The sequence below is a fragment of the Mycobacterium sp. 94-17 genome (assembly GCF_035617725.1).
Classification (GTDB): domain Bacteria; phylum Actinomycetota; class Actinomycetes; order Mycobacteriales; family Mycobacteriaceae; genus Mycobacterium.
Window position 1 is genome coordinate 57,672 of record NZ_JAPIYN010000018.1, and the last position, 56,983, is coordinate 114,654.

Genomic DNA, 56,983 nt, shown 5'->3' on the forward strand with positions numbered 1-56,983 from the left:
CACCCGAAGTGAACTCGGGGAGAATGTATGCCGGTCCTGGATCCGGACCGATGCTGGTGGCTGCGGGAGCCTGGGATTCGCTCGCTGCCGAACTCAACTCGACGGCAGCGTCCTATCTGTCGATCGTTTCAGGGTTGTCCGGCGGATCGTGGCTGGGGCCTGCCTCCGTTTCAATGGCATCAGCGGCGGCCCCATACGTAGAGTGGATGAGCGCAACCGCGGCGCAAGCCGAGGAAGCCGCGACCCAGGCCAAAGCGGCAGCTGCCGCCTATGAGACGGCGTTCGCTATGACGGTCCCGCCACCAGTGATAGCCGCCAACCGCAGCTTGCTGATGACGTTGATAGCCACAAACATTCTGGGCCAGAACACGCCTGCGATCGCCGCCACCGAAACGCAGTACGGCGAGATGTGGGCCCAGGATGCCGCCGCCATGTACGGTTACGCCGGCTCGTCGTCCGCAGCATCGACATTGACACCGTTCACATCACCGCCGCCGACAACCAATCCCGTCGGGCTGGTCAGCCAATCCGTTGCGGCACAGTCGATTCCGACGAATGGATCGCAGCTGATGTCGGCCGTCCCCCAGGCACTGCAGGGGCTTGCGTTGGCACCGGCCGCGGCAGCGGCGCCGGATCCTTCGGACGCGCTCACCGGGCTGCTGACTTTGCTGACATTGATCGTCATCCCTTTGACGGCCATCGACATCCCCATCGCGACGACCAGCGCGACCGCATCGACGACAAGTGCGTCCGCGTCGTTCACGTCGGCAGCAACGACGTATCGAGGCTTCATGATCAATGCCGACCGTGATTACGCACAGGGTAAGGGGCCTTACACCGGCTACGGGCCGGGGGGCGCAATGGTGCCGCAGTGGATTTTTGGCGGCCCGAATGGCCTGGCCGAGGCGTCGACCCCCGCGCCCGCATCGGTGGCTGCCGCACTGGGTCAGGGAAGGACCGTCGGAACGCTGTCGGTGCCGTCGGGTTGGTCGTCGGCGGCCCCGGCGTTCCGGCCCACGGCATATGCGCTACCGATCACCGCTGTAGACGCCGCCCCTGGGATGGCCAGCGCTGGTTCTGGCAACCTGTTTGCCGACATGGCGCTGGCCGGTGCGGCCGGGCGCGCCGTCGGAACCACCGCGACCCTAGGTGGCGGAAATGAACGCATCAGGCCGGCCAGGGGCGAACGCCCGAAGGTTTCACCGCCGCCACAGGCCGAGCCAGTAGCCGAAATCGCGGCCGAGCTAAGCGAGCTTGCTGCGCGGGCGCAGTCATTACTCACCAGACTCGCTGAAGCGGGCTACATGACCAGCGATGAGGTCGCGCGACAAAAGCGGCGCTTCCTTGGCTCTTAACGTGGTGGTCGTTAGGGGCTGAGCCGAACCCAAAGCCGGGATTGACCCGATCGAACTTTGTGTCGCGCAACAGGCTTGGCTCGCGAGACGACACCCACATCCCGATGAAGCCCGCGAGTCTCCGGCTGGATCTGCCAGCCGACTGGTGACCAATTCGGTTCTCGCTCTGTGTGATTGCGGTAGCTCACTGTGTACCGACAGGTGCGCCGAATGAGCGGCGGCTGCATACAGGTAGGTCAGCGCAGCCTCTCGGTCGGTACCCCGTAGCGGTCCTGGTAGGCGCTCACTCGCTCGCGTACCTCGGCGGCGTCGAGCCCGGTGTCCGGCCAGGTGTAGCGGCCGCGCCCCCCATCCGAGGGGTGTGAGGCGAAAAAGGCGCGCATCTTCTGCTCAGCCTCGGGCCGCAGCTCTCGGTCCAGCCGCTCGTAGATGTCTTTGATCGTGGTCCAGGGATCGTTCATGAAGTCGGCGAACTGCACGTCGATCACCCGGCCCGCGGGCACGGCGCCGCTGTCGCGCAGCGCCATCTCGCGTTCCAGCCCGACGACGATCTCCTCGTAAGACTGGGCCGCGCAGTCGGTGATGCTGGATTGGTCGCTGCACATTTGGCGCAGGTGGTGGGTCAGCGCGGCGATCGACGAGATGACGTTCAGCGGGTCGCGGTGGGTCTGCACGATCAGCGCGTCGGGGTATTCGGCCAGCAGCGCGTCCAGTTGCCACAGGTGCGCGGGCGACTTCAGCAGCCACTGGCCGGGCACGCCGGACTGCAAGTGCTGCAGGAAGGTTCGGTGGAATCGATATGCGCCGGCGTGGTCGGCCTCATACATCAGCCACCGGTAGTAATCGGGCAGCCGATACTGCACCGAGAAGATCATGCTGACGAACTCGGAAGCGGTGATGCGCACGCATTCCTGACCGACCAGGGCACCCATCGGGTGAAAGGCCAGAAAGCCCGGCATGATCTGTTCGGAGAGATCGATGCTGGTCTGTGCCTGGGCGATTCGCGGATCGCTGTGGTACGTGTCGGGCTGTGGCACCGGGCAGGGCTCGTCCACCTCCCAGGTGAGCGGTGCGCGCAGCCCGGGATCCTGGGCGAGCAGGTCGTAGAGGATGGTGGTGCCGGTGCGGGGCTGGCCGACAATGAAGATCGGCGCCTTGATCTCCTCCGCGGCGACCGCGGGATGTTGTTTGCGCCAAGCGATTACACCCAGCCTGTTCTTCAGGGCGCGCATCAGATCGAGGTGAGCGATCTCGACGCCGATATCGGATAGGCGCGCGTCGTTGATCAGCCCGTCGGTGACCCGGTGCAGCCCGAGCTGCCAGCCCTCGTCGCCGAAGTCGTCGCTGCCGACTTCCGCGCAGGCGGCGGCGATCAGAGCGTCGGGGGCGAAGCGGTCCCGCAGCGTCATTTCCGCTCCCGCGCTTCGCGCACCGACACGGTGACTTCAGGCGGACTCGGATTGTCCAGCCAGCGCAGCACGACGAAGCCGCGGTGCCGACCGCCGGTGTCGAGCCAATGGCCCAGCCCGGAGTCTTCGGCGGAGATCGCGATCCGCACCCGCCCGTCCGCATCGGGCACCACGCCGCGATTCGTCACCGAGCTGTGCCGGGCGCACGGCTCCAGGCATTCGTGCCAGATGCTTTCCAGCGTGACGTTCCAGTACCGGGTGTCGGGCGGCGCGATGTCGAGGACGAGGGCCTGGCCGGGCTCGAGCCGGAAGGTGCCCATCATGTACAGGTTGTCCGGCGTGGTGTCGGCGGCGCCCAGATCGGCGGCCTGGGCCGTCAGCAAGGTGTTCGGCGTGTGCAACAGCTCGGGCTTGATGGTGCGGTGCAGCGTCGCGAGCTTCATCAGCGACCATGCCATCGCGGTGAACTGCTCGGCGAGTTCCTCGTCGGTGAGCGTCGGCACCGGGCCGGGATCCAGGGCCTCGATGCACAGCGTGGCCAATTCCTCGCTGGCCCGATCACCGATGTATTCCCGAACGACCACCGACGAGGCGTCGTCGGGGACCTTCACCCACTGGGCGCCGGCCAGATCCGGGGGTTCGTCCGCCGACAGCACGAGCGCGAATTCACCCGAGCGCAGCGCCAGGTCGGTGTCGCTGACGTAGCCGGCCATCCGGCGCGGGGTGAGCCCGGTGCCGGCCAGGATCTGGAATCCGAGGTAGGCGCTGGTGCCGCGGGTCCCGGTGATGCGGTAGCGGCGGTCGCCGCGAATCATCCCAAGGTAGTAGTTGCCGTCGGGGTTGGGGCCCCCGACCATCCGGTTCTGTGAGCACATGTCGAAGAACGACGGCCGCTCAAGTTCGGCCTCGACCGTCATCCGCGCGCACAGGGACGACACCCGCGCGACCAGGCGAAGTCCCTCGGCCAACTCCCGCTCGGACTCGGCGTCCTCGGCCACGATCTTGGTGACGTCGGCCAGCATCTGCTGGAAGAACTGCCAGGCGGCGCGCGACTTCTGGGCGGGCGGATCGGGCGAATCGAGTGTGTGAGACATGGTCTCATGGTAAGACTATGTCTTACTTGTGTGTGCTGATTCGCGGAAACAGGGTGGGGCATGTCGAGTACAGCGTCCGATACGCGGTCGCTGGCCGAGCGCAAGCGGGCGGCGACGCGTCAGCGAATCGCCACCGCCGCCGCCCGGCTGGTCGCCAGTCGCGGCCTGGCCGGGGCGACGGTCGACCGCATCGCCGACACCGCCGACATCGGCCGGGCGACGTTCTTTCGCTACTTCAACTCCAAGGAAGATGCCGTCGCCGAGGGCATGAACGCCCATTGGCTGAACCGGATCACCGCCGCGCTCGCCGCCCAGCCTGCGCAGCTGAGCGCCATCGAGGCGGTGATCGGCGCATTCGGCGAACTCGGCCGCGACTTCGCCGAGATCGAAACCCAGATCCGCGAATTAGCCACGCTGACAAGGTCATCCGAGACGCTGGACGCCTGGACGCTGCACGTCTATGTGCGCTACGAGTCCGCGATCGCCGAGCTCGTCGCGCCGCGGATGGCCGAGCTCGCCCCGCAGGATCCGCGGCCGCGCCTGATCGGCGCGCTGGCCATGGCGGCGGTGCGCCTCGCGCTCGACGACTGGCTGAGCCACGGCGGCTCGTTGCCCGACCGGGTGCGCCGGGGGCTGGTCGCGATCGCGGTCGCCTGACCCGCGCCCGTCAGCGTCCGGTGAGGGCGGCCACGATGAGCCGGGTGGTCCGTTCGGCGCGCCGTCGCGAATAGGGCTGCGCGCCGGACAGAATCGGGTACACCACCCCGCCGACGATCGCGTCGGCCGCCGAATCCGCGGTGGCCTCGTCGATGCCGTCGGCCACCAGCCGCGCCCGCACGCTGTGGTGCAGCGGCGCGCTGAATCCGGCGCGCAGTTTGACGGCGGTGTCCTCGTGTTCCATGCAGGCGACGGTCAGGGTGCGCAGCATGGCCGAACCTCGCGGCGTGGTCAGGCTCGCGAACAGCTTGCCCACCCACGCGGCCATGTCGGTGCCGAGGTTGCCGCTGTGGTTCACCGACGCGAGCAGCTTGTCGGCATCTTCCAGCATCACGTCGGCGACCAGCGCGGGCCGGGTGGGCCACCATCGGTAGATGGTTTGCTTGCCCACGCTGGCACGCGCGGCCACCGCCTCGATGGTCAGCCCGTCGAAACCGCGCTCGAGCAACAGTTCTCGGGTGGCGGTGACGATCGCCGTGCGGGACTTTTCGCTGCGCCGCCTGGGCGAACCCGTCCGCGCGTTCGCACCGCTCAGATCGGTTGGCATATGTTGGTCCTCGCTTCTGCGAACTGAAGATCGAAAGCCGCTCGCCGGGATCGGGCGCGCTTTACATATCCTGACCCGCGCCGGTAGTCTTCCACAAGACGAGACGGTCCGTCTTGTAAAGCGACGACCGCACGCGCGGCCATCGCCGGAACCGGAGGCGAAAGGAAAGCAGTCCGTGCGGCTGACGCCAGTCATCCCTTGGCCGGGCCCGTGACCCTGGGACTCAGTACGGAGCAGCTGGAGCTCGGCGACGCCGTGGGACAATTCGCCGCCCGGCACGCTCCCATCGCCTCGACCCGGGACAGCTTCGACGACCTCGCGGCCGGGCACCTACCCGGCTGGTGGGATGCCTTGGTCGCCAACGGTTTCCATGCTGTGCATCTCCCCGAGGAGCTCGGCGGCCAGGGCGGGCGTTCCCTCGATGCCGCGTGCGTCCTGGAGGCGGCGGGCAAGTCGCTGCTGCCCGGGCCGCTGCTGCCGACGGTCGCCGCCGGGGCCGTCGCGCTGCTCGCCGAACCGACGCCGCGCGCGCAGTCATTGCTGCGTGAGCTGGCGTCCGGCGTTCCCGCGGCGATTGTGCTGCCCGACGGCGGCCTGCGGGCGCGGCCGGGGGACGGGCACTGGCTGATCGGCGGTGCGTCGGAAGTCACCGCCGGCGTGTGCGCGGCGCGGGTGGTGCTGGTGGGCGCCCGGACCCCGGACGGCGACGTCGTCTGGGCGCTGATCGACAGCGAAAACCCGATGGCCACAGTGGAATCCGTCCGCGGCACGGACCTGGTCGGCGACGCGGGGATCCTGCGCCTGGACGACTACCGGGTGACCGGCGCCGACGTGCTCGCGGGCATCGACGCGGAGCGGGCGGGTTGCGTGGTCGTGGGACTCGTCGCCGCCATGATGGCGGGCATCGCGCAGTGGTGTGTCGAGACGGTGACCGCGCACCTGCGCATCCGGGAGCAGTTCGGCAAGGTGATCGGCACGTTCCAGGCGCTGCAGCACAGCGCGGCGATGCTTCTGGTCAACAGCGAATTGGCCACCGCGGCGGCCTGGGACGCGGTCCGGGCGGTCGACGAGCCGCTTGACCAGCACCGGATCGCCGCGGCCGGCGCGGCCGTGATCGCGGTCTCACCCATCCCGGACCTGGTGCTAGACGCCCTGACGATGCTCGGCGCCATCGGCTTCACCTGGGAGCACGACGTGCACCTGTACTGGCGGCGGGCCATCAGCCTGGCCGGATCGATAGGTCCGGCCAACCGCTGGGCGCGACGGCTGGGCGAGCTCACGTGCACCCAGAACCGCGACATGTCGGTGAATCTGGGCGACGCGCAAAAAGAGTTCCGGGGCTGGGTAGCCGAAACACTGGACGCGGCCATGCAATTGCGTAACGACAAGCCCGCGCCGCACGGCGATTACGAGCACCTGGCCACCGGGCCGCAACGCACGCTGATCGCCGACGCCGGTCTCATGGCGCCGCACTGGCCTGCGCCGTGGGGCGTCGATGCGGATCCGTTGAAACAGCTCATCATCGACGAGGAGTTCGCCAAGCGACCCGGCCTCGTCCGGCCCTCGCTGAACATCGCCGAGTGGATCCTGCCGTCGGTGATCCGCGCGGCATCAAAAGACCTGCAGGAGAAGCTGATCCCACCGACGCAGCGTGGCGACATCCTGTGGTGCCAGCTGTTCAGCGAGCCGGGGGCGGGTTCGGACCTCGCGTCGCTGACCACCAGGGCGACCAAGGTCGACGGCGGCTGGCGGATCAACGGACACAAGATCTGGACGTCGCTGGCCCAATACGCCGACCTGGGCGCGCTACTCGCGCGCACCGACCCCGACGCCGGCAAGCATCGCGGCATCGGCTATTTCATCCTCGACATGCGATCGCCCGGAGTGGAGATCCAGCCGATCAAGACGGCGACCGGGCAGGCGCACTTCAACGAGGTGTTCCTCGGCGACGTCTTCGTTCCCGACGAGATGCTGCTGGGCGGTGCGGGTGACGGCTGGAGCCTGGCGATCGCCACGATGGCCGAAGAGCGCACGGCCATCGGCGGATACGTCAAGTTCGACCGTGCCGTCGCGCTGCGCAGGCTCGCCGCGCAACCCGGGCCCGACCGGGACGACGCGCTGCGTGAGCTCGGCGAGCTCGACGCCTACACCAACGCGATCAGGGCGCTCGGCGTGCGGGAAACCATCCGGCTGCTCGACGGCCAGGCGTCCGGTGCGGCGTCCAGCATCGCCAAGGTCGCGATGAATGTGCTGCTGCGGCGCACCTTCCGGGCCACGCTCCAGCTGACCGGCCAGATCGTCATGGTCGACGACCCCGACGCCGCCGTCGTGGAACCGTATTTGCATCTCCCGGCCGAGCTGATCGGCGGTGGAACCCGGGAGATCCAGCTCAACATCATCGCTCAGATGATCCTCGGATTGCCCCGAAAGTAGGTCGAGCGCATGGGATTACGCGGAGAAGCCGCGATCGTCGGATACGTCGAGCTGCCGCCCGAGCGGCTCAGCAAGGCGGCACCCGCGCCGTTCGCCCTCGAACAGTGGGCGGAGCTGAGCGCCGCTGCACTCGAGGATGCGGGCCTGCCGGGCGAAGTGGTCAACGGGATCGTCGCGTCGCACCTGGCCGAGTCGGAGATCTTCGTGCCCTCCACGATCGCCGAATACCTGGGTGTCGGGGCCAGATTCGCCGAGCATGTCGACCTGGGCGGGGCCAGCGCCGCGGCCATGGTGTGGCGAGCGGCCGCGGCCGTGGAGCTGGGCATCTGCGACGCGGTGCTGTGCGCGCTGCCGGCCCGCTACATCACGCCGTCGTCGAAGAAGAAGCCCAGGCCCATGGTCGATGCGATGTTCTTCGGCTCGTCGAGCAACCAATACGGCTCTCCGCAGGCCGAATTCGAAATCCCCTACGGCAACCTCGGCCAGAACGGGCCGTACGGACAGGTGGCCCAGCGCTATGCCGCGGTCTACGGCTACGACGAACGCGCGATGGCCAAGATCGTCGTCGACCAGCGGGTCAACGCCAACCACACCGACGGCGCGATCTGGAAAGACAAGCCACTGACCGTCGACGACGTGCTGGCCAGTCCGGTGATCGCGGATCCGCTGCACATGCTCGAGATCGTCATGCCCTGCGTCGGCGGTGCGGCGGTCGTCGTCGCCAGCGCGGACCTCGCCAAGCGGTCGCGGCATCGTCCGGTGTGGATCAAGGGATTCGGCGAGCACGTGCCGTTCAAGACCCCGACATACGCCGAGGATCTGCTCAACACCCCGATGGCGGCCGCGGCCGACACCGCGTTCGCGATGACCGATCTGAGGCGCGACCAGATGGACATGGTCTCGATCTACGACTGCTACACCATCACCGTGCTGCTCTCGCTGGAAGATGCCGGCTTCTGCGAGAAGGGCAAGGGCATGGAATTCGTCGCCAACCGCGACATGACCTTCCGGGGTGACTTCCCGCTGAACACCGCGGGCGGCCAATTGGGTTTCGGCCAGGCGGGTTTGGCCGGCGGCATGCACCATGTCTGCGACGCGACCCGCCAGATCATGGGGCGCGCGGGTGCCGCACAGGTCACCGGCTGCAACCGCGCTTTCGTGTCCGGCAACGGCGGCATCCTGTCCGAGCAGACCGCCCTGATTCTGCAAGGGGACTGAGGCGATGAATTTCGAACGACCCATGCCCGTCAAAACGCCTACCAGCGCACCGTTTTGGGACGCACTGGCGCAGCATCGCATCGCCATCCAGTATTCGCCGTCGCTGCGGGCCTATGTGTTCTACCCCAGGGTGCGTGCGCCGCGCACCCTGGCCGACGACCTGGAGTGGCGCGAGATCTCCGGGATGGGGACCCTGTACTCCTACACCGTGGCCCATCGGCCGGTCAGCCCCCATTTCGCCGACGCCGTGCCCCAGTTGCCGGCCATCGTCGAATGGGACGAGGGGCCAAGGTTTTCCACCGAGATGGTCAACGTCGATCCGGCCCGTATCAAGGTCGGGATGCGGGTGAAGCCGGTGTTCTACGACTACCCCGAACACGACGTCACGCTGCTGCGCTATGAGCCCGCCGACTGATCTACGTCGACCACGAGTAGAGCGCTGCGCCGCGGTCGGCCAACCTGTCGAAGTGCTTGGAAGACGGTGGGAGATGACCGTGTCGTGTGCTGGCACGATTAGCATGAATCGGGGTGTCGAACGGGAGGCGAACGGTGCGAGCGCGGACGGTCGAGCGGTCCGACCGCGATTTCGCGGTCACCAGCGGCACATCACACATCAAGGCAGGCATCGTGGTGTTGCTGGCCATCGTTGTCAGTGCCATGATCACGTCGGTCGTGCTGTACATCGATGGCGTCGGTCCTCATCGCGTATCAAACAATGGACCGTCGGCCACCAGTGGCACCATCGTGACACTGAACGTCGAAAACATTCAGTCCGACTACGGCGCGCTCCTGTGCGACCTCGCAATTTCGCCGGGACCTACTCTGGTGGATCCGGCTACCGATGGCCTCAAGGAAGACCTCACGGTCGAAATCGCCTCCACCGCAATGCCGGTCAAACGCACCTGGTCCAAGGGCACGCTGCCCGGGGTCTTTCCCGTTCCTCTGACCCTGGCGCGTGACGTCGAGCGGTGGCCGTTCGACCGCTATTACACCGGGCCGATCAGGGTTGAATTGTTCGACGGCGCTGGGCACGCACGCGAACGCGCCAGTGTGACGATCGTCGACAGGCTGCCGGGCTGGAAGATCCAGGCTTCCGAACCGATTAGGGCAAAGGGGGGACCATCTGGAACTTACGTGGTGGAGATGCAGCGGTCGCCCAGCACCGTGGTGTTCGCAGTAGTCATCCTCTGCATCCTGGTCGCGATTGCCGGTGCAGCGGTGTTCGTCGCGGTTCAGACGCTGCGGGACCGACGAAAGTTCCAGTCGCCGATGACCGCCTGGTACGCGGCGATGCTGTTCGCGGTGGTGCCGCTGCGAAACGCACTTCCCGGCTCGCCGGCGTTCGGAAGCTGGATCGACATGACGATTGTCTTGTGGGTGCTGGTCGCTCTGGTGGTTTCGATGCTGCTGTACATCGCGTCTTGGTGGCGACATCTGCGGCCTGACTCGGACGATGAGGCCGTGGCAGGGCAGCGGCCAACAGAGCTCTTCTCGGAACCAAGTGGCTAGGTCGACGACCGCACCACCAGCTGGGCGATGTCGGTCGGCTCGGGAGAGGCCTGCGACGGATGGCCCAGCCGCTCGAAGATCGCGGCAAGCGCGGCGTCGGCGACCGCGCACGGGTCGAACTGCACCGTGGTCAACGGCGGCGTACTCACCATGCCCATCGGGCTCGCGTCGACACCCATCACCGCCAGGTCGCCGGGACAGCGCAGCCGCGCCCGGTGAATGCCGTAGAGGACCAGGCAGGCGATTTCGTCGCTCTGCGCGCATACGGCGGTCACCCCGTCGCCCACCCAGCCGGAGACCACCTCGGCGGCGTTGTCGAGGGTGACCTCGTCGACACGCACGCCAGGCAGGTCACGCAGCCGCGCCGCCTGCGACACCCCCTCGAACCAGTAGTCGCCCAACGGGCGCCATCGGGCAATCCCGGTGTAGGCGAACGCGATCCGGCGATGGCCGCGCTCGACGAGATGATCGACCCGCATCTCGCCCACCGACAGATGCGGCTCTTTGAGCGCGGGCAGTGTCCCGATCTCGATATGCGGGATGCCGGCCTTGCTCACCGCCTGCCTGGCGGCGGCACTCAGCGGGAACAGGCTGGTGACCGCGACCGGGTCCAGGCTCTCGATCGCGTCGACCACATGCTGGTCGTCGTCGGTCTCGAAGATCTGCACCTGAAGCAGACCCTCGCGGGCGAGCGCGGTGGTCATCCGGCTGCCGGCTTGCATCGGCATCTCGCCCACTGCCACGTGCGGCACCACGTAGAGCACCACCCCGCTCTTGCCTCGCGCGAGATTGCGCGCGGCCAGGTTGGGCCGGTAGTCCAGGAGTTTGGCCGCGCGGTACACCGCGTCGCGGGTTTGCGGCGAGATGCGGCGGCCCTGGGCGTTGTTCAGCACGTAACTGACCGTCGCGGTCGACACGCCGGCCAGCCGGGCCACATCGGCGGTGGTCGGACGCGCAGCTTTACCGGCGCTCAACTTCGGCTACCTTCCGGGGCCCGGTCATGCCCCATGGTGGCACGCGGCGCCGACCGGCATCGTGCGGTCCCGCGCGGGGAGGGCGCGGCGGCCAACCTGGGATGGACTATTAGTCGCTGGCGTGGCCATGCCGTCAGCCAGCCGAGCATGCCGGTGGCTGCGCCTGCGTCGTTGCCGCAGGGCCGGATTAGGCTAGCACGTGCCGGGACAACCTTCGTTGGCTCGGTTAACAGTGTGACTCAGAGCATTGTCTACTAGTCGCTACCGACTCGAGGAGCGCGGCATGCACAAAGACGAGCTGATCCTGATCAGCGTGGACGACCACATCGCTGAGCCGGCCGACATGTTCGACGCCCACGTTCCCGCCGCCTACCGGGACCGCGCCCCGCGGGTCGTCGTCGAACCCGACGGCGTCCAGCAGTGGTACTACGGCGAGATCCGCGGACGCAACATGGGTCTGAACGCCGTCGCGGGAAAGCCGCGCGAGATGTACAACATCGACGCTTCACGCTACGACGAGATGCGGCCGGGCTGCTTCAACGTCGATGAGCGGGTGCGGGACATGAACGGCGGCGGCCAGCTGGCGGGATTGAACTTCCCCAACTTCACCGGGTTCTCCGGCCAGATCCTCAACCAGGGTCCCGACCGCGACACGAACCTGGTGATGATCAAGGCCTACAACGACTGGCACGTGGACGAATGGTGCGGGTCCTACCCGGGCCGCTTCATCCCGTGCGGCATCCTGCCGCTGTTCGATGTGGCCGAGGCTGCCATGGAAGTCAGACGCCTCGCGGACAAGGGTTGTCACGCCGTCACGTTCTCGGAGAACCCAGAGGCGTTGCAGATGCCCAGCATCCACACCAAGTACTGGTACCCGCTCTTCGAGGCTGTCTGCGACAACAACACGGTGCTGTGCACCCACGTGGGCTCCGCATCGCGCTCCCCGCAGGTGTCGACGGACGCGCCGGCCAGCGTGCAGATGACGGCGTCATCGATGATGAGCATGTTCACCTTCACCGAGCTCATCTGGGCAGCGTTCTGGGCCGACTTCCCGCAACTGAAGTTCTCGCTGACCGAGGGCGACGTCGGCTGGATCCCGTACTTCCTCTGGCGGGCCGAGCACGTATACAACCGACACTCGGGGTGGACGCTGGCGAGCTTTCCGCCCGGCTACGACGGGCCCACCGATGTGTTCATGCGGCATTTCTACACCTGCTTCATCAGCGACAAGGTGGGTGTGCAGAACATGAGCTGGTTCAACGAGGACATGCTGTGCTGGGAGTCCGACTTCCCGCACTCCGACAGCAACTGGCCGTTCGCACCCGAGGACATCATCGCCACCATGGGCCATCTGGATGACGCGGTCATCGACAAGATCACCCACGAAAATGCGATGGTCGCATACTCTTTCGATCCGTTCGGGCAAATCCCGAAAGAGCATGCGCGGGCCGGCTACCTCCGCGCGCAGGCCACCGACGTCGACGTGGTCACCCATGTCGGCCGCCGGGCCAGCCAGCGTGACCGTGACGCGTGGACGCGGATGACGCGGTTCGCCCTACAGGCACAGGTGACGGCGGAAGTCACCGGCATCGCCGACCGCGCCACGACGCTGGGCAACTGAGCGTGCGAGCTGAGCAACCATTCGAAGGCTGGCGGGTGCTGGAGCTGTCCAACGGCATCGCGACGTCCTACTGCGGCAAGATGTTCGCCGACGCCGGAGCCGACGTGGTGAAAGTCGAGTCGGCACAGGGTGACTCGATGCGCGGCTGGTCGGCCGGCGCAGCGCCCGGGGCGTTGTTCGGCTATCTGGCCGCGGGCAAGAAGTCGGTCGTCGATCAGGGGCAGGAGGAGATCGCGGCGCTGCTCGCGGGCGCCGACCTGGTGCTCACCGATCTCACCGACGGGTGGACGCTCGACGCCATCACCGCGCACACCGCCGCGCCGGCGGTGGTGTGCGCCGTGACGCCGTTCGGCACGACCGGCCCATACGTCGAAAACCAACTTACTGCAAACGAATTCATCCTTCAGGCGATGTGCGGCTCGATCGCGGGCCGCGGCTGGCCGGGTGACGAGCCGGTGCAGGCGGGCGCCCGGCTGGGCGAATGGCTGGCGGGCACGTTCGCGGCGGCGGTGGCCGCCATCACGGTCCGGCACGCCGGCCTCAGCGGGCGCGGCGAGGTCGTCGACGTCTCGACGTACGAGGCGATGGCGATCGCGATGGGCGGACTGTCCGCCATGTCGGCCAGCGTGCTGGGCGCCGATTCGCTGCTGCACGAACGGAGCCTGGAGCTGCCGTCGATCGTCCCGACGGCCGACGGCATGGTCGGCTTCTGCACCATCACCGCGCAGCAGTTTCAGGATTTCCTGGTGATGATCGAGCGCGCCGATCTCCTCGACGACGCGGAACTGGCGTCATTCGCAGGCCGGGTCGAGCGCCGCGACGAGTTTCTGGGCATGGTCACCGAATGGACCGAATGCCGGACCACGAGCGAGATCGTCGATGTCGCGGTGGCGTTCCGGATCCCGGTCGCCCCCATCGCAACACCCGAGATGCTGCCCAAGATCGACCATTTCGTGGAGCGCGGCGTGTTCGTCGAGGCGCCGAACGGGGTGCTGGCGCCGCGGGTGCCGTATCGCAGCGACGCGATGATGACCGTTACGCCGGCCGCGCCGCCGCCGCTCGGCGCCGACAACGGGTGCGTACGCTGGCCCGCGCGCCCGGTAGCACCGGGTCGCGACGACGCCGGCGCGCTGCCACTGTCCGACGTCCGCGTCACCGACTTCACCGCCTTCTGGGCCGGGCCGGTCACCACCCAACTGCTGGGCGCCCTGGGCGCCGACGTCATCAAGATCGAGGGCGTGCGCCGGCCTGACGGCATGCGGTTCTCCGCAGGCCCCCCGCCCGACTGGGACCAATGGTGGGAATGGGGCCCGGTGTTCTTGTGCAGCAACAACAACAAGCGGGACGTCAGCATCGAGCTCAGCACCGACGCCGGCCGCCGGCTCGCCCTCGAGCTGATCGGCACCAGCGATCTCGTCGTGGAGAACTTCTCGCCCCGGGTGATGGCGAACTTCGGCCTGGAATGGGACGCGGTGCGCGCGGCCAACCCGCGGGCGATCATGGTCCGGATGCCCGCGTTCGGCCTCGACGGCCCGTGGCGCGATCGGGTCGGGTTCGCCCAGACGATGGAACAGGCGACCGGCATGGCATGGATGACCGGACACGCCGACGGCCCCCCGGTGATCCCGCGCGGCGTGTGCGACCCGATCGCCGGCCTGCACGCCGCCTTCGCCGCCGTCGCGGCGCTGGTGATCCGCGACCGCCGTGGCGCCGGAATGCAGGTGGAATCGACCATGGTCGAGGCGACGCTGAACGTCGCGGCCGAAATGCTGGTCGAGTATTCCCGGAATGGAATCGCAATGCGCCGCAACGGAAACCGCGGGCCAGGCGCCGACCCGCAGGGCGTCTACCGGTGCCGCGGTGACGACGAGTGGGTCGCGCTGGCCGCGACGGATGACGCCGCCCGCGCGTCGCTGGCCCGCCTGCTCGGCTCGCCCGGGCGCGACGACGCCGGCGGTACCGGGCCCGACGACGCCGACGAGCTGATCTCGGCCTGGGCCGCGCGGCATTCGGTGACCGAGGCCGTCGAGGCGCTGCGCGCGGCCGGGATCGCCGCCGCGCGCGTCACGCCGGCCGCGGCGTTGCTGACCGACCCGCAGTTGCGGGCTCGCGGCTTCTGGGAGACGGTCGACCATCCCGTCGCGGGCTCGTTTCTTTGCACCGGAATGCCTTTCGCGTTCCTCGGCAAGCCGAGACGCTGGATCCGGCGCGGCCCACCGCTCTACGGACAGCACACCGACGAGGTGCTGACCGAGGTGCTGGGGCACAGCCGGAACAACCTGGCCGCGCTGCGGCAGTCGGGAACCATCAGCGACCGGCCGGCGGGACTGTGACATGGTGGTCAACCTGTGTGTATCCCCGCGCCCGGGCGGATTGTGCGTACCGGTGCGGCGTTTGGTGCGCCGGGGCTCCGTGGTGATGGAGCTGACCGCGCGCCACCACCATCGGCACCTTCGCCCGCGACGGGCGCCACTACGAGGTCCGCGGCACCTACCTGGGCGTCGTCGCGGACGAAAAGTGAAGGGCTGTACCGGAATGGGATCTCAGTGACGGCGACCAAGCGGACCGCGGCGATCGTCGGAGTGCACAACACCCGGCAGGGCCGGCGGCTGGACGACGAAACCTCGCGCGGCCTGGCGATCAAAGCGATCCTGGGCGCGCTCGACGACGCCGGCCTGACCCTCGATGACGTCGACGGCATCAGCGCGAGCCCGCATTCGACCGCGTTGATCTACGACCTGCGGATCGGGCCGGCGTGGCAGGGACTGGCGTTCGGGATCGGCATGATCACCGAGGCGGTCACCGCCATCGAGCACGGCATGGCCGACGTGGTGGTACTGGTCGCGGCGCAGGCCGGCGAGTACCGCGATCACGAGGCCACGGCGCCCTGGACTCGACCCGAGAACGAATTCGTGGCGCCCTGGGGGATGTTCACCACCGCCGAGTTCGCGCTCATCGCGCGGCGCCACATGCACGTCTATGGCACCACGCGCGAACAGCTTTCGCTGGTGGCCGCGACCATCCGCAACAACGGCTCACGCAATCCCGAAGCCGTCTACTACGACCGCGGCCCGTTCAGCCCGGACGACATCACCGCGTCGCGGCCCATCGCCGACCCCTTCCATTTGCTGGACTGCGCGACCACCTCCGAAGGAGGGTGTGCACTCGTGGTGGCCAACATCGATGCGGTCGACGTTGCGGCCCAACCGATTTACGTGCTGGGTAGCGGAGCGGACTTTCACGGCCCGTCCTACCAGCATCCGCCCGCGTACGACCTGGCCGGGCGGCGCGGCGGGCACAGCAGATACGTCAACGGGGTGGTGGGCCGGCACGCCGCCGAACGCGCGTTCGGCCATGCCGGGCTGCGTCCCGACGACGTCGACGTCCTGGAGCTCTACGATCCGTTCTCCTTCGAAATCATCCGTCAGCTGGAGGCTTTCGGCTTCTGCGGTGATGGCGAGGGCGGCCCGTTCGTGGCCGACGGCCACATCGCCATCTATGGCAGCCATCCGATCACCACCGACGGGGGGACCATGTCTTTCAGCCACGCGGGCGCCAATCCGCAGATGATGCAGCGGGCGATCCGCGCGGTGCAGCAACTGCGCGGACAGGCCGGCGATCTTCAGGTCCAGGGCGCGCACGTCGCGCTGTGCAGCAACGGGGGAGCGGGCGCGCTGTTCACGACGGTGCTGATCCTGGGAGACGAACCACGATGACTTCAGATCCACTGCGCCCACAGACCGGGCCCGTCCCGCATGCGAGCAGCGACGTCAGCGGCAACTTCTGGGAGGGATGCCGGTCGCACGAGCTGCGCTACCAGCATTGCGGGGCCTGCGGATCGGCGAACTTCCCGCCCACCGAGCATTGCCGCCAATGCCTTTCGGACGACCTGCGCTGGCGGCGAGGCAGCGGGCGCGGTGAGATCTACAGCTGGACCGTCGTTTATCGGCCCGTCACTCCGGAATTCGTGCCGCCGTATGCGCCCGCCATCGTCACCCTCGACGAGGGCTACCAGATGCTGACCAACGTCGTGGGCGTGGCACCGGAGGATCTCGGTGTCGGCATGCGGGTGCGCGTCGAGTTCCACGCCACCGAAACCGACGTGACGCTGCCGTACTTCACCGGCGCGGAGGTGGACAGCTCATGAGCCCACGCACCGCCAACGGCCTGCCGGTGACCGCCTACCTGGTGCTGGGGGTGCTGGCGGTCAACGACGAGCAACTCACCGCCGGTGAGATCAAGATGCGCGCCGAACTGTCGGTCGGCCACTTCTACTGGTCGCCGTCGGTCAGTCACGTGCGGCGCGAACTGACCCGCCTGCTGCAGCGCGGCATGGTCAGCGAGACCGGCGCGCACTCCGGCAAGCGTGCCATCACCTTGTACGAGGCCACCGCCACCGGACTCGACGCGCTGCGGCGCTGGGTCCAGCACTTCCCGGGCCAGGATCAGGTGGTGATCAAGCACCCCGTCATCCTGAAGACCTGGCTGGCCCGCGGCCAGGATCCCGAACACGTGCTCGATACCCTGGACCGGCATCTGGACGCGACGCGGGGCCGGCTGGACGAGGCGCTGTGGTCGCGACGGCGGTCGGTGGAACTCGGCATCACCGCGGATCCCGAGCAGCGCTACTCCTTCGCGGTGTTGGACTACGCGATCCGCGGCCTGTACGCGGAGATCTCCAACATCACCCAGTTGCGCGACGAGATCGCTTGCGGCACAACCCGAGACCCGGTCAAACGGGTGCGACGGCCGAAGGGTCAGATCCGGCGCCGCCCACCGAGGACCCCGGCCTAGCCGATGGTGGCGACCCGCCGCGCCCGGCCATGCCGCCCTTGCGATCGCCACTGACCGTGTAGGCCGTGCCCCGGGCGTCGCGCTCCCACAGCACCTCGCCCGCCCCGACGTGGGTTCCCTCGGCGATCAACTGGCGCTTGAGCACCTTGTGTGTGGCCGTGCAGGGCAGGTCGGCCGCGATGCGGACGTAACGCGGGCGGGCCTTCGGCGACAGGTCGGGCTGCGCGTCCAGGAACGCTTCGAACTCGGCGGGGGCCAGGGCCGCGCCGTCGTTGAGCACGACCGCGGCCATCAACTGGTCGCCGACGCGGTCGTCCGCGACGGCGTACACGGCGATCCGGCTGATCGCGCTGTGGCGCAACAAAATCCGTTCGATCGGCGCCGCGGCCAGGTTCTCGCCGTCCACCCGCAGCCAGTCGGCGGTGCGCCCGGCGAGATAGATCCAGCCGTCGGCGTCGCGGTACGCCAGGTCCCCGGACCAATAGATGCCGTGGCGCATCCGTTCGGCGTTCGCGTCCGGGTCGTTGTAGTAGCCGGTGAAGAAACCCGAGCCCGCCGTGTTGACCAGCTCGCCGATGGCTTCGTCGGCGTTGACCAGCGCCCCTTCGGCGTCGAACCGCGCCACCGCGCATTCGGAGACGGTCTCGCTGTTGTAGATCGCGACCCCGTCCATGCCCTTGCCGATGGAGCCCTGGGGGGTGCCTTCCTCCCGGATCACGATGATGGCGTTCTCGGTGGAGCCGAAGCCGTCCTCGACCTGCGCACCGAAGCGGCGGGCGAACTCGTCGATGTCCTTCTCGTTGGCCTCGTTGCCGAATGCCACCCGCAGGGGATTGTCGGCGTCGTCGTCGCGCTCGGCGGTGGCGAGGATGTAGGCGAGTGGCTTGCCGACGTAGTTCATGTAGGTGGCGCCATGGCGGCGGATGTCGTCGAGGAAACTACTCGCCGAGAACTTCGCCGGCACCATGGCGGCGCCGGAGCACACCGCGGGCGCCCAGCCGGCGACGACCGCGTTGGAGTGGAACAGTGGCATCGAGACGTAGCAGGTGTCGCGTTCGGTAAGGGTGAAGCGCTGCATCAGGTTCAGACCCGCGAACGCCGCCATGAGGTGTGACACCTGGACCGCCTTGGGATTTCCGCTCGTTCCCGAGGTGAAAATCATCATGAAGGCGTCCATGGCGGTGACCTCGCGGTGCGGCGTCAGCTCCCCGGCGGCGTCGACGAATTCACGCCATTGCGGGGTCGAGGAGTCGATGATCCGCGCGGCCCCGAGGTCCAAGCGGTCCAGCAGCGGCCGGTGTTCGGCGTCGGTGACGACGAACTGGCAGTCCGCGCGCCGGACGTCGGCGGCCAGCGCATCGCCGCGCCGGGTCGTGTTCAGCCCGCACAGGACGTAGCCGCCGAGCCCGGCCGCCGCCATCTGGCTGACCATCTCGGGGGTGTTCCCCAGCAGGACGCCGATGTGCATCGGCCGTTGCGGGTCGGCGGCCGCCAACAGCCCGGCGGCCCGCGCCGCGGCACCGGCCAGGTACTCAGGCCAAGACCATTGCAGGTCAAGATATTTCACCGCGATGCCGGGATCGGATAAACGCCTGCGCAGTAACGCCTGGATTGTGTCGTCAGCCATCGGTCGGATTCACCCTCACTCTGCCCATCCTACGAGACGAGACGGTCCGTCTTATAGTAGCGGGGGGTTCAGCGCCGCAAAGCCCCGGCAACTGGAGGGCGGTCGCGAGTGGCGACGGCCGCGGCCTTGCACCACCTCATGTTGTGGCAGTCGTCATGCTTATTTTGCCAAGGATTCCCTGCCCAGGACCGCGTGTGTAGCGGTTCCGTTCGGATTCGACGGCCATCATTGCCGCATGCTGTTTGAGTTGCACAGGTCGCTGATTCTGCTCAGGAATCGAGCGCGCGGATATCGTCGCGAAGTCCCTCAGTCGCGGACGACGGCCATCGCTGGCCGGCGACACCACGACCGTCGGCCGACCACATCGAACGACAACGACCAAAGCTGATGCGGCGCAGAGCCGTCGGCAACTGAAGCTGCCGTTGGCTAACCACCGACCATCATCAGGCCACCATCCACCGCGAGCAGTTGCCCGGTGATGAAGCGCGAGCCGGCGCCGGCCAAGAACACGAGCATCGGCCCGACGTCGCGGGCGGGCTCACCGAGCGTGCCGCCGAGCGGGATCATCATCTGCATCTGTTGATCGATCAGGGCCGCGGCCTGTGGACCGAGGAACTCGCGGAGCCGGTCGGCGCCCGGCGTCTGCACCGCGGGCGCAAGGGCATTGACCGTGACGTTGTCGGCGGCCCAGGCTTTGGCGGCCGACCGCGTCCAGGCCTGCACCGCGCCCTTGGTCGCGGCGTACACCGCCGAGATCGGGCTGCCCATCACGGCTTCGGAAGACCCGAAGTTGATGATGCGACCGCCCCTAGGGTCTTGCTCTTTCATCACTGCGTGGGCGGCCTGGTTGGTCAGGATGGTCGCCTTGATGTTCGTGTCCAGCAGGAACGAGATCTCGTCGGCACCGATGTAGCCGGGAATCCCGGCCTGCCACAGTCCCGCGGCATGCACCAGCACGTCGAGTCCGCCGAGACGCCGCGTCGCCTCGGCGACCATCGCCGACACCGCCTCGGCCTCGCGCACGTCGCACTGCAACCAGTCGGCCGCGGCGCCGTCCGGCGGTGGTGTCTGGTGATAGGTCGCGGCGACCTCGGCTCCCGCCGCGGCGAGCACCTCGACGGCGGCCGCGCCGATACCGGTTGCACCGCCGGTTACCAGGGTTCGCCTGCCGTGCAGGGGAGACGTCGCATCTGACATGAGCACGACGCTACCGCGAGCGGCGGGTGCCGCCGCGGTAGCGCCACGCAGGTCAGGTGCGCACCGCGATCGTCGAGAGTAGATCGGCGAGCCGGTCGGGCTGGTCGACCATGGAGAAGGTCCGAGCGCCCGCGATGACCTCGAGTCGGGCGCCCGGAATGGTTGCGGCCAGCCGTGACCCGTCTTCCTGCTCGAAGAACACGTCGTCGGCCGACCAGGCGATGAGGGTCGGCCTGTCGAAGTCGCACAGCCGGGCCGCCACCGTCGTCGTCACCTCGGTGCGCATCGAAAGCGTGAACTGCCGCAGGTCTTCGGCGACGGCCGGGAGCGACAGCGCCGGGCGCACCCAGACCTCGGTGAGCTCGTCGATGTTGCGATGCGCCAGGCCGTCAAACGCCCGCTTGCGCACGGCGGGCGCCCGGATCGCCTGAATGGCGGTGCGGAACAACGCCTTCGACTTGGCCGCCAGAATGACCGGCTTCAGGATCGGCGGCGGAAAGTGTTCGAACGCATCGCAACTCGTGAGTACCAGCGCACCGAGCCGCTCGCGATGGTGCACCGCCACCAGTTGGGTGACGACGCCGCCGGTGTCGTTGCCGACCAGCACCACGTCGTGCAGGTCGAGGGCATCGAGCACCTCGGCGACCATGCCGGCCACGCCGGTGATGGTCCGATCGGCGCCGCGGCGCAGCGGCTCGGGATGCGCGCCCAGCGGCCAGGTCGGGGCGATGCAGCGCAGGCCCCGCGCGGCCAGGCGGTCACTGACCTGGCGCCACAGCCCGCCGCCCATCATGTACCCGTGCACGAAGACCACCGGCCTGCCGTCCGCGGGTCCGGTTGCTTCGTAATGGATGGTTCCGGCACTAATGTCGATCGTCGACATCGCAAACTCCTACGTTAGGGATACACTTACAAACAGGCTGCCTGTTCGTAAGTTACCAACAGTCTGTATGGAAAGCAAGAGACGGACCCAGGAAGAGCGCTCCGCGGCGACCCGCGATGCGCTGATCGCGGCTGCGCGCAAGCTGTGGGGGCAGCGGGGTTACGCCGAAGTCGGCACGCCGGAGATCACGGCAACCGCCGGGGTCACCCGCGGCGCGATGTATCACCAATTCGCCGACAAGGCAGCGTTGTTCCGCGAGGTCGTGGAGACCGTGGAGCAGGACGTGATGACGCGGATGGCCGTCGTCGTCGCCGAGTCCGGGGCCACCACGCCGACGGAAGCGATCCGCGCCGCGGTCGACGCGTGGCTCGACGTCTCCGGCGATCCCGAAGTGCGTCAACTGATCCTGCTCGATGCGCCGAGCGTGCTCGGCTGGGCGGAATTCCGCGACGTCGCGCAGCGGTACAGCCTGGGCATGACCGAGCAGATGCTCGGCGAGGCGATCCGGGTCGGCCAGCTGGCCGAGCAGCCGGTGCGGCCGTTGGCGCACGTGCTGATCGGCGCGCTCGACGAGGCGGCCATGGTCATCGCGACGGCCGACGACCCGAAGCGCGCCCGCCGCGAAATCGGGCAGGTGATGCACCGGCTCGTCGACGCGATGTTCGATGCCCGGTGACGACCACGAGCCGCTGATGCGTGTTCAAAGGCCTCCCGCAGGCCTTGGGGCGCAACACAATTACGTGCTATGACCGGCGCAGATGAGTGACGCGCGCAGGACGGCACCGTCGGAGTTCACTTCGCTACCGATGTTGTTGGCTGAAGAATTGCCAGATGGTATCCGTGGCGTCCAGCGCTGTCGACGGTTCGGGGATTCCGGCGACCTTTTCCGCCAGCGGGCTTGGCTCACCGCCGGGCCATTGGTGGCCGGCGCCGGCCACCGCGATCAGCTCGACGGTGCGCCCGTCGGCGCAGCCCGCGGTCTGCGTTGTCACGTCGCCCGCCGTGGTCGCGTCCGGCGCTCCGCATCCATCGATGGCGCGCCAGGTGGCGTTGACAGATCCCACCGATGGGCCGTCGACCCGTGGGGATCCGTTGAACGCAAAGGCTTTTCCCGGCCCGCCGTTATAGGGGACCCTATCGTCCGCGGTGCCGTGGATCTGTAGGACCGATGCCGGCCGTGCCGCAGTGCAATCGGTCAGCAGGGTGCCGGCCACCGGGGCGATCGCCGCGAAGGTATCGGACTGGCAGCCCAGGCGAAGCGCCATCATCGCGCCGTTCGACATGCCGGTGACATAGATTCGCGCGCGATCGACCGGGATCTCCTGCTCGATGGCGCCGACCATGGCGTTGATGAATCCGACGTCGTCGGTGTTGAGGCGTCCGGGCTCACCGCAACAGGTCCCCGCGTTCCAGGCACGGTTGAGCCCGTCGGGGTAGGCGACCAGGAAACGTCCGTTGTCGGCCTCGGCATCCCAGTGGTAGGAGCGCTCGGCCTGCGTACCGGTGCCAAAGCCGCCGTGCAGCATGACCACCACCGGTACGGCACCGGTCAGTCCCTGCGGCCGATAGAGGTGGAAGGTCCTACTCGCTCCGCCCGATTCGATGTTTCGGATGGATTGCCCCACCGGGATCGATTGTGAGCCGGGGGTCCCCAACGCATGACCGCCGCCAAGGCACCCGGCGAGTACGACAACAAGAACGGGCATCAGACAAACGCTCGCCACTCGGACCCAACTCCATCGCATGAGCACATGGTGGCACCGGGTTGCGACTTTGACAACTAGCTTGTCAAAATCGACTCGAGTGGCACACTGATCGATATGCGACAGGGACCGGATTCCGGGTGGGAGCCCACCGTGCCGGCGCTGGTGAACTTGGTCGCGGCCGCCGGGGCGCCGCATTTGCGGAAGGCGTTTGACGCCGCCGGACTGGACGGGATCCGCCCGGCGCAAGCGGTCGTGCTGGTGCCTTTGGCGGCCGGCGGCCTGCATGCCTCGGATCTGGCCGACCGGCTTCGCGTGAGCCGGCAGGCGGTAGCCCAGGCGGTAGCCGCGCTGGAACGTCATGGCTACGTCACCCGGGGGTCCGACCCAATTGATGCGCGCGCTCGAATCATCGAGTTGACGCCACGCGGCCGACAGGCGCTGCGCGCAATGCGTTCCAACGCACTCAATTTGGAGAAGAGGTGGGCCCATGTTCTGGGCAGGCAACGGATGGGCGAATTGCGGGAGACGCTGCGGATGTTGCTTTCCAGCGAAAGCGGGGTGGCGGACGCCTGACGTTTGCTGAAATCGCGGGCGCCGGGCATCCCGGCGGCGTAGGTTCGACTCAAGACGCTGAAGAGGAGTCCGCCGTGCCCATATTCATGGTCGAGCGCCAATTCGCCGAGGAGATGGAACCCAGCTTCGAGGTCGCCGATGGCATCAATCGAATCAACGACCAGGAGGGCGTCCGCTGGCTGTACTCGTTTCTATCAGCGGACAAACGCAAGACGTACTGCTTGTACGAGGCACCGTCGCCGGAGGCGATCAGAACCGCTGCCGCGCGTGCCGGGCTGCCCGCCGATGTCATCGTCGAGGTACGTGACCGCGTCACGCCCGACGGTGAGCTGTCCGAGATCTGAGCGCCCTCAACCGAGTAGCTCGTGATCGGCGGCATACATTGCTGCCTGCGTGCGGTTGGCGGCGCCCGTTTTGATGAGGATGTTGCGCACATGGTTGGCGGCCGTGTTGGTGCTGATGTAAAGGCGCTCGCCGATCGCCCGGTTGCTCAGCCCCTCGGCGAGCAGTCGCAGCACCTCGACTTCGCGGTCCGTCAGACCGTCCGGGCCTTCGGGACCCACGGTCAGCAACGAGCCAACCAGTTCGACGACACGGTGCTGGCCGATCGGCGCGGCGATGGCGCGGGCCTCGCCGGCCAGGTGCCGGGCTTCCTCGGCCAGCCCGCGCGACGCCGCAAACAGTGCCTGCCGTGCCAGCGTCTCACTGACATGCACCACCGAACCCATGCGACGGTCCATCTCGAGCGCCGCGGCAAAAAGCCGGTCGGCTCCGGCGACGTCTCCCTCGAGCGCCGCGATCCGGGCGAGATATCGGTCGGCGCTGCCGAAGAGGGCGACGAACTGGCCGGCAACCAGGTTCTTTCCGGCATAACGGGTTACGTACGAGCGCAGCGCGTGCAGCGCTTCACGGTTGCCCAGTCCTAGCGCCGCCTCGATCATGAACGCCAGTTCCATCGGCCACTGCGCCTCGTCCGTGCGGTCGCGGAGCTTACGGTTCAGCAGATGATTGAGAGCGCGGGTCATGCCGGCTTCGCAGTCGAGCTCGGTGTACAGGGCAAGCAGGCCGGGCACCCAACGGCCAGCGAAGGTCTCACTGCCGTCGACGAATCCGCCGAATTTCTTCAGGCCTGCAGTCTCGCGCCGAATCATGAACATTTGGACGCCGTTCGAGCCCTCGGTGTCGTCCGCGTCGAACAGATCACCAGTGCGCAAAGCGATGTCGGCCCACCGTTCGGCGCCCGCGAAGTCACCCCGCAGATAGGCCAGCGCTTGCTCGACGCACGCGCCGACGAAACCGAAAACCGGCTGGCCGATGGCCCGGCCCGCTCGCCTCATGTCCGCGGTCGACTCGGCCAAGTCGTCTGGCCGCCCGGCGAGGTAGCTCACCATGGCGCGAAAGTGGGAGGACGCCCCGAGCACCTCGTAGTCGCGGCGCGCCAATGCCATGCGTGATACCTCGGCCGATCGCTCCGCCTGGATCTCGCACAGCTCTGGGGTGAGCCCATGCCAAAGGCTGGTCTTCACGGTGTGCATGAGCACCGACGGATCCGCGGCGGCCCGCGCGCACTCGATGGCATTGTCGCCGACCTCGCGCGCACGCGCCGCCTCGCCGGCGAAAGCCAGCGCTCGCCCGAAACTGCCGAGCGCCTGCACGTAGCGCAGGTCGTCGGTGTTCAGGCCGCAAGATTCCAACGCCGCGGCCAGCAGGTCGGCCGCCGTCGAATCAGACTGTCCCCGACGCCAATTGGCCTCCTCGTAGCCCACGGCCGCCCCCAGGCGGATCAGTGGGTCGTCCATCGCGCTGAGTCGTTCGTAGATGGCGCGCGCACCGGCGAAATCGCCGGCGCGCACGTGATTTGCGGCCGCGTCGAGGTCCAGCCTCGCCCGATCCGCGCGTGTCAGCTCGGGCAGCGATGCTGCCCGCTCGAACCACCGCGCCGCGTCCTCGTAGGCCAGGCTCTGTTCGGCCATCCGGGCCGCCTGATGCGCATAGCGCAACGCCTGCTCGTGGTAGCCCAGCACGTGCGCCCGGAGGTAGTGGTTTGCCAGACGGGGGACACACGACGGGTCCGCGCGGCCCTCGAGCGCTTCTGCGGCCCGGGCGTGCATGATCCGGAGCCGCGACGCCGCCATCTCGCCGACCACGGCCTCGCGGGTGAGTGCGTGCACGAACGAGAACTCGCCGTCGGAATCGCGAACCGGCCGGACCAGCCCGACGGCTTCGGCCGAATCGACCGCCGCCAGTGTCGCGGGGAGATCGGTTTCGCTGGCGGCGATGAGCGCGGGCAGATCAAATGTCTCGCCCAGCACCGCCGCTTGCTCGATCACCCCGCGCACGGTGGTCCCGAGCCCGGACAGGCGGCGGGCAATGGCGTCCCCGATCGATGCCGGGACAGTCCGTTGCACCTCCAATGTGTTTAGGCCACCGCGGATTTCAAGATCGTTGACCAGTTCGGTCAAGAAGAATGGATTGCCGCCGGTCTTGTCACGCAGCAGCGCGGCTGCCGTCCGGGCGGAGGCCGGCGCCATTTGTTGAGTTCGGGCCACGAACTCTGCGATCGCCTCGGTGTCCAGTCCGGCGAGATCCAGACGCCGGACACCGTCGAACCGGTGCAGTTCGGCCAGCCGGGTGGTGAGCTCGTCGGAGCGGTCGGGCTCGGTGGTGCGAAACGTGGCCACCACCAGCATGCGGCTATCGGCGCACCCGATCAGGACGCGTTCGAGCATCGCGAGGGTGGGCAGCTGCGCCCAGTGCAGGTCGTCCAGGATCAACGCGATCGGACGATCGTCGGCCAGGCGCCGCAGGAATCCGGTCAACGCCTCGAACAGCGCTTGCCGGGGTGACCCGACGTCGTCCGCGGTGGCGGTGTCGGGCATGTGCCGATCCACCTGGATTGACAGCCGTCGCAGCTGGGGGCCGGCGTCGGCCAGCAGCCCCGCCATGGAGCCGTGCGGCGTGGCCATCAGCAGACGGCCCAGCGCCTCGGCAAATGGCGCGTAGGGAACGTCCTCGTCGGCCGTCGACCTGCCGACGAGTACCGCGACATCGTGGGAGGCCAGGGTTCCGGCAACCTCGGCGGCCAGGCGCGTCTTGCCCGCGCCCGGTTCACCGCCGATGAACACCGCCTGGCGGCTGCCGCCCTCGACCCGCTCCCACGCCTGTTCGAACGCCGCAAGTTCCGCGGCGCGACCCACGAGCGGTCCGCGCCCGCGCGCCACCAGTTCCGCCGGAAGCGGAGGCGGCACCCACTGCGCCATGGAATCAAACGTAATGGGGCCGTATTGCCTGGTCGATAGTCAGTTCTGACTATCCTGAAATCCTTGCGGAATGCTTCGTTGTGGTCATGACGCACCGTCTTCCGGCCCATAGCGTCGCGGCATCGAGACTGCGCGAAGCAACAGGAGGTGCGGGCCATGAGCCGCGCAATTGCAACCGACGATCTGCACGCCAGGTATGGTGCGAACGCCATCCTGCCCGGCGACCCCGAATACGACGACGCCCGCGCGCTGCACAACGGCATGATCGACAAGCGGCCGGCGGTGATCGTGCGCTGCGGATCCGGCACCGACGTCGTCGGGGCCCTGGAAGCCGCGCGGACATCCAACCTCGCGGTCGCCATCCGCGGGGGCGGCCACAATGGTCCCGGCTTCGGTTCCGTCGAGGGTGGACTGGTCATCGACCTGTCGCCGATGAACCGCGTTGACGTCCACCCCGACCGGCGCATCGTCCGGGTCCAAGGCGGTGCGACATGGGGTCAAGTGGACGCGGTCACGCATGTGCACGGCCTGGCGACGTCGTCCGGCATCATCTCCACGACCGGAGTCGGCGGCCTCACCCTGGGCGGCGGCCACGGGTATCTGTCTCGCAAGCACGGTCTGACCATCGACAACCTGTTGGAGGCCGAGGTGGTGTTGGCCGACGGTCGTGTGGTGACGGCGTCCGAATCCGAGCATCCAGACCTGTTTTGGGCGCTGTGCGGCGGTGGTGGAAACTTCGGGGTGGTCACCTCGTTCACGTTCCGGCTGCATCCCGTGCACACCGTGATCTGCGGTCCCACGGTATGGCCCGCATCGGCCACCGGTGACATCTTGAAGTGGTACCGGGACTTCCTTCCGGCTCAAGACGAGGATCTTTACGGGTTCTTCGCGAGCATGACCGTCCCACCGGTGGCACCGTTCCCCGAGGCCCTCCACCTGCAGAAGGCATGTGCGGTGGTCTGGTGCTATGCCGGCGATCCCGCACGGTCAGGTGAGGTGTTCGCGCCGATCCGGCAGATGGAGCCAGCCTTCGACGGTATCGGTGCGGCCCCCTTCCCAGCACTGCAGTCCACCTTTGATGGCCTGTATCCCAAAGGGCTGCAGTGGTATTGGCGTGGTGACTTCATCCGGACGGTGCCCGACGCCGCGGTAGCGGCCCACGCGCATTTCACCGAGGAACTGCCAACCATGCTCTCCACGATGCACCTGTACCCGATCGACGGCGCGGTCCATCGGATCGGCCAGGACGAGACCGCCTGGGCCTACCGGGATGTCAACTTCTCGCAGGTGATCGCGGGGGTCGATCCCGATCCGCGGAACGCCGGGGTTTTGAAGCGCTGGACGAGGGAGTACTGGGAAGCCATCCACCCGTACTCGGCCGGCGGCGGCTACGTCAATTTCCTGATGGACGAGGGCCAGGACCGGGTCCGGGCGACATACGGCTCGAATTATCAACGGCTGAGCGAGATCAAGGCCGAATACGATTCGGGCAACGTGTTTCACATCAACCAGAACATCCTGCCGGCCGGATAGCGGAATCGCGGGAGAAGTTGCGGCTCTGCGGCGCAACCCCTTCGACGGCCTACGGCGTCTTGAGAAATACGTCGTTGAGCGTGACGGTGCGCAGGTTGCGATCGCGGATGACGTCGACGAGTTGCGGATAAACGTGCGTCACCGGCAGATGATTGAGGTGCCCGATGACGATGGCCTGCGGTGTGAAGTACTGATCGGCCATCTGCACGATGTACTCCTCGGTGATCAGCGTCGAATCCGACAGCGAGCCGGACCACAGGGTGGGGACCTGGTAGCCGAGGTCGGCGGCCACCGCGTCCACGGCGGCATTGCGCTTCGCGTACGGCGGCCGCCAATACGGCTTGGCGCCGACGCCGTAGGTATTCTTCAGGAACGCATCGTTTCGCGAAAGTTGTTCCGCGACTTGCTCTTTCGTTAGTTTGGTCAGGTCCGGGTGCGACCAGGTGTGGTTGCCGAGCTGGATCTGCCCGCTGTCCACCAACGGCCGCAGCAGGTCCAGGTTATTGGTCCACGAGTCGTAGATCCCGTTCACGAAATAGGTCAGCCGGACGCCGGTGTCTTTGGCGAACTGCGTATAGGCCCGCACCACCTCGCTGTTGACGCCGTCGTCGACGGTCAGCGCGAGCAGGTCACCCTCGCCGGGGATCTTCGTCAGGGCACCGCCGCCGGGCAACGGGATGCGGGCGCTGGGCGGCGGGGGCGGCAACAGGGCCTGCGGGGCGGCCGGGCCGGAGACCGCGACGTCGGCGGGGTTGGTTTGGGCAAACGTGCGTGGCTGCGGATCGACGATGAGCCGCGCGGCGCCCACCCCGGCAACGACCGAGGCGGCGAGCGATCCGAGAAACTTGCGGCGGTTCATGGCTGACAGTCGGGTGCGCTCATCGAATGACCGCGCCGCGCACCGAGCGGGCTCCCGTGGGAACCACCGTCGGTGCACGACATCATGGTCACAGCCGCGAACCGTACCATTCGCCGGGACGATATTCCGGTTGCGGTACGGGAGGGTCAGCTGTGAATTCTGTGGCGATTCGGGTCGTCCTCGTGCAGGAACGCCGACCAGCGGGGATCAATGCGGTTCCCCCGCGCTCGGCTGCGGCAGTTGCACCGGCTCGGCCTGGGGTGTGCCCAGCGTAAAGGCCAGCCACGGCAGCGCCGCGGCAAACGCCGCAGCGCCGAACGGCCAGTCGTGCTTGCCCGGCTGGCTGACCACCGCGCAGGCGATGCCGTGGGCGGTGCCGACGGCACAGAGTGAATTGGCCGCGACGTCCTGGCCTTCGGGGTTGGCGGCGGGGTCGCTGCTGGATGCGATCAGCGCCGGACCGCCTGCCTGCCCGACTGTGTGCGCGCCGTCCGATCCGGGCACGTCGAACCATCCCGACAGGCCGTCGTAATGACCGTGCTTCGTCATGACCGTGACCGGGTCGAAGGAGGCCCACGCCTCGTGATCGCCGCCGAACAAGCGGGAAACGGTCTGGTCCTTCGAGCCACCGTTGGGCCCGCGATCACCCGCGATGTCCACGAACGCACGGAACAGCTCCGGGTGCATGACGGCCAGGTCGACGGCGCAGGTACCGCCCATCGACCAGCCTGCGACACCCCAGTTGGCCCGATCAGCGCTGACGCCGAAGTTCGACACCATGAAGGGCTGGATGTCCTTCGTCAGATGGTCGGCGGCGTTGCCGCGGGTGCCGTTGACGCACTCGGTGTCGTTGTCGAAGGAACCGGTCGGGTCGACGAACACCAGCACCGGGGAGAAGCCGTGGTGCGCAGCGGCGAAGTTGTCGATGGCGGTGAACGCGCCGCCGGGGCCCAGCCAGTCGGCCGGGGTGTTGAAGGCCGAACTGATCATCATCACCGCAGGCAGCCGGGGTGGCGGGTTGCTGTTGAACCATGCGGGCGGCAGGTAGACCAGTTCCCGGCGGTGGGCGAAGTGGGACCCGGAGGGACCGTTGCCGTCGATGTCCACCGGCACCACCACACCCTTGGTCGGCCGGGTCCCGGCGACCTGCATCTCGGTGACCCGCAGCCGGTCGATCTGGTCGGGCAGCGGTACGGACGTCAGTTGATTCCAGGCGGCGAGCGCCGTCGGGAAATAGCCCACCCAGCTGTTGAGCGCCATCGCCGCACCCAGGACGCACAGCGGTATCGCCAGCACCGCCACCGCACGCCGCCACCAGCGGATTCCTCGCCAACCTACCAAGAAGACCGCCGCGGCCAGGCCGCTCATCGCGATCCAGAGCCACAGCGCCGTCGGCGCGGGGTCACCGGCGACCCCCAGCGACGTGATGTACCACCGCGCCAGCACGGTCACCGCGACCGCGGCGATCGCCGCGACCGGCAGCACCCGCTTGAGCCAGCCGGCGCAGCGCCAGTTGATCGCGACGATCAGCACGAGCAGGGCCAGGCCCTGCACGGCAGGCGGAAACCAGCCGTGCAACAGGGACAGCTGCCCGAAGAACTGCTCCAACGGTCGTGACCTCTGCTAAATCGATCGCTGCGCGCGGGTGAGGTGAGTGTCGAAGGGCCGGTCGGACGCACCGACAGCGGCGGTTGGACCAACTATCCCATACGGAAGCGGCCCGGCGGCCGACCGTTTGCGCGTGTGAGCCGACCAGATGCGCGCGGCGCGACTCATGCGCCGGTGCTGACGCTGGTGAACGAGCGCAGCCGCAGGCTGTTGCCGACGACGAGCAGGCTGGAGGCCGCCATCGCGGCGCCGGCGAACATCGGGTTGAGCATGCCGAGCGCAGCCAGGGGGATCGCGGCGAGGTTGTAGCCGAATGCCCAGAGCAAGTTGGTCTTGATGGTGGCCAGCGTCCGGCGGGACAGCCGGATCGCGTCGACCGCGCCGCGCAGGTCCCCGCGGACCACGGTGAGGTCGGCGGCCTGGATCGCGACGTCGGTGCCGGTGCCCATGGCCAGGCCCAGGTCGGCCGCCGCCAGCGCGGCGGCGTCGTTGACGCCGTCACCGACCATGGCGACCACCCTGCCCTCGGATTGCAGCCGCTCGATGGCGGCGACCTTGTCGGCGGGCGTGGCGTCGGCGATGACCCGGGTGATGCCGAGTTCGTCGGCGATGCGAGCGGCGACGCATGCGTTGTCGCCGGTCAGCAGCACCGGCGTCAGTCCCAGCCCGGTCAAGCGCCGTACCGCCTCGCCGCTGGACGGTTTGACGGTGTCGGCGACCACCAGGATGCCGCGGGCCCGGCCGTCCCAGCCGACGGCGACGGCGGTCTTGCCTTCGCTCTCGGCGCGGGCCTTCGCCGCGGACAGGGTGGGGTCGAGGGAGATGCCGCATTCGGTGAGCAGGCTGTCGCGCCCGACGACGACGTAGCGGCCGTCGACCACGCCGCGCGCGCCCTTGCCGTCGACCCCGGTGAAGCCCGTGGGTGCGGCAAGCGCGCCGAGCTGCCCCGCGGCGGCGCGCGCGATCGCCCGCGCGACGGGATGCTCGGAGGCGTCTTCCAGGGCGCCGGCCAAGCGCAGCAGCGTGGCGCGGTCGGTGTCGGCGCCGGTGATCACGTCGACCAGGGTCATCATGCCGGTGGTGACGGTGCCGGTCTTGTCCAGGACGATCGTGTCGATGTCGCGGGTCGACTCCAGCACCTCGGGCCCCTTGATCAGCACGCCTAGCTGGGCGGCGCGTCCGGTGCCGACCAGCAGGGCGGTCGGCGTCGCCAGCCCGAGGGCGCACGGGCAGGCGATGATGAGCACCGCGACGGCGGCGGTCAGGGCCGTGGTGAGGGAAAAGCCCGCCGCGAGCCAGCCGGCCAGGGTCGCCGCCGCCACCGCCATGACGGTCGGGACGAAGACCGAGGAGACGCGATCGGCGAGGCGTTGTGCCCGGGCCTTGCCGGATTGGGCCCGCTCGACGAGCCTGGCCACCTGCGCGAGCCGGGTGTCGTCGCCGATCCCGGTGGCGCGAACGACGAGCCGGCCGCCGGCGTTGACCGTGGCGCCGGTGACGGCGTCGCCCTCGCCGACCTCGACGGGCACCGACTCTCCGGTCAGCAGGGAGGCGTCCACCGCCGACGAGCCGGCGACGACGATCCCGTCGGCGGCGATCCGCTCCCCCGGACGCACGACGAACTCGTCGCCGACCGCGAGTTGTTCGATCGGGACGCGGACCTCGGCGAACCGGCTGCCGGGGCGCAGCACCGCGACGTCCTTGGCGCCCAGCGTCATTAGCGTGCGCAGCGCGGCCCCGGCCGTTCGCTTGGACCGCGTCTCGAAATAGCGCCCGGCGAGGACGAACAGGGTCACGCCGGCGGCGACCTCGAAGTAGACGTGGCACGGAGCGGCCTCGCGCCCGACTGTCAACTCGAAGTCGTGCCGCATGCCCGGCGCGCCCGCGGTGCCGAGGAACAGGGCGTAGAGCGACCACAGGAATGCGGCCAGGGTGCCGAGCGAGACCAGGGTGTCCATGGTGGCCGCGCCGTGTTTGAGGTTGGTCCAGGCGGCCGCGTGGAAGGCAAGGCCACACCACAGCACGACCGGCGTGGTCAGGGCCAGCGACACCCAGTGCCAGTGTGGGAACTGCAGGGCGGGCAGCATGGCCATGGCGATGACCGGCCCGGCGAGCACGAGCGCGGTGACCAGACGCCGGCGCAGTGAGCTCAGCTCGGGGTACTCCGGTGTCCCCGCCTCGCGGGCGCCCCGCGGCGGCTGCGGCGCGGCGCCGTAACCGGCCTGCTCGATCACGTCGACGAGGATCCCGGCGTCATATCCGGCGGGGGCCGTGACGGCGGCGGTCTCGGTGGCGTAATTGACGGTCGCCGCGACGCCGTCGAGCTTGTTCAGCTTCTTCTCGATCCGGGCCGCGCAGGACGCGCAGGTCATGCCGGTGATCTCCAGCTCAATCCGGGGCGCGGCCAAGCTATCGGGCGGGGCGCCCTCGTTGATCCGGGGCGTGCTCATGCGACCAGGACGGCCTCATAGCCGGCCTCGTCGACCGCGCCGAGCACGGCGCCCGTGTCGATGGGCTGCGTGCCAGTCACGACGAGCCGGCCCGTGGCGGCGCTGACCGTCACCTCGTCGACACCCGGGATCCGGGCAACCTCGGCGCGGACGGCGGCCTCACAGTGCCCGCAGCTCATCCCGCTCACCCGATATTCGCTGGTGGGCATGCCGCTCCTTCTCGATCACCCGGCAAGTCTTGTCCACCATTCTGCCTGCCCGGTCCGGCGGCCTATTGGCGCATGTGCGATCCGCCGCCGATATACCAGTGCCCCGCGAGTTCGCCACGAAGATCGGTGTGCTGATGTGGGAAGAGGTCGCGCGACTGATCAAATCCGGCCGCCGGCCCGCCAAGGCCGGTCCCGGCACCCGTTTGGGATCCGAACGTTGCGGAACCCCAAACCTAGATCCCGTTACGCACAGCCGAAAGGAAACCTCGTGACCGTCACCGTAGTCGACCGCGGACCCCGCCAGGTGAGTCGCCGGGTCGAAGTGGCCGCGCCGGCCGCGGAACTGTATGCCATCGTCGCCGACCCGCGGCGCCACCACGAGCTCGACGGGTCGGGCACCGTGGGCGACAACATCTCGGTGCCGCCGCAACTGCTGGAGGGCTCGAAGTTTTCCACGCACATGAAGATGTTCGGCATTCCGTACCGCATCACCAGCACGATCACCTCGCTGAAGCCGAACGAGGAGTTCGAGTGGCGGCACCCGTTGGGCCACCGCTGGCGGTGGGAATTCGAGAAGGTCTCGCCGACGCGGACCCAGGTGACCGAGACGTTCGACTACCGCGACGCCGGTGCGCTCAAGAACAGGTTGAAGTACTACGAGCGGCTGGGTTTCCGTAAGGCCAACGCGAAGGGGATCGAAGCGACCCTGGCCAAATTGCAGGAGCGCTACGCGGGTTGATCAGCCCGTCACCGGATCGGTTGCGTCCCAAGGCATGACGCCGGAGACCCAGTGGCTGAGTTCGTCGGCCTGGTCGTTGCGGTGCAGATGCCGCGGTGGGGTGGCAAAGGTGGAGTAGGGCCGGCAGCGGATGACTACGCGGTTCTCGCGTTCGCACATCGCCTGGATGTGCGGGCGGGCGTCGTCACCGAGCGGTTGGCCGGACATCCGACCGCCGACCGCCATCATCACGTCGACGGCCAGTTCCGTGTCGCGGTCGATGGTGGCGTCGGCATAGACCTGCAGATACGCGAACGGCCACCGCTCGTCGAGCACGCACAGACTGACCTTGCCGTCACGTTCGACGATGCGGGCCTTGCCGCGGCCTTCCATGGTGGAGACGAGTAATTCGTCGGTGTCGGTGGGGATGTAGTACACGATCGACATCGCCGGCCCGTCGTGACGGCGGCGGTAGCCGAATACGCAGGTGCGATGGGTGCGCACGAACTCGCGCCGCTCCGACGGCAGCATGTCGCGGTCGGTAGGCGCGGTGACGGGCTCTGCCGCCAGGGGGAGAAGCATCGCGAATGTTCCTTGCTGTCAGGGGGGTTGATCCAGGTCATATTTATGGATACAGTGTCTCCGTAATGAGCCAGCATGTCAAACCGCAGCAGCGACGACCTCGCGGCCGCCCGGCGCTGCCGGTGGACCGCATCATGGCCGCGGCCGTCGAACTCGTCGATGAGCACGGGCCCGAGGCGTTGTCGATGCGCTCGCTGGCACAGCGCCTGGAGTCGGGCACCGCCACGCTGTACCGGCACTTCGCCAACAGATCCGAATTGGTCTCCCTGGTGATCGACCACATCCTCGGCGAGGTCGACCCCGACGCGGAACAGTTCGCCGGCCTGCCGTGGCAGGAGGCGTGTATCTCATTGGCGCAGCACATGTTTGACGCGCTGAGCCGACACGGCAATGTCGCGCCGCTGTTGATCGAGTACACCCCGACGGGGCCCAACGCGCTGGCGCATCGCGAGCGCTGCCTGGCCGTGCTGCTCGACAACGGTTTCGCGCCGGCGGTCGCGGCCCACGCGTACGCGACGGTGGCCCGTTACGTGCTGGGCTTTGCGCTACAACTCGCCGGAACCGCGGCGGAGGGCGGGGAACGCGACGCCGCAATGTCGGCGGCGTTTCACCGCCTCGACCCGTCGCGCTTTCCCGCCACGCTGACGGTCGCCGACGACCTGCCTGTCCCGCTGGCCGACGAGTTCGCCTTTGGGTTGCGGCTCATCGTCGCCGGCCTCGAGCGGTTGCGGAAGTGAACGCGGTCGCGGCCTGAAACGTGGGTCAGGTGGATACCCGCGCTTCAGCTCCCGAAAGGACGTCGTCCGATGATCGATCGCACCCAGGCGCTACCCGCGGCGCCGGCGCTGGCCCGGTGGGGCCAACTCTTCGCCCGCTATGGCCTGGTGGTGGTCCTGGCATGGATCGGAGTGGGCAAGTACGTGAAAATGGAAGCACGCGTACTCATCGAGCACAGCCCGTTGATGAGCTGGGTCTACAACGTCTTCAGCGTCACCTTCGTCGCGCGGGGCCTCGGAACGATGGAAATCGTAGCCGCCCTTCTCATCGCGCTACGGCCACTCTGGCCGCTGGTCTCTGCTGCTGGCAGCGCACTGGCGGTGGTGCTGTTTTTGGGCACGCTCAGTTTTCTGTTCACCACTCCCGGAGTGGTCGTGACGTTCGCCCACGCTTTTCCGGTGCTCTCGTCGTTGCCCGGTCAGTTTCTGCTCAAGGATCTGGTACTGCTCGGGGTCGCGTTGTGGACGCTGGGCGACTCACTGACTGCGGCGCATTCACGCGTAAGGCAGCACCCGCTCGGCGAATAGTTGCAGGTTGGCCCGGCCGGCATCGAGGGGAAGCCCGCCGGATCGGCGATGTTGGTCATGTTCAGCCAGAGCGCGGTGAGTAAGCTCATTGCAACTCAGCGCTTTTCGCGGGAGGTGTGCTCATTCGGCGTGAACAGCGTTCCTCTGATGAGCTGTTTGGCCGCATCCACCGTGGTTTTATGGATCTGGGGCCGCAGGCGATCCGCCTGCTCCGACAGTCCGCGGGTCAGCGCGCAGATTGCTTCCACCGTGGATCGCGCATCGGTCTCCGGCGACAGCCTCCCTTGCTTTTTGGCGTCCGCCACGATTTCGGAGACGACATCGCGCAGCGCCTTGGAACCGGGGTATTGCGGGGCGCCGCGTCGTAGGCGTGCGGTGCTCCCGGCGCGAAGCGCCCGCAGGAACGCGGTGAGATACGGGTAGTCGCGGACCAGCCGACTCGACTCGTCCAGCACAGCGTCGAGTCGGTCGACGACGTCGTCAACCTGAGCGGCGGCAGCCCGCAGTCGGGGCAGGACGATCTCCTCGATTTCCGCACCGGTGGCGTTGAGTAGTTCGGATTTGTTGGGAAAGTAGTGATACAGGCTGCCGCTGGTCATATCGGCGGCCCGGGCGATCTCGCGGATCGTCGCCTGCGAATAGCCGACCTCGGCCACGCAGCGCATTGCCGCGGTGATGATTCGCCGGCGGGTCTGGTCCCCGTTTGCGCCCACCGGGCGGCCGAGTTGCGTGGCGGTCATGCCGGGCGGCGCCCGCCGCGGGTTTGTCGGTCGCGCACCGTACACCTCCGCCACCCAGGCACCGAATTGATCACCCGATCATATTCGACTGGACCGCGTCCGCTTCCCGAGCCGGACCATCGGGCCGGTCAAATATATTCGACGATGTGCGCGCGAGGACACAGCTGGGCCGCCCCGTCGGCGCCAGCGGCGAAGAGACCCGCCAGCGGATCATCGTCGCCACCATGCGCTGCGTGGCTGAGGTCGGCTACGCCAAGGCGACCATTCGTGCGATCGCCCGCATGGCGAACGTGACCAGCGCCAGCCTCTACAACTACTTCCCGAACAAGTCGGAACTGATCAAGGCCACCATCGCGACCCGCGCCGACGCGGCCATGCCCCGGGTGCGTCTGGCCGCGCAAAGACCCGGAGATGTCATCGACCGGATCGGCGCGGTGCTGGATGAATGCGGGAAATTGATGCGCGAATATCCGGACCTGGCCGCGTTCGAGTTCGCGATCCGGGCCGAGAATGTCGCGGACGCCGACAAGCGAAAGCCACGCCGGCAACAGAAGAACACCGGGTTCGAGGCGTTCCGCGAGATCATCGAGGCTGTTATCAAGGACGCGCATCAGCGCGGCGAGCTCGGCGACCACCCGGACGCGCGGGGCGCCGTCGAGGCGATCTATGCGCTCGTCTACGGCCTCACCGAGCTGGCCGCCACACTGCCGCCCGACGAGTACCACGCCGCGCTGCGTTCGGCCAAGGTGCTGGTCAAGGGCACATTATTCGGAAGTTCCTAGACACCTTCGGGGTCGGGCACCCGCCCATCCCTTGATACGATCAAGCGATTGATTATAGAGTCGGGCGCACGGAGAGCGGAGTCGAGACCTTGACCGAGACCGTTGGGTGCGCGTTCGACGTCGATGCGCTGCGGGAGAAGTACGCCCGGGAACGAGCGCGCAGGATTCGGCCCGACGGGATCGACCAGTACGTCGAGATCGCGGGTGAGTTCGCCCGGTTCGCCGAAGACCCTTGGGTGGACGGGACGTTGGTGCGCGAGCCACTCACCGACGAGGTCGACGTCGCGATCGTGGGCGCCGGCTTCGGCGGGCTGCTGACTGGCGCGCGGCTGCGCGAGCTCGGTGTGCAAAGCGTGCGGCTGATCGACAAGGCCGCCGACGTGGGCGGCACCTGGTACTGGAATCGGTATCCGGGAATCGCCTGTGACGTCGAGTCCTACGTCTACATCCCGCTGCTGGAGGAGCTCGGCTACATGCCTGCGGCGAAGTACGCCAAAGGCGCCGAGATCTTCGCGCACTGCCGGCGTATCGCCGAGCACTACGACCTGTACCGGGACGCGTGCCTGCACACTGATGTGCATGAGATCCGTTGGGACGCAGCAAAGTCCCGATGGATCATCCGCACCGACCGGGGTGACGAGATGCGGGCGAAGTTCGTCTCCATGGCGAACGGCTATCAAGCCAGGCCGAAGCTGCCCGGCATCCCCGGATTGGGAACCTTCCGCGGCCACACTTTCCACACCAGCCGGTGGGACTACGGCTACACCGGCGAGAAGCTGGAGAACCTGGCCGGTCTACGCGTCGGCATCATCGGAACCGGAGCCACGGCGATCCAGTGCGTGCCGCATCTCGGCGCGGCGGCGCAGCGCCTGTTCGTCTTTCAGCGCACGCCGTCGTCGGTGGACGTACGCGCCAACCGGGCCACGGATCTGCAGTGGGCCAATGGATTACAACCGGGCTGGCAACGCGAGCGCATCCAGAACTTTCAGATCCTCACGGCGGGCGGGCAGGCGCCCGAAGATCTCGTCGCCGACGCCTGGACGAGCATCACCCGCAAGCTTCCGGTCATGCGGCATGACGACGGGTCGGTCGATCCCGCGCAGCGGTCCCGCGACATCGAACGTGCGGACTTCGCCAAGATGGAGGAGATCCGGGCCCGGGTCGCCGAGATCGTGGCCGACCGTGCCACCGCCGAAGCGCTCAAACCCTGGTATGGCTACTTCTGCAAGCGGCCCTGCTTCCACGACGAATACTTGCAGACGTTCAACCGCGACAATGTCACCCTGGTCGACACCCGCGGGCGCGGCGTCGAGCGCATCACCGAGTCGGGCGTCGTCGTCGACGGGGTGACCTACGAGCTCGACTGCCTCATCTTCGCAACGGGTTTCGAGGTGGGCACCGATTACTGCCGGCGCACCGGATTCGAGTTGATCGGCCGCGACGGCCTGACGTTGACCGAGCGCTGGCGGGACGGGGTGCGGACGTTCCAGGGCTTGTGCGCCAACGGCTTTCCGAATTGCTTCATCGAGAGCATCTCCCAGGCCGGCCTGACCGTGAACTTTCCGTATTTGCTCGACGTGCAGGCCACCCATGCCGCGTGGATCATTGCGTGGGCTCTCGAACATGGCGTCACCGAAGTCGAGGCGTCCTGCGCCGCCGAGGCCGCCTGGGTCGACACGGTGGTGGCCCGCTCATCCGCGACGGCGGAGCGCGCCAAAACCTGCACCCCCGGCTACTACAACCGGGAAGGCAAGGCGGACGCCAAGACTCGGCAGGGCAGCTTCTTCTTCGGAGCGCCGACCGAATACGCCGACATCCTGGCGCAGTGGCGGGCCGACGGCGAGTTAGCGGGGCTCGACATCCGCGAGGCCGGGCCGTGAAGTACGTCCTCGGTCGGGTGCGGGCCGCAACCCGGCGTCGACGCTCGCCCAAGGTCGCGATCATCGGTGCGGGCTTCGGCGGGCTGGGCGCGGCGGTGGCCCTGCGCCGGGCCGGCATCGACGACCTGGTGATCATCGAGGCCGCCGACGGCGTCGGGGGCACCTGGCGCCGCAACACCTACCCCGGTGCCGCCTGTGACATCCAGAGTCACCTGTATTCGTTTTCCTTCGCGCCCAACAAATCCTGGAGTCGTACCTACGCCCGGCAGCCCGAGATTCTGGCCTACCTGGAATCGGTGGCCGACGACTTCGACCTGCGTCGACACCTCAAGCTGGGCGCCACGGTGAATACGGTCTCCTGGAACGTGGACACCTGTGGTTGGGACTGCCAGCTGCAACGCGCCGGTGCGCCAGAGACGCTGAGCGTGGACGTGGTGGTCTGCGCCGCGGGTCTGTTCGGCTCGATCAAGCATCCCGATATCGCAGGCCTGGGCGACTTCGGCGGCCCGGTCATGCACACCGCGCGGTGGGATCACGACATCGACCTGGCGGGTAAGAACGTGGCGGTAATCGGCACCGGCGCCAGTGGTGTCCAAGTCGTTCCCGAACTTGCGAAAGTCACCGGGCACCTGACGGTGTTCCAGCGCACGCCGCCATGGATGGTCCCCAAGGAAGATCGGCCTTACAGCACAAGCGAATTGGCGCAATTCAGGCGCAACCCCCTGGCGGCACGCCGGACCCGCTGGCGGATCTGGAAATTCCAGCACGACAACACCGCGACGTTCGCCGACGATCCGATCGTCGCCGCCCGCAGTCAGTTCGCGACGTCGTTCCTGGAGCGCACCGTGGCCGATGACCGGCTACGTAACGCGCTGTCGCCGGACTATCCGTTCCGCTGCAAGCGGGTGCTGCTCGGTGACGACTACTACCGGGCGCTGCAGCGGCAGCGCGTCGAGCTCGTCACCGACCCCATCGACCGGATCACCGAGACATCGGTGATCACCACCGCGGGTGCGGCCTTCGACGTCGATGTCATCGTGCTGGCCACCGGGTTTGAGACCTCGCGCTACCTGTCCGGCATCGAGGTGGTCGGGCACGGCGGACAGCGGCTGCACGAGCACTGGGGCGATGACCCCAGCGCGTATCTGGGCGTGGCGGTCGGCGGCTTTCCCAACTTCTTCATGCTCTACGGTCCCAATACCAATCAGGGCGGCAATTCGATCGTCTACATCCTGGAGGCCGGGGCGCGACTGGTTGCCAGCGCGGTCAGCAAAGTAGCGCGCCGCGGCGGGTATCTCGACGTGCGGCCGGAAGCCGAAAAGCGTTATAACGACCAGCTTTCCGCGGACCTGGGCCGCACCATCTGGACGCAATGCGATAGCTACTTCCGTTCGCCCTCCGGGCGCATCGTCACCCAATGGCCCTACACGGAGCTGGAATACGCGCGCCGGACCTGGCGGCTGCGGGCCCGGGACTGGCAGCACCGCACATCCGCGGGCTTCGCAACGCCCTCGCCCTAGAAGCCGGACGAGGGCCTAGGTACCGAAACCGCCCCGAATTCGTGCGTAGACCCAGACTCAATGGGCCGGGTCGTTGGCGACCTCGATATCGCCGGCAGCTGCCGCCGCGCGCAGCTGATGAAAGTCGTCGAGCGATTTGTCCGCGTATGCGTACGACCATTCGGCCACCGCGTCGTGCACGCTGTCGTTGGTGCCGACATATCCACGCAGGATGGAGGCGTTCGCGCTCTGTGAATGCGCCCGCGCCAGCAGCACCGCACAGGCGACGACGTACTCGGTGAACGTGGCCGCCGACATGCCCTCGATGTCGATGGTGCCCTTCATGTCGTGGAACTGACGAACGTAGTAGTCGCGGCCGTCCTTGCGTGTCGCACCGAGAAACACGTCGGACATGGCTTGCAGGATCTGCTGGCCATCGACGACGCGCACCCCGTGGCCCTTGGCATCAACGGCTGCGGTCAGTGTGTTCGGCTGCGGCCAGCCGCCGTATTCCTCGAGCACCGATCGAGTGGCCTCTTTTATCTGCAGGATCAGGGGTGTCTCGTTGGGGCCGACCAAGATGGCCAGGTAACAACGGGTGCCGACACTGCCGACGCCGACTACCCGCAGCGCTATGTCGGTCACGCGGAAATGAGACAGCAGCAGTGCGACATCGGCGGGGACGGTGGCCAGGTATGCTTCGATCGATTCCAGCAGTGGAGCTTCGACCTCTTCGTCAACGTGCTGGAGAATGGGCGGTGCCTCGCGGAGCCGGGGTGTCCCGTCGGGGCCAATCTCGGTGATCTGCTTGAAGACTCGTGCGGACGTCCGGGTGCGCGCCCGGGATATCGTCTTCTGGATCACCGCCTGTAGGCCCTTGGATACCTGCCCGGTGTAGCGCTCGGGCTCCACCCGCAGGTAATAGCGGTCCAGGACGTCCATCTCCTCGAGCATCGCCTCCAGGCTCCGCTGGTAGCCCTGCAACGCCTGCTCGACACAGCGGCGGATGGCCTTGGCGCGGTAGCCGGCGTAGCGGCCACCGATGATCGCGCTGGTGACCAGGCGTTTGACGTCCCATTCCGCGGGCGCGACGGCGGCCTCGTCAAAGTCGTTCAGGTCGAAGACGATCGAGCGGTGCGGTGCGGCGTACAAGCCGAAATTCGATACATGAGCGTCGCCGCAGCACATGATTTCGATTCCGCTCGTCGGGCTGGCGGCGAGGTCGGCGGCCATCACCGCCGCCGATCCCCGGTAGAACGAGAACGGGTCGGCGAGCATACGCGCGAAGCGCAGCGGGACGAGGTCGCCAAGCCGGTCGGCGTTTTGGGCGACAAGGATTTCGGTGGCCGATCGCGCTGACGGGCTCAGCCGCGCCAGTGAGCGTCGCGGGACGGTCTTTCGCAGCGCGCGTCCGCGGGCCACATCCTCGCTCGGGACTTCGAGCGCGATCAGGCGGTCACGCAACACCAGTTGCGGCATTGGACCAGAATATGCGGTCGTTCCACAGGATCGAAGGGCTCTCGACCGCCCCCGTGGCAGACGTGCGCAGTTATCTTCAGGGTGATTCTCAGGGCTGCCGCCAACTGGACCGATCGTTAACATACTTAAAAATGTTGGAACCCGACGAGTTGGTCTGGGGTGTGGCCCTGAGAGGACGCTCCGATGGTTGAAGTGCGTCCGCTGTTCAAGCGTCTTCAACCGCGGTTGCGGATCAACTGGCTCAACATCATCGGTGTCGTCGCCGTCCTCGTTGCGGCGACGGCCATCGTGGTCAAGAACGCCCCCGATGACAAGACGAACGACCTCTTCAACGTCTCCTACGACCCGACGCGCGAATTGTATGCGGCGCTGGATAAGGACTTCGTCGCCGAATACCACGCACACAACGGAACCACGCTGCACATCAAGGAGTCTCACGGCGGCTCGGGACGCCAGCTTTCCAGCGTGCTCGACGGCGGTCAAAGGGCTTCGGTCGTGTCGCTGGCCCTGATCAGTGACATCGACACGCTCAGCAAACGGGGCCTGATCGCACGCAACTGGCAGCAGCGGCTGCCCAACGCCTCGGTGCCGTACACGTCGACCATCGTCTTCGTCGTCCGCAAGGGCAATCCCAAGGGAATTCATGACTGGCCCGACCTGATCAATTCCAACGTGGCCGTGGTGTCGCCCGACCCGCGGAGTTCCGGCAACGGTCAGCTGAGCGTGCTGGCGGCCTGGGGCGCGGTCACCACACGCGGCGGCAGCCCGGCACAGGCCACCGCCTACGTGCGGTCGCTACTGCAGCACGTCGCGGCTTCCGATGCGGGGGCCCGCAGCGCCGGAGACACCTTCGCCCTGGCCAAGATCGGTGATGTCCAGCTGACGTGGGAGAACGAGGCCCTGCGTGAGGTCGCTGCCAACAACGACGAGCTGGAGCTCGTCTACCCGCCGGTCAGCATCCTCGCGCAGCCCGCCGTGGCCTGGGTCGACGCGAACGTGACCGATCCCCGGGCAGCGGCCCACGCGAAGGCCTATCTCGATTACCTCTTCACCGACGCCGCACAGGAGTTGGTGGCGCAGTACGGCTATCGCCCAATCAAACCGACGATCCTGGCCAAGCACGCCGACCGGCTGCGCCCGCTCACGCTGTTCCCGATCGGCGCCATCGCCAAGGACTGGAGTGACGCCCGGGAACAGTTCTTCGGCAGCAACGGAATTCTGGACACGATCTCGGCGCCGAACGCGGCGTCGGGCGCCTAGCGGAAGACGGCGAAAACGTGGGTGTGCGAGTCAATTACGGCTTGGTGAAGGGCCGGCATGATGTGATCGCCGGCCTGACCGTCGCCGCCATTTCGTTTCCCCAGGCGATGGCCTATGCCCTGATCGCCGGGGTCGACCCGAGATTCGGCGTCTACTCGGCGATCGTCGTGACCGTCGTCGCCTCGATCTTCGGATCGTCGTCGCATCTGATCAACGGCCCGACGAGCGCCATCTCGCTGCTGGTGTTCACCGCGCTGGCCTTCATCGACTCGGAAAACTCCAAGGAACTCTTCGAGGCGCTGTTCCTGCTGGCCGTGCTGGTCGGCGCATTTCAGATCGTGATCAGCCTGCTCAGGCTCGGCAACCTCACCCGCTACATATCCGAATCGGTCATCATCGGCTTCATGGCGGCCGCAGCCTTTCTGCTCGCCATCGGACAGCTGGGCAACGTGCTGGGCGTCCGCGACAAGGGCAACGGCCACATGCAGGTGCTGCGCCGCGTCTGGCTCACCCTGACCCACGGCGATCACATCAATTACCGCGCAATGGCATTGAGCGTGGCCGCCGTGGTCCTTTCGGTCGTGTTACGCAAGCTGGTGCGGCGGTACGGATGGCCGCAGGTCGACATGCTCGCGGTGCTCGTCATCACCGCTCTCATCGCGTACCTCGCCGGGTGGTCGACGCCGGGCTCGAACGGGCACGCCGCGGTGTCGGTGGCCGCCAAGATCCCGCGCAGCCTACCCGGTCCGCATGTACCCGAGGTCCACACGGAGTGGCTGCCGCACCTGTCGACGGGCGCGCTGGCGATCGCCTTCGTCGGCATCATCGAGGCGCTGTCGATCGCCAAAGCCATTGCCTACCAGACACAACAGAAGATCGACTACAACCGGCAGATCATGGCCGAAGGTCTGGCCAACCTGACCGGCGGCTTCTTCCAGAGCCTGCCCGGTTCGGGATCGCTGTCCAGATCGGCGATCAACTTCCAGTCCGGTGCCGCGACACGGTTCTCCGGAATCGTCTCGGCCGCAACGGTTGCCGCAGCCCTGCTGCTGTTCGCCCCGCTGCTGCGCTACGTTCCACAGGCGGCACTGGCCGGGCTGTTACTCGTGACGGCCGCGCGGCTGGTGGACTTCAAGCGCCTGGCATACACCCTCAGGGCTTCCCGCTATGACGCCGGGTTGGTGATCGTCACCGCTTTCACGGGCATCGCCGTCGACCTCGACAAATCGGTGCTTCTCGGGGTGGTGCTGTCGATCCTGCTGTTCGTGCCGCGGGCGGCCAAGCTGAAATCGAAGGAACTCGTCGTCACGCCCGAACGTGTGGTGCGCGAGCGCATTCCGGGCGATGCGGGAGACTCCTCGATCGTCATCTATGATCTGGAAGGCGAGCTGTTCTTCGGGGCCGCACCCGAATTGGACCGATACCTGGCGAGGATCGGCGGGCGAGTCCGGGAGAAGGACATCGCCTTCGTGGTGTTGCGGCTCAAGCGGGTGCGCCATCCGGATGTGGTCTGCATCGAGCGCATCGAGCATTTCCTGCGCGAGGTGACCGCCCGCGGCGTCACCGTGCTGCTCGCCGGGGTGCGCCCCGACACGCTCGGCGTTTTGACCAACGTCGGCTTCCAGCGTTGGTTCCCGGCCGAGCAGGTCTTCCCCGAAGAGGAAGAGGAATTTTCGGCGACCCTCAAGGCGGTGCGCTACGCCCACAACAGGCTGGCCGGGCGCAAGGCCACGGAAACCTTCGCCGGCGCCCCTGAACTCACCCCGCACTCCGAGCTGTACTACCTAGTCTAGCTTTCGCCGGCGGCGGCCACCCGGGCGCGTTCAGCCATCGAGGCGACCACTCCGCCGTCGTTGAGAATGTCTGTGCCGGTGAGGTATCCGGCCCGCTCGCTAGCGCAGAAGGCGAGCAACTCGGCCATCTCTTCCGGCTTGCCCCACCGCGGCACGGCGGCGTCGGCGACCATCGCGCCCGCGCCGGCATGCTCTTCGAGCCGACCCATCTCGGTGTCGACGGATCCCGGAGACACCGAGACGATGCGCACTCCGCGGGCATTGAATCGCTCGGCCTGCGACTGGCTGTACCACTTCACGAAGCTCTTGCTCAGGGCGTAGGCGTAGCCGGAGCGCGCGTCCTCGGGAATCGGGTCGCACGCCGCCATCATGGCGCCCCAGAATGCCTGGCCGTCGTCGCTGAGTGCCAATGGAAACTGTTGTGTGGGAACGAATTCCGCGGGCAGCAGGTGCGCCGCCATGGATGCCACGTTGACGATCACCGCGCCCTCGCCCGCGACAGCGAAGAACTGTTCGTTGACGTTGACCGTGCCGACGGCGTTGGTCCGCATCACATAGTCGGCAGGACCCATGCTCGGGCTCACCCCCGCGGTGTGGATCACCGAGGCGACCGTCCCGAGCGCACCCGCCGTGTCGAGCAGGGCCGCAACGGCGCGCCGGTCCGTGACGTCGCAGTCGACGACCGTCGCGGCGATCCCGAGATCCCGCAGGGCCTCGGCCGCGGATGTCAAGCGGTCCTGCCTGACGTCGCACAGCACCACGGTGTGGTCGCGGCCGATGATTTTCGCCGTGGCCAGGCCCATGCCACCCGCGCCGCCTGTGATTACCGACACTCGATTCATACCCGGACCGTATACGCAGCGTGAATCGGGGCGCAGGCGGGTCACACCATTGACTGCGCCCGGGCGATGTGCCCTTCGAAGCCAAGAGAATTCGCTATCGCGCGATAGCGGTCGCGATAGTCGCGATAAGCCGGCTCGTCACCGCGCGCCCGCGCCTCGAGCGCGCGCATCGGCAGAAGCCACAGGTCGTGCATGACGAAGCCCGGCTCCTTGGGAGTGGCCGCCAGCCGGTCGATCGTTCGCCGCGCCTCAGCGAGGTCTAAGGGCCCGCCCCGGCGCAGCTGCGCCCGCACCAGCGCGGCGGAGGTCGCCCCGACGAAGATCAGGTCGGTCCTGGCGTACTCCTCCTCGAGCGCGGGGCGCAACAGCTCGATCGCGTCGTCGACATCGCCGGTGCGCCGTCGCCGGTGAATTTGTCCACTCGGCCGCCGAATCGTTGCAGTGCCGCCGCGCGCTCGACGAGTTCGCCCATGATCTCGCGTAGCCGTTCGGCGCCTACCGCGGAGGCGAGGTCCATCGAACGCACGACGTCGGCGAACAGCACCGTCACGTGCTTGTACTCCGCCGGCTTGGCGGAGACCGCCGTCGGTGACCCGCACTCGTGGCAGAACTTTGCGTCGGCGCGCAACGCGGTGCCGCAGGTCGCGCATGCCGGTTCCGACATCGCCACCCGAGCACCGCCGTTTCGGTCGCGCCCCCAGTGGCCAAGGATGGGCGGCAAACCGGTGCGAAGCGCGACTATCGACCGTTTGCTGGCCCGGCGGGCTAGCCGGGGTAGGTGGAACCTTCCGATTCGTGATGAGGGTGGCCGGTGTGCCGAACGGCCCTGCCCAAAAACGGTGCGCAGAGCGTGCCGACGAGGTGGCGGCGGTTGACGATGAGCCCGGCGACGGCCACCGCCGTGTAGACACCGCAGAGCAACAGCCGCCCCTGTGTGGAGAAGATGGGGAACTGCACGACGAACAGCGCCAGCAGGGTGCACGCGGCGGCGCGGTGGAATCGCAGCGCCAGGATCAGGGCCACCCCCATCATGGTTTGGGTCGCGGTGAGCAGCACCTCCTCCACCTGGCGGGAGTCGAGTTGTAGGGAGAACCCGCCGCCGCCCAGCAGGTGGGCGATCGGCAGCGACCCGATCAGCAGCGTCCACTGGTTGACCTTGGAGGAGATCAGCGTGGCGATGGCCGCCGTGCCCTTGCCCCGGGTGGCGAAGATGGTCGCGATGATGAACTCCGGCGCCTCGGAGGCGAGCGGGGCCAGCCACTGCACCAGCAAGAAGCGGTTGATGCCGAGCTCGGTGCCCGCGGCCACGAGATTATCGGCAAAGGGCTTGGCGCACAGCAGAATCACCGCGCCCGACACCAGGAACAGGCCGACCACGACGACGCGCCGCCGGCCGTCGGGCAGGTCGCCCAGCGCGGCCGCGGTGCCGATCAGCTCGGGTTCTTCGACGTCGCCGTGGCTGATCTTGTAGAGGTAGAACCCGAACCAGGCCAGCAACGCCAGCCCCAGCCCGAAGTGGATCTGGCCGCTCGCCGGGATCACGAACGCGAGGACGCCGGCGATCAACAGGAATCCGAGTTCGACCCGGTTCGCCGGTTCCAGCGTCAGACCGGTGGATTTCCGCGAACCGGACCTGCGCGCGACCATGATGCTCACCAGCACCACGACGGGCCAGCCCAGACCCATCAACAACCGGTTGGACCCGGTCATGTTGGCGGCGGCGTACTGCGTGTAGTCCGCGTTGTGGCCGGACACATAGGCGTAGTAGAGGTCGACGGCGTATTCGGGCAGCACCGCGATGAGGGCGAGCAGCGCTGTCGCCAGCCCACCGGAGACGTCGATCTGCGCGGCCTCGGCCGCCCACGCCAGCAGGAAGCTGGCCGCCACCACCGCCGCGCCGAAGATCAGCAGCGCGGGCACCGCGCCGGTATGAAGGCCGGCGATGCGGACGACCACCGCCGGAACGACGAATGCACCTGTGATCAGTCCCGAGCGGGTCAGGGTGCGGCGTTGCCAGCGTGCCGTCGAGACGGTGGCCGTGGGCCTGTCCATGGCGAGCATCGTCATCCTTCGGGTGGGGTGGCGATCGATCGGCTACGGCTCGGTTGCCGTCGCGCACCGGTTACCCAAGGTACCCGCGACGTTCCGTGTCAGCAACGTGGCGTGTGGGCCACGGGAGCGGTGCTGACGGACCCATATTTGCTGAACAGGGCGCTGTGGATGGCAAAGTTAGGACGCCCTGATTTCGAACTTTGGCAAACCTCGTCGCTAGCCGGGGCCCATGGCTGCCGCGGCTGCCTGGGTGAAGAGCTGCACAGCCTGGTTGCGGCTCAGCGACGCCAGCAGCTGTGCGGCGGCGCGCATGGTGTCGCCCACCATCAGGGTCGGGCCGTTGCCGAGGTTCTCGAACGCCTCGGCGATGACCTCGGACACTGCCCCCGCGTCCTGCGGCGCCTCATCGCGTGAGCCGATCTGGCCGCGGCTGTATTCGACTTCGCGTAGCGCAGGCGTGTCCGTCTTGCCCAGGATGAGGCCCAGCACGTCGACACCCTTGCCGTGCAGTTCCGCCCAGAGCGCCTCGGCTAAGACCATGTCGAACGCTTTGGAGGCGCCGTACGCGACCATGTTCGGCCCGCCGGCCAGCCCGGCGCCGGAACCGAAGATGACGATGCCGCCGCGGCCCCGCTCGGCCATCGCGGGCGCGAAATGGTGACACAGCTGCATGGGAACCATGCAGTTTCGCTGCACCATCGCCTCGGCCGCTTCGAGCGAGTTGTCAAGGAACGGCGCGAAATTCGGGTCGGCTCCCGCGCAGTACACCAGCATTCCGATCTCCAGGTCACCAGTGGCCGCGGCGACCGCCGCGGCCGCACCGGGCTGCGCGAGATCGATTGCGACGGCGCGGGTTTGCGCGGAAGTCTTGGCCGCGATGTCGGCGGCAACGCGGTCGAGAACGGCCTGCCGGCGGGCCAGCAGCACCACGTCGACGCCGCGCTGGGCGAGCCCTTCGGCGAACGCCGCGCCTACGCCGTCGGAGGCGCCGGCCACCAGCGCCCACGGCCCGTATTTCGTCGCGAACGTCATCTACCCGCCCCCGACCGTCGTGATGCGGACCTGTGTGTAACGCCGCCGGGCGAGGCGCCAGCCCCCTTCGGTGCGTACCAGTTCGTCGTCGTAGAAGCCGATCGCGTTCACGCCGGAGTTGTTGTCGCCAGCCATGATCAGGCCGTCGATGTAGGTGCGCGCGGTGGCGTGGTCGCCGTCGAGCGTGATGGCCTGATTGGTCAGGCGGTGCAACGTGTGGCCCGCCAGGGCGTGCACCTGCTCCATGAAGTCGGTGACGGCGTCGACGCCGTTCCAGGTGCCGATCTCGCCGTAGTCGAGTTGGCAGTCGTCGGTGAAGACGGTGCGAAACAGCGGCCAGTCGCGTCGGTCGATTCCCGTGGCGTAGCGCACCAGAAGGTCTGAAATATCTTGGTGGTCTTCGCGTTCGGTCATGAGACAGCTCCGTTGGGGTGAACGACGATCCGGGGCGGACCGTCTGACCTGCGGGCGTGCTCGAGTGCTTCGGGCACCTCGTCGAGGCCGATGACCATGCCGACGCTGGGCAGCGGATCCAACCTGCCCGCCACGATGGCGTCGAGCGTGCCGTACCAGTCCTGCGGGTGCGGGCCGCCACCGAACTGAATCGTCACCCCCTGGCGGGTGGCGGTGGTGATGTCGAGAGTGTCGCCGGTGTACCAGCCGCCCGCGCAGTAGATGTGGGTGCCCATTTCGGCGGACTCGACCAAAGTCTGGATGAGCCCGGACGCGCCCACGCATTCGAATATGACCGCCGGGCCGGGCAATCCGCGTTGCGCACGTACCTCGTTGAAAGCCTCGAAGGGGGATCGCTCGCTCGCGTCGACGCCGACATGCGCGCCGAAGCGGTCACGGGCCAGCCGGAGCCGGTCGGCCTGGAAGTCCGCGACGACGATCGGTTCGATGCCGCGCCCGGCCAGGGCCGCGACGGCCGAAAGCCCGATCGCTCCCGCGCCGATGACGATGGGGACCTCGCCGTGTTGCAGCCGTGCCGAACGCACGTAGAACTCGCCGACCGCGAACGCGTCGGTCAACGCCACCGCGTCGCTGGACACCCCGCCCGGCACGGGTTTGGCCGCCACTTCCGAAACCACCAGCAGTTCACCGAAACTGCCTTGGGCTTCCGGATGTTGGCCGATGATGCGCATCCCGCCTGCGCCACCGTCGACCAGCCGCACGGGCATGGCGGTCACGCGCGTCCCGACGGCGAACTGGTCGGTGCAGCCGGAGCCGTGCCCGACGACCTCACCGACGAATTCGTGGCCGAGCACGATGTCGCGCCCGGTGTCGTAGAGGGAGCGGCCGGTCGGGTCGTCGACGGCGAGCTCGGGATGGTCCATGAAGTGCACGTCGGAGGCGCAGATCGCGGTGCTCAACGTGCGCAGCAACAACTCGCCCGGCCCGGGCTCGGGGTCCGGAGTCTCGCGGACCCGCAGCCGGCCGTCGCGTAACACCACAGCGCGCAATACTGCCCTTTCTCGAATAATCGATATAGAATCTCGAATGTTCGTTCAACTGTAGGAACGCTCGCGCAGAGGAGTCAAGCGATTCGCGGTTCGACGTCAGCGCCGACCGCCCGGGTGCTCGATGTCGTCGAGCTGCTGGCGCGGTCGCCGCATGGGCGGCTTCGCTTCTCCGACGTGGTGCGCGAGCTCGATCTGACCCAGGCGACCGCGCACGCGATCCTGAAGACGTTGTGCGACCGCGGATGGGCCAGTCGCGATCCGGTTGTGAAAACCTTCGCGCTCGGTCCCGCGCTCGCCGTCGTGGCCGCCCGCACGGACACCGCCCGGCCGCTGGCGCACGCGGCACGCTCCGCGGCGCTGCGGCTCTCCCGAGAGGTCGGCTACGCCTGTTCGGTGGTCGAGAAATTCGGTGATTCCCTGGTGGTCACCGCCTTTGAGGGGGAGCCCGCCACGCAGCCGTCGGGCATCCCGGGTGACCGCATCCCGTACGCGCCGCCGTTCGGGGTCGCGATGGCGGCCTGGGACACCGAGGAGGAGCAACGCGCGTGGATCCGGCGCGGCGCCGGCGACAATCCCGACCGCACCCAGCGCCTGCGGCAGGTGCTGGCGCACACGCGGAAGCGGGGATTCGACGTCGACTGGACGACCCCGGCGCTGGCGCAGGCGGTTCAGGTGGTCGGCACGCTGGACAGCAGCGACATGCCGACTCCGGTGCGCCACATCATGGACCAGTTGCTGGTCGAGTTCACCACCATCGGGTTCCTCTCCGACGACAATCCGGGCCGGCGCAAACAACCCGTGGTGACGATCGCCGCCCCGGCGTTCGACGACCGGGGACGCGTTGCCCTGATGGTGGCCGTGCACCCGCTCTGCGCGCTGAGCGCCCGCCAGATCCGCGACATCGGACAGCGCCTGACCGGCGAGACGGCCCAGCTCGGCGCTACGCCGCCGTGATGGGCGAGGAATCATCAGGGCCACTACCCCGGGCAACCCACTTAAAATTGTCCCCATGGAACTGCGGCAGCTGCGCTACTTCGTCGCGGTTGCCGAGGAGCTGCATTTCGGGCGGGCGGCCAAGCGGATACACATCTCGGGGCCGGCGCTGTCGCAACAGATCATCGCCCTGGAACGCGAACTGGGGGCGGACCTGTTCGTGCGAGACAGGCGCAGCGTCCGGCTCAGCGCGGCCGGGCGCGCTTTGCTGCCGGATGCGCGCAGGATGCTGGCACTGGCCGACGAGGCCACGGGCCGGTTGCGGCGGGCGGCCGCCGACAGCGCTCCCGTGCGGCTGGGTTACGTCAGCTGGTTGCCCGAAGACATTACCGCCGCACTGGCGCCGGCGGTTTCGTTGCGCATCGACGAGTGGGTGCTGCCCTCACACGTGCAGGCCGATCGCGTGGCGGAGGGCACCCTGGATGCCGCGCTGACCTGGGTCACCGCACAACAGGCGCGGGAGCGCGGACTGACGACGCACCTGGTGCGCGCCGAACCGTTGCATGCGGTCGCCCCGGGTGTGGGCTCGGCTGAACCCGTTGCGGCACGCGAGCTTACCGTCCTACTAGATGCGGACGAGTCGGCCTGGACTTCCTGGAACCGCTTCGCCGGTGAGTTCGCAGTCACGACCGGCGCACGCGTGGTCGGGATTGACGACGGCGGCGTCACCGGCGACGCGTTTTACGCCCACGTGCGCCGAATCGGCGCCCCGGTTCTCGCTTCGCCCAAGCGGCACAACGCCGTCTGTCCACCGAGTTTGGGCCGACGGGCCATCGCCGAGCCGGTGCCGCTGTGGACGTGGTCATTGGTGCACCGCGACGACGACGACCGGCCCGGGGTAAAGCATCTGGGGGAGGCACTGCTGGAACTGGCGCAGAGCCGAAACTGGCGGCGACCTCCCGCCGGGCACTGGTGGATCCCGCCCGACGATCCCCATCGGACTGCGCTCGACCGCACTGAACAGCGGTAGGAAGTTCTGCCGAGCACTTATAGGCAACTTGTCCTGGACGGTGGCCGGTTGCCGCGGTTTCGTGGGATGCGGCAGGAAGGGCGAAACTCATGGGACAGAGCTACATCGTGGAGGATCTCGCCGCGTTCGTCGTCAATGCGGCGCCGTCGGACCTCACCGCGCACGCGCGCGCGTTGATGAAACGCAACGTGCTCGACAGCATCGCCTGCGCCGTCGGTTCCCTGGACGGCAAGATCGTCGCGACGATTCGTGACCACGCCACCCAGTTCGGTGGCGTCCCGACGACCACCCTGGTCGGCGGCGGGCGAGCGTCGGTGGACCAGGCCGCATTCTTCAACGCGGTGCTGGTGCGCTATCCCGATCTCCTCGACACCTATCTGACCGAGGGCGGACTCTGCCATCCCGCCGACAATGCCGGCGCGGTCCTGGCCGTGGCCGAGCACACCGGCGCCGGCGGCGGTGACTTTCTGCTGGCGCTGGCGGTAGCCTACGAAGTCCAATGCCGTTTCAGCGCAGCGGTTCCCGTCATGGCACGCGGCCTCAACCACGCGCTGCAACTGTCGATGTCGGTCGCGGCCGGCAGCGCAAAGCTGCTGGGGCTCAACGCCGAACAGACCGCGAACGCCATCGCCGCCGCGGCGGCCGACAACGTGTCCTTGGCGACGGTGCACACCGAACCGGTGTCGAACTGGAAAGGCATCTCGCCGGCGATCACCGGCATGCGGGCCGTGTATACGACACTGCTGGCCGCACGCGGCATCACCGGGCCCAGAACGCTGTTCGAGGGTCCACACGGGTTGGTGCAGCTGTTCGATCAGCCCATCGACCTGCGCACCGGCGACCGCGGTCTGCGCTGTGTCGAGCAGACCTATTTGAAGAAATACTGCTCACTTATCCACGGCCAGGTCGTGATCGACGCGGTGCTGGCCATCCGCGACGAGAACGATTTACGCGGTCCGGATGTCACCCGCGTGATCATCCAGGTCTTTCAGGGTGCATACGACTTCGCCGGCGGCGGTGCGTATGGCGACAAACGGCATCCGATCACCAAAGAGCAGGCCGACTACAACCTCAAGTACCTGGCGGCGGTCGCACTGCTCGACGGTGCCGTCGGCCCCGAACAGCTTGAACGGGAACGTGTTTCGCAACGCGATGTTCAGGACTTGTTGGCACGCGTGGAAGTCAGGCCCGCGGACGATCTGACCGCCGAATACCCGCAACGCACGGCGGCGCGGGTGCACGTGATCGCGGATGACGGGCGAGAGTTCAACCGCGAACAGTCGGATTACGAGGGATCGCCCACCCGGCCGATGTCCTGGGAGCGCGTCGTGGATAAGTTCGGCTGGCTCGCTGAACCCTTCTGTGACGAGCGGCTGCGCGACGATATCGTCGGCGCGGTGGCCCGGCTCGACGAGATCGCAGTCGCCGACCTGACCGGACTGCTCGGGTCGGTGCTTCCCACCGCCCGATGTGCGCGCAGCAGGTCGCGCTTCTGACGACGGTTGTGCGTGCCCCCTTGCGTGGCCGACCGCTCGCCATGAATGATCCGGCCATGGGCACACAACGCCGGCACAACCGGTGGGAGCTGGTCACCTGCGCCGTCGCCGGGCACGCTACCTATGCACCCGACGACAAGTCGCTCGCAGACCGGCTGAGCGGCAGCACCGGGCTGGGCGAGGTGTGGCGCTGCTTGCGGTGCGGCGAATTCACCGTCGGTGGGCCGCACGGACGTGGCCGCGCCGAAGACGCGCCGATGATCCTGCGCGGCAAGGCGTTACGCCAGGCCATCATCATCCGCGTGCTGGCGGTGGAGCGCTTGTTCCGGGCGGTGGTGATCGCGCTGGCGGCCTACGCGGTGTGGAAGTTCCGCGGTGCGCGCGGAGCCATCCAGGCCACGCTCGATCGCGACCTGCCGATCTTCCGCGCCGCGGGATTCAAGGTCGATCAGATGACCATCGTGCACGAGCTGGAGAAGGCGCTGGCCGCCAAGCCGTCCACCCTGGTGCTGCTGACCTTGATGCTGGCCGGCTACGCGCTGCTCGAGGTCGTCGAGGGGGTCGGCCTGTGGCTGCTGAAGCGCTGGGGCGAATACTTCGCGGTGATAGCCACCTCGGTCTTCCTGCCGCTCGAGATCCACGACCTGGCCAAAGGCATCACGATGACCCGGGCGGTCACCTTCACCATCAACGTCGCCGCGGTGATCTACCTACTGATCTCGAAGCGGCTGTTCGGCCTGCGGGGCGGGCGCAAGGCCTACGACGAGGAACGGCGTGGCGAGCAACTGCTCGACGTCGAGAAGGCCGCGGCGGCGAACTGACCCGCCCCGGCGCCGCCCCGCGAAACGGAGGAGTCAATGGGGACCTACGCCATTACCGGGGCGGCTTCCGGGATGGGCCGTGAGACCGCCCGGCGTCTTCGCGACAACGGGCACACCGTCATCGGTGTCGACATCAAGAACGCCGACGTCGTGGCCGACCTGTCGACCCCCCACGGGCGCACAGGGGCGGCCGACGCCGTCCTGGCGGCCTCGGGCGGCACACTCGACGGTGCGGTGCTGGCGGCCGGCCTCGGTCCCGGCCCCGGACGCGACCGCATTCGCCAGATCGCCGCGGTCAACTACTTCGGCGTCGTCGAACTGCTCGTCGCCTGGCGCGCCGCGCTGGCCGGCGCTGGTAGCGCGAAAGTTGTTGTGGTGGGCAGTAATTCAACAACAACGATACCCGCGGTGCCGCGCCGTGTGGTCAAGGCGCTGCTTGCCCATGATGGCGACAAGGCGGTGCGAGCGGTGCGGCTGTTGGGTCCGGCGGCACCGACGATGATGTACGGGGCGTCCAAGATCGCCGTCAGCCGCTGGGTGCGCAGACACGCGGTACTGCCCGAGTGGGCCGGGTCGGGCGTGCGCCTGAACGCGCTCTCGCCCGGCGCGATCATGACCCCGCTGCTGCAGGAACAGTTGTCGGATCCCAGGCAGGCCAAAGCCGTCCGGTCGTTCCCCGTTCCGGTAGGCGGCTTCGGTGACGCGGGACACATGGCTGACTGGATGTGCTTTATGCTGTCGGATGCCGCCGACTTTCTCTGCGGCAGTGTAGTATTCGTGGACGGCGGTACTGACGCCTATTTCCGCCCCGATGACTGGCCGAAAACGTTGCCGGCACATCGATTGCCGGGCTATTTACGCCGGTTCAAGGGTTTTCACTAGACGCACTGTTGCGTCCCGAACGTTATCTCGCAAGTGTGGCGTACGCCACATGGGGCGTTTCGTGACGTTTACCGCGGCGCGGCACCGCCGTCAAACGGTTGCGGTGCAATTGAATGAATCGGCGAATATGCCGAAGAACAAAGGAACACACTGTGGCTACACTTCCGGCCTGGGTCGGCCAGGCTCCCGCCACTTTCGACGTGGTCGCGCCGCTGAGGGCGCGCGCTTTCGAGGCGGTGCATGCGGTGCTCAAGATCAAGGGGCGGCGCGCGGCCGCCGGTCCGCGCCTGATGACCAGGGGCGTCGAGCGCTGCTGACGGTCCGGGAAGCGTGAAGGTCTGTCCGAAGGCAGAACCCCATGCTGTGACGATGGGTCAAGCGGGCCCTTGCGGTGGCTCGACTTGGTAGGAGCCCAAGACTGGGCTCTCTGCGCTTCGGACAGACCACCGGGTTGTCCCGGCGCTGACTACCGTCGCACCCGGCCCGTCGGCGCCACAACGGCCGAAGGTCCTCAATGGTCCGGGCCCAAGCCACGAGCGCACCGGGCCGCCCGACGTGCTTGGATAGCGACATGTCCGATATGGAACTGGATCGCGTTGTCAGCGCAACCCGCGTGATGTCAGCGAACGCCGCCCGGATTTTCGAACTGATCGCTGACCCGAGCCGCCAGCCGAGCTGGGACGGCAACAACAACCTGGCCTCGGCCGCTGCCGGCCAGCGTGTTCATCGGGTGGGCGACGTCTTCAAGACGACGCTGACCACGGGTGCGGTCCGGGAGAACCACGTCACCGAGTTCGTGGAGGGCAGCAAGATTGCCTG

General features: G+C 67.7%; 52 protein-coding genes and 1 pseudogene (2 of these 53 only partly in view). 30 read left to right on the forward strand and 23 right to left on the reverse strand.

The window, feature by feature from the left end:
- A protein-coding gene (locus tag OQ789_RS19515; protein ID WP_324687747.1) for a PPE family protein crosses the window boundary here: on the forward strand, nucleotides 1-1,355 show its 3' portion. 19 nt of this gene lie to the left of the window's left edge; only the last 1,355 of its 1,374 coding nucleotides appear in the window; its start codon lies off the left edge, out of view; it ends in the stop codon at nucleotides 1,353-1,355.
- A 236-nt stretch (nucleotides 1,356-1,591) separates the two neighbouring features.
- Here OQ789_RS19515 and OQ789_RS19520 read toward each other — a convergent pair whose 3' ends face one another.
- Nucleotides 1,592-2,764, reverse strand: coding sequence for a sulfotransferase (locus tag OQ789_RS19520; RefSeq protein WP_324687748.1), 1,173 nt, complete (start codon nucleotides 2,762-2,764; stop codon nucleotides 1,592-1,594).
- A complete protein-coding gene (locus OQ789_RS19525; protein ID WP_324687749.1) occupies nucleotides 2,761-3,858 on the reverse strand; it encodes a DUF1214 domain-containing protein in 1,098 nt (365 codons plus the stop codon). The genes OQ789_RS19520 and OQ789_RS19525 overlap by 4 nt, the downstream gene beginning before the upstream one ends.
- Before the next feature lie 60 nt (nucleotides 3,859-3,918).
- Here OQ789_RS19525 and OQ789_RS19530 point away from each other — a divergent pair, with 60 nt between their 5' ends.
- Entirely contained in the window at nucleotides 3,919-4,515 is a 597-nt protein-coding gene (locus tag OQ789_RS19530) for a TetR family transcriptional regulator (protein WP_324687750.1), read from the forward strand.
- A gap of 10 nt (nucleotides 4,516-4,525) precedes the next feature.
- Here OQ789_RS19530 and OQ789_RS19535 read toward each other — a convergent pair whose 3' ends face one another.
- The gene (locus OQ789_RS19535) at nucleotides 4,526-5,122 is read right to left on the reverse strand and encodes a TetR/AcrR family transcriptional regulator (RefSeq protein WP_324687751.1); all 597 of its coding nucleotides are present in this window, start codon (nucleotides 5,120-5,122) and stop codon (nucleotides 4,526-4,528) included.
- A 210-nt stretch (nucleotides 5,123-5,332) separates the two neighbouring features.
- On the opposite strand from OQ789_RS19535, the gene OQ789_RS19540 reads away from it, so the two are divergent.
- The 4 genes from OQ789_RS19540 (at nucleotide 5,333) to OQ789_RS19555 (ending at nucleotide 10,282) form a co-directional block, all read left to right on the forward strand.
- Entirely contained in the window at nucleotides 5,333-7,555 is a 2,223-nt protein-coding gene (locus tag OQ789_RS19540; RefSeq protein WP_324687752.1) for an acyl-CoA dehydrogenase, read from the forward strand.
- 9 nt (nucleotides 7,556-7,564) lie between these two features.
- On the forward strand, nucleotides 7,565-8,773 hold the full coding sequence (locus OQ789_RS19545; protein WP_324687753.1) for a thiolase family protein: 1,209 nt from the start codon (nucleotides 7,565-7,567) through the stop codon (nucleotides 8,771-8,773).
- A gap of 4 nt (nucleotides 8,774-8,777) precedes the next feature.
- Nucleotides 8,778-9,188: a Zn-ribbon domain-containing OB-fold protein gene (locus OQ789_RS19550; protein WP_324687754.1), complete on the forward strand. Its 411-nt coding sequence runs from the start codon at nucleotides 8,778-8,780 to the stop codon at nucleotides 9,186-9,188.
- Nucleotides 9,189-9,430: 242 nt separating this feature from the next.
- Nucleotides 9,431-10,282, forward strand: a complete 852-nt coding sequence (locus OQ789_RS19555) for a DUF4436 domain-containing protein (RefSeq protein ID WP_324687814.1) — start codon at nucleotides 9,431-9,433, stop codon at nucleotides 10,280-10,282.
- Here OQ789_RS19555 and OQ789_RS19560 read toward each other — a convergent pair.
- Nucleotides 10,279-11,256, reverse strand: a complete 978-nt coding sequence (locus tag OQ789_RS19560) for a LacI family DNA-binding transcriptional regulator (RefSeq protein WP_324687755.1) — start codon at nucleotides 11,254-11,256, stop codon at nucleotides 10,279-10,281. The genes OQ789_RS19555 and OQ789_RS19560 overlap by 4 nt on opposite strands.
- 283 nt (nucleotides 11,257-11,539) lie before the next feature.
- On the opposite strand from OQ789_RS19560, the gene OQ789_RS19565 reads away from it, so the two are divergent.
- From OQ789_RS19565 to OQ789_RS19590, 5 genes are all read left to right on the forward strand, one after another.
- Nucleotides 11,540-12,877: an amidohydrolase family protein gene (locus tag OQ789_RS19565; RefSeq protein WP_324687756.1), complete on the forward strand. Its 1,338-nt coding sequence runs from the start codon at nucleotides 11,540-11,542 to the stop codon at nucleotides 12,875-12,877.
- Between the two features lie 2 nt (nucleotides 12,878-12,879).
- Entirely contained in the window at nucleotides 12,880-15,210 is a 2,331-nt protein-coding gene (locus OQ789_RS19570; RefSeq protein ID WP_324687757.1) for a CoA transferase, read from the forward strand.
- A gap of 213 nt (nucleotides 15,211-15,423) precedes the next feature.
- Nucleotides 15,424-16,593: a thiolase family protein gene (locus OQ789_RS19580; RefSeq protein ID WP_324687758.1), complete on the forward strand. Its 1,170-nt coding sequence runs from the start codon at nucleotides 15,424-15,426 to the stop codon at nucleotides 16,591-16,593.
- Complete coding sequence (locus OQ789_RS19585) at nucleotides 16,590-17,024, forward strand: Zn-ribbon domain-containing OB-fold protein (RefSeq protein ID WP_324687759.1); 435 nt, start codon at nucleotides 16,590-16,592, stop codon at nucleotides 17,022-17,024. Before OQ789_RS19580 ends, OQ789_RS19585 begins: the two co-directional genes overlap by 4 nt.
- Entirely contained in the window at nucleotides 17,021-17,671 is a 651-nt protein-coding gene (locus OQ789_RS19590) for a MarR family transcriptional regulator (RefSeq protein WP_324687760.1), read from the forward strand. Before OQ789_RS19585 ends, OQ789_RS19590 begins: the two co-directional genes overlap by 4 nt.
- Here OQ789_RS19590 and fadD1 read toward each other — a convergent pair.
- From fadD1 to OQ789_RS19605, 3 genes are all read right to left on the reverse strand, one after another.
- Nucleotides 17,610-19,298 (reverse strand): fatty-acid--CoA ligase FadD1, encoded by a 1,689-nt coding sequence (gene fadD1, locus OQ789_RS19595; protein ID WP_324687761.1) that lies wholly within the window; start codon nucleotides 19,296-19,298, stop codon nucleotides 17,610-17,612. The two genes, OQ789_RS19590 and fadD1, sit on opposite strands and share 62 nt — an antisense overlap.
- 426 nt (nucleotides 19,299-19,724) lie before the next feature.
- Nucleotides 19,725-20,495, reverse strand: a complete 771-nt coding sequence (locus OQ789_RS19600; RefSeq protein WP_324687762.1) for an SDR family oxidoreductase — start codon at nucleotides 20,493-20,495, stop codon at nucleotides 19,725-19,727.
- 52 nt (nucleotides 20,496-20,547) lie between these two features.
- Nucleotides 20,548-21,378: an alpha/beta hydrolase gene (locus tag OQ789_RS19605; RefSeq protein ID WP_324687763.1), complete on the reverse strand. Its 831-nt coding sequence runs from the start codon at nucleotides 21,376-21,378 to the stop codon at nucleotides 20,548-20,550.
- A 67-nt stretch (nucleotides 21,379-21,445) separates the two neighbouring features.
- Between OQ789_RS19605 and OQ789_RS19610 the strand changes: the two genes are divergently transcribed.
- Nucleotides 21,446-22,054, forward strand: a complete 609-nt coding sequence (locus tag OQ789_RS19610; protein WP_324687764.1) for a TetR/AcrR family transcriptional regulator — start codon at nucleotides 21,446-21,448, stop codon at nucleotides 22,052-22,054.
- 124 nt (nucleotides 22,055-22,178) lie between these two features.
- Here the strand turns inward: OQ789_RS19610 and OQ789_RS19615 are convergent, their stop codons facing one another.
- A complete protein-coding gene (locus OQ789_RS19615; RefSeq protein WP_324687765.1) occupies nucleotides 22,179-23,123 on the reverse strand; it encodes an alpha/beta hydrolase family esterase in 945 nt (314 codons plus the stop codon).
- A gap of 75 nt (nucleotides 23,124-23,198) precedes the next feature.
- Between OQ789_RS19615 and OQ789_RS19620 the strand changes: the two genes are divergently transcribed.
- Both OQ789_RS19620 and OQ789_RS19625 read left to right on the forward strand, forming a co-directional pair.
- Nucleotides 23,199-23,657, forward strand: a complete 459-nt coding sequence (locus OQ789_RS19620) for a MarR family winged helix-turn-helix transcriptional regulator (protein WP_324687766.1) — start codon at nucleotides 23,199-23,201, stop codon at nucleotides 23,655-23,657.
- Between the two features lie 74 nt (nucleotides 23,658-23,731).
- A complete protein-coding gene (locus OQ789_RS19625; protein WP_324687767.1) occupies nucleotides 23,732-24,001 on the forward strand; it encodes a DUF4242 domain-containing protein in 270 nt (89 codons plus the stop codon).
- A 6-nt stretch (nucleotides 24,002-24,007) separates the two neighbouring features.
- On the opposite strand, the gene OQ789_RS19630 is transcribed toward OQ789_RS19625, so the two are convergent.
- Nucleotides 24,008-26,917 (reverse strand): ATP-binding protein, encoded by a 2,910-nt coding sequence (locus tag OQ789_RS19630; protein ID WP_324687768.1) that lies wholly within the window; start codon nucleotides 26,915-26,917, stop codon nucleotides 24,008-24,010.
- A 156-nt stretch (nucleotides 26,918-27,073) separates the two neighbouring features.
- On the opposite strand from OQ789_RS19630, the gene OQ789_RS19635 reads away from it, so the two are divergent.
- Nucleotides 27,074-28,450 carry an FAD-binding oxidoreductase gene (locus tag OQ789_RS19635; protein WP_324687769.1) on the forward strand — a complete coding sequence of 459 codons (1,377 nt, stop codon included), beginning with the start codon at nucleotides 27,074-27,076 and terminating at the stop codon, nucleotides 28,448-28,450.
- Nucleotides 28,451-28,499: 49 nt separating this feature from the next.
- On the opposite strand, the gene OQ789_RS19640 is transcribed toward OQ789_RS19635, so the two are convergent.
- From OQ789_RS19640 to OQ789_RS19655, 4 genes are all read right to left on the reverse strand, one after another.
- Nucleotides 28,500-29,309, reverse strand: coding sequence for a polysaccharide deacetylase family protein (locus tag OQ789_RS19640; RefSeq protein ID WP_324687771.1), 810 nt, complete (start codon nucleotides 29,307-29,309; stop codon nucleotides 28,500-28,502).
- Between the two features lie 207 nt (nucleotides 29,310-29,516).
- Nucleotides 29,517-30,917, reverse strand: coding sequence for an alpha/beta hydrolase (locus tag OQ789_RS19645; RefSeq protein WP_324687772.1), 1,401 nt, complete (start codon nucleotides 30,915-30,917; stop codon nucleotides 29,517-29,519).
- A gap of 164 nt (nucleotides 30,918-31,081) precedes the next feature.
- A complete protein-coding gene (locus OQ789_RS19650; RefSeq protein ID WP_324687774.1) occupies nucleotides 31,082-33,367 on the reverse strand; it encodes a heavy metal translocating P-type ATPase in 2,286 nt (761 codons plus the stop codon).
- Nucleotides 33,364-33,576, reverse strand: a complete 213-nt coding sequence (locus OQ789_RS19655; RefSeq protein WP_324687775.1) for a heavy metal-associated domain-containing protein — start codon at nucleotides 33,574-33,576, stop codon at nucleotides 33,364-33,366. Before OQ789_RS19655 ends, OQ789_RS19650 begins: the two co-directional genes overlap by 4 nt.
- A 268-nt stretch (nucleotides 33,577-33,844) precedes the next feature.
- Between OQ789_RS19655 and OQ789_RS19660 the strand changes: the two genes are divergently transcribed.
- Nucleotides 33,845-34,315 carry an SRPBCC family protein gene (locus OQ789_RS19660; protein WP_324687776.1) on the forward strand — a complete coding sequence of 157 codons (471 nt, stop codon included), beginning with the start codon at nucleotides 33,845-33,847 and terminating at the stop codon, nucleotides 34,313-34,315.
- Here the strand turns inward: OQ789_RS19660 and OQ789_RS19665 are convergent, their stop codons facing one another.
- Complete coding sequence (locus OQ789_RS19665) at nucleotides 34,316-34,876, reverse strand: pyridoxamine 5'-phosphate oxidase family protein (RefSeq protein ID WP_324687777.1); 561 nt, start codon at nucleotides 34,874-34,876, stop codon at nucleotides 34,316-34,318.
- 122 nt (nucleotides 34,877-34,998) lie between these two features.
- Here OQ789_RS19665 and OQ789_RS19670 point away from each other — a divergent pair, with 122 nt between their 5' ends.
- Nucleotides 34,999-35,613: a TetR/AcrR family transcriptional regulator gene (locus OQ789_RS19670; RefSeq protein WP_324687815.1), complete on the forward strand. Its 615-nt coding sequence runs from the start codon at nucleotides 34,999-35,001 to the stop codon at nucleotides 35,611-35,613.
- Nucleotides 35,614-35,682: 69 nt separating this feature from the next.
- Nucleotides 35,683-36,180 carry a YkgB family protein gene (locus tag OQ789_RS19675; RefSeq protein ID WP_324687778.1) on the forward strand — a complete coding sequence of 166 codons (498 nt, stop codon included), beginning with the start codon at nucleotides 35,683-35,685 and terminating at the stop codon, nucleotides 36,178-36,180.
- 95 nt (nucleotides 36,181-36,275) lie between these two features.
- Here the strand turns inward: OQ789_RS19675 and OQ789_RS19680 are convergent, their stop codons facing one another.
- Nucleotides 36,276-36,920 carry a helix-turn-helix domain-containing protein gene (locus tag OQ789_RS19680; RefSeq protein ID WP_324687779.1) on the reverse strand — a complete coding sequence of 215 codons (645 nt, stop codon included), beginning with the start codon at nucleotides 36,918-36,920 and terminating at the stop codon, nucleotides 36,276-36,278.
- Nucleotides 36,921-37,066: 146 nt separating this feature from the next.
- Here OQ789_RS19680 and OQ789_RS19685 point away from each other — a divergent pair, with 146 nt between their 5' ends.
- The 3 genes from OQ789_RS19685 to OQ789_RS19695 all read left to right on the forward strand — a co-directional run bounded on the left by OQ789_RS19685 (nucleotide 37,067) and on the right by OQ789_RS19695 (nucleotide 41,102).
- Nucleotides 37,067-37,702, forward strand: a complete 636-nt coding sequence (locus OQ789_RS19685) for a TetR/AcrR family transcriptional regulator (protein ID WP_324687780.1) — start codon at nucleotides 37,067-37,069, stop codon at nucleotides 37,700-37,702.
- Between the two features lie 89 nt (nucleotides 37,703-37,791).
- The gene (locus OQ789_RS19690) at nucleotides 37,792-39,582 is read left to right on the forward strand and encodes an NAD(P)/FAD-dependent oxidoreductase (RefSeq protein ID WP_324687781.1); all 1,791 of its coding nucleotides are present in this window, start codon (nucleotides 37,792-37,794) and stop codon (nucleotides 39,580-39,582) included.
- The gene (locus tag OQ789_RS19695) at nucleotides 39,579-41,102 is read left to right on the forward strand and encodes an NAD(P)/FAD-dependent oxidoreductase (protein WP_324687782.1); all 1,524 of its coding nucleotides are present in this window, start codon (nucleotides 39,579-39,581) and stop codon (nucleotides 41,100-41,102) included. Before OQ789_RS19690 ends, OQ789_RS19695 begins: the two co-directional genes overlap by 4 nt.
- 57 nt (nucleotides 41,103-41,159) lie before the next feature.
- Here the strand turns inward: OQ789_RS19695 and OQ789_RS19700 are convergent, their stop codons facing one another.
- Nucleotides 41,160-42,560 (reverse strand): DUF2252 domain-containing protein, encoded by a 1,401-nt coding sequence (locus OQ789_RS19700; RefSeq protein WP_324687783.1) that lies wholly within the window; start codon nucleotides 42,558-42,560, stop codon nucleotides 41,160-41,162.
- 183 nt (nucleotides 42,561-42,743) lie between these two features.
- Here OQ789_RS19700 and OQ789_RS19705 point away from each other — a divergent pair, with 183 nt between their 5' ends.
- On the forward strand, nucleotides 42,744-43,820 hold the full coding sequence (locus tag OQ789_RS19705) for a sulfate ABC transporter substrate-binding protein (RefSeq protein ID WP_324687784.1): 1,077 nt from the start codon (nucleotides 42,744-42,746) through the stop codon (nucleotides 43,818-43,820).
- Nucleotides 43,821-43,837: 17 nt separating this feature from the next.
- Complete coding sequence (locus tag OQ789_RS19710) at nucleotides 43,838-45,613, forward strand: SulP family inorganic anion transporter (protein ID WP_324687785.1); 1,776 nt, start codon at nucleotides 43,838-43,840, stop codon at nucleotides 45,611-45,613.
- Here the strand turns inward: OQ789_RS19710 and OQ789_RS19715 are convergent.
- The 7 genes and pseudogenes from OQ789_RS19715 to OQ789_RS19745 form a co-directional block, all read right to left on the reverse strand.
- The gene (locus OQ789_RS19715) at nucleotides 45,610-46,455 is read right to left on the reverse strand and encodes an SDR family oxidoreductase (RefSeq protein ID WP_324687786.1); all 846 of its coding nucleotides are present in this window, start codon (nucleotides 46,453-46,455) and stop codon (nucleotides 45,610-45,612) included. The two genes, OQ789_RS19710 and OQ789_RS19715, sit on opposite strands and share 4 nt — an antisense overlap.
- Nucleotides 46,456-46,496: 41 nt before the next feature.
- Nucleotides 46,497-46,820 carry a hypothetical protein gene (locus OQ789_RS19720; RefSeq protein ID WP_324687787.1) on the reverse strand — a complete coding sequence of 108 codons (324 nt, stop codon included), beginning with the start codon at nucleotides 46,818-46,820 and terminating at the stop codon, nucleotides 46,497-46,499.
- Nucleotides 46,821-46,840: 20 nt separating this feature from the next.
- Nucleotides 46,841-47,119, reverse strand: a pseudogene (locus OQ789_RS19725) (zinc-ribbon domain-containing protein); the annotation flags it as partial.
- Between the two features lie 101 nt (nucleotides 47,120-47,220).
- Entirely contained in the window at nucleotides 47,221-48,507 is a 1,287-nt protein-coding gene (locus OQ789_RS19730; protein WP_420716154.1) for a sodium:proton exchanger, read from the reverse strand.
- Nucleotides 48,508-48,723: 216 nt separating this feature from the next.
- A complete protein-coding gene (locus OQ789_RS19735; RefSeq protein WP_324687789.1) occupies nucleotides 48,724-49,539 on the reverse strand; it encodes an SDR family NAD(P)-dependent oxidoreductase in 816 nt (271 codons plus the stop codon).
- Complete coding sequence (locus tag OQ789_RS19740) at nucleotides 49,540-49,953, reverse strand: nuclear transport factor 2 family protein (RefSeq protein ID WP_324687790.1); 414 nt, start codon at nucleotides 49,951-49,953, stop codon at nucleotides 49,540-49,542.
- A complete protein-coding gene (locus tag OQ789_RS19745) occupies nucleotides 49,950-50,993 on the reverse strand; it encodes a zinc-binding dehydrogenase (RefSeq protein WP_324687791.1) in 1,044 nt (347 codons plus the stop codon). The genes OQ789_RS19740 and OQ789_RS19745 overlap by 4 nt, the downstream gene beginning before the upstream one ends.
- Before the next feature lie 123 nt (nucleotides 50,994-51,116).
- Between OQ789_RS19745 and OQ789_RS19750 the strand changes: the two genes are divergently transcribed.
- The 7 genes from OQ789_RS19750 to OQ789_RS19780 form a co-directional block, all read left to right on the forward strand.
- A complete protein-coding gene (locus OQ789_RS19750; protein ID WP_324687792.1) occupies nucleotides 51,117-51,956 on the forward strand; it encodes a helix-turn-helix domain-containing protein in 840 nt (279 codons plus the stop codon).
- Between the two features lie 55 nt (nucleotides 51,957-52,011).
- Nucleotides 52,012-52,965, forward strand: coding sequence for a LysR family transcriptional regulator (locus OQ789_RS19755; RefSeq protein ID WP_324687793.1), 954 nt, complete (start codon nucleotides 52,012-52,014; stop codon nucleotides 52,963-52,965).
- Nucleotides 52,966-53,072: 107 nt separating this feature from the next.
- On the forward strand, nucleotides 53,073-54,461 hold the full coding sequence (locus OQ789_RS19760) for an MmgE/PrpD family protein (protein ID WP_324687817.1): 1,389 nt from the start codon (nucleotides 53,073-53,075) through the stop codon (nucleotides 54,459-54,461).
- Between the two features lie 56 nt (nucleotides 54,462-54,517).
- Nucleotides 54,518-55,282, forward strand: coding sequence for a DUF2127 domain-containing protein (locus tag OQ789_RS19765; RefSeq protein WP_324687794.1), 765 nt, complete (start codon nucleotides 54,518-54,520; stop codon nucleotides 55,280-55,282).
- 36 nt (nucleotides 55,283-55,318) lie between these two features.
- Nucleotides 55,319-56,164, forward strand: a complete 846-nt coding sequence (locus OQ789_RS19770; RefSeq protein ID WP_324687795.1) for an SDR family oxidoreductase — start codon at nucleotides 55,319-55,321, stop codon at nucleotides 56,162-56,164.
- Nucleotides 56,165-56,316: 152 nt separating this feature from the next.
- Nucleotides 56,317-56,481 carry a hypothetical protein gene (locus OQ789_RS19775; RefSeq protein WP_324687796.1) on the forward strand — a complete coding sequence of 55 codons (165 nt, stop codon included), beginning with the start codon at nucleotides 56,317-56,319 and terminating at the stop codon, nucleotides 56,479-56,481.
- Between the two features lie 254 nt (nucleotides 56,482-56,735).
- On the forward strand, nucleotides 56,736-56,983 hold the 5' portion of the coding sequence (locus OQ789_RS19780) for an SRPBCC family protein (protein ID WP_324687797.1). The gene runs 211 nt beyond the window's last position; only the first 248 of its 459 coding nucleotides appear in the window; it begins with the start codon at nucleotides 56,736-56,738; its stop codon lies off the right edge, out of view.

Excerpts from the sequence above, each read along its gene's own strand:
- OQ789_RS19620 (WP_324687766.1), top strand. The coding sequence starts at position 23,199 with ATGCGACAGGGACCGGATTCCGGGTGGGAGCCCACCGTGCCGGCGCTG.
- OQ789_RS19635 (WP_324687769.1), top strand. The coding sequence starts at position 27,074 with ATGAGCCGCGCAATTGCAACCGACGATCTGCACGCCAGGTATGGTGCG.
- OQ789_RS19715 (WP_324687786.1), bottom strand. The coding sequence starts at position 46,455 with ATGAATCGAGTGTCGGTAATCACAGGCGGCGCGGGTGGCATGGGCCTG.
- OQ789_RS19550 (WP_324687754.1), top strand. The coding sequence starts at position 8,778 with ATGAATTTCGAACGACCCATGCCCGTCAAAACGCCTACCAGCGCACCG.
- OQ789_RS19565 (WP_324687756.1), top strand. The coding sequence starts at position 11,540 with ATGCACAAAGACGAGCTGATCCTGATCAGCGTGGACGACCACATCGCT.
- OQ789_RS19730 (WP_420716154.1), bottom strand. The coding sequence starts at position 48,507 with ATGGACAGGCCCACGGCCACCGTCTCGACGGCACGCTGGCAACGCCGC.
- OQ789_RS19675 (WP_324687778.1), top strand. The coding sequence starts at position 35,683 with ATGATCGATCGCACCCAGGCGCTACCCGCGGCGCCGGCGCTGGCCCGG.
- OQ789_RS19520 (WP_324687748.1), bottom strand. The coding sequence starts at position 2,764 with ATGACGCTGCGGGACCGCTTCGCCCCCGACGCTCTGATCGCCGCCGCC.
- OQ789_RS19735 (WP_324687789.1), bottom strand. The coding sequence starts at position 49,539 with ATGACGTTCGCGACGAAATACGGGCCGTGGGCGCTGGTGGCCGGCGCC.
- OQ789_RS19535 (WP_324687751.1), bottom strand. The coding sequence starts at position 5,122 with ATGCCAACCGATCTGAGCGGTGCGAACGCGCGGACGGGTTCGCCCAGG.
- OQ789_RS19600 (WP_324687762.1), bottom strand. The coding sequence starts at position 20,495 with ATGTCAGATGCGACGTCTCCCCTGCACGGCAGGCGAACCCTGGTAACC.
- OQ789_RS19680 (WP_324687779.1), bottom strand. The coding sequence starts at position 36,920 with ATGACCGCCACGCAACTCGGCCGCCCGGTGGGCGCAAACGGGGACCAG.
- OQ789_RS19630 (WP_324687768.1), bottom strand. The coding sequence starts at position 26,917 with ATGGCGCAGTGGGTGCCGCCTCCGCTTCCGGCGGAACTGGTGGCGCGC.
- OQ789_RS19650 (WP_324687774.1), bottom strand. The coding sequence starts at position 33,367 with ATGAGCACGCCCCGGATCAACGAGGGCGCCCCGCCCGATAGCTTGGCC.
- OQ789_RS19615 (WP_324687765.1), bottom strand. The coding sequence starts at position 23,123 with ATGCGATGGAGTTGGGTCCGAGTGGCGAGCGTTTGTCTGATGCCCGTT.
- OQ789_RS19770 (WP_324687795.1), top strand. The coding sequence starts at position 55,319 with ATGGGGACCTACGCCATTACCGGGGCGGCTTCCGGGATGGGCCGTGAG.
- OQ789_RS19705 (WP_324687784.1), top strand. The coding sequence starts at position 42,744 with ATGGTTGAAGTGCGTCCGCTGTTCAAGCGTCTTCAACCGCGGTTGCGG.
- OQ789_RS19605 (WP_324687763.1), bottom strand. The coding sequence starts at position 21,378 with ATGTCGACGATCGACATTAGTGCCGGAACCATCCATTACGAAGCAACC.
- OQ789_RS19655 (WP_324687775.1), bottom strand. The coding sequence starts at position 33,576 with ATGCCCACCAGCGAATATCGGGTGAGCGGGATGAGCTGCGGGCACTGT.
- OQ789_RS19700 (WP_324687783.1), bottom strand. The coding sequence starts at position 42,560 with ATGCCGCAACTGGTGTTGCGTGACCGCCTGATCGCGCTCGAAGTCCCG.
- OQ789_RS19530 (WP_324687750.1), top strand. The coding sequence starts at position 3,919 with ATGTCGAGTACAGCGTCCGATACGCGGTCGCTGGCCGAGCGCAAGCGG.
- OQ789_RS19585 (WP_324687759.1), top strand. The coding sequence starts at position 16,590 with ATGACTTCAGATCCACTGCGCCCACAGACCGGGCCCGTCCCGCATGCG.
- OQ789_RS19555 (WP_324687814.1), top strand. The coding sequence starts at position 9,431 with ATGATCACGTCGGTCGTGCTGTACATCGATGGCGTCGGTCCTCATCGC.
- OQ789_RS19665 (WP_324687777.1), bottom strand. The coding sequence starts at position 34,876 with ATGCTTCTCCCCCTGGCGGCAGAGCCCGTCACCGCGCCTACCGACCGC.
- fadD1 (WP_324687761.1), bottom strand. The coding sequence starts at position 19,298 with ATGGCTGACGACACAATCCAGGCGTTACTGCGCAGGCGTTTATCCGAT.
- OQ789_RS19525 (WP_324687749.1), bottom strand. The coding sequence starts at position 3,858 with ATGTCTCACACACTCGATTCGCCCGATCCGCCCGCCCAGAAGTCGCGC.
- OQ789_RS19765 (WP_324687794.1), top strand. The coding sequence starts at position 54,518 with ATGGGCACACAACGCCGGCACAACCGGTGGGAGCTGGTCACCTGCGCC.
- OQ789_RS19640 (WP_324687771.1), bottom strand. The coding sequence starts at position 29,309 with ATGAACCGCCGCAAGTTTCTCGGATCGCTCGCCGCCTCGGTCGTTGCC.
- OQ789_RS19740 (WP_324687790.1), bottom strand. The coding sequence starts at position 49,953 with ATGACCGAACGCGAAGACCACCAAGATATTTCAGACCTTCTGGTGCGC.
- OQ789_RS19755 (WP_324687793.1), top strand. The coding sequence starts at position 52,012 with ATGGAACTGCGGCAGCTGCGCTACTTCGTCGCGGTTGCCGAGGAGCTG.
- OQ789_RS19545 (WP_324687753.1), top strand. The coding sequence starts at position 7,565 with ATGGGATTACGCGGAGAAGCCGCGATCGTCGGATACGTCGAGCTGCCG.
- OQ789_RS19590 (WP_324687760.1), top strand. The coding sequence starts at position 17,021 with ATGAGCCCACGCACCGCCAACGGCCTGCCGGTGACCGCCTACCTGGTG.
- OQ789_RS19610 (WP_324687764.1), top strand. The coding sequence starts at position 21,446 with ATGGAAAGCAAGAGACGGACCCAGGAAGAGCGCTCCGCGGCGACCCGC.